The sequence below is a fragment of the Parasediminibacterium sp. HNIBRBA5674 genome, from assembly GCF_056745525.1.
The window spans coordinates 57672-110520 of the sequence record NZ_JBQWIE010000010.1 but is presented as its reverse complement, the minus strand read 5'-3'; the positions used below and the strand labels follow the sequence as shown (position 1 = coordinate 110520).

43 protein-coding genes and 1 riboswitch (1 of these 44 running past the window's edge) are annotated in these 52849 nt (G+C 37.0%); of the genes, 22 read left to right on the top strand and 21 right to left on the bottom strand.

What is annotated here, in order from left to right; translation table 11 throughout:
* Positions 1-114 precede the first annotated feature (114 nt).
* From ACT9TX_RS07160 to ACT9TX_RS07130, 7 genes are all read right to left on the bottom strand, one after another.
* Positions 115-306, bottom strand: coding sequence for a hypothetical protein (locus tag ACT9TX_RS07160; RefSeq protein WP_481337581.1), 192 nt, complete (start codon positions 304-306; stop codon positions 115-117).
* A 139-nt stretch (positions 307-445) separates the two neighbouring features.
* Positions 446-1873, bottom strand: a complete 1428-nt coding sequence (locus ACT9TX_RS07155; protein ID WP_481337580.1) for a metallophosphoesterase — start codon at positions 1871-1873, stop codon at positions 446-448.
* Positions 1874-1943: 70 nt separating this feature from the next.
* Positions 1944-3392, bottom strand: a complete 1449-nt coding sequence (locus ACT9TX_RS07150; protein WP_481337578.1) for a hypothetical protein — start codon at positions 3390-3392, stop codon at positions 1944-1946.
* Positions 3393-3421: 29 nt separating this feature from the next.
* The gene (locus ACT9TX_RS07145) at positions 3422-6307 is read right to left on the bottom strand and encodes a TonB-dependent receptor (protein WP_481337577.1); all 2886 of its coding nucleotides are present in this window, start codon (positions 6305-6307) and stop codon (positions 3422-3424) included.
* A 143-nt stretch (positions 6308-6450) separates the two neighbouring features.
* Positions 6451-7095: an NADPH-dependent F420 reductase gene (locus tag ACT9TX_RS07140; protein ID WP_481337576.1), complete on the bottom strand. Its 645-nt coding sequence runs from the start codon at positions 7093-7095 to the stop codon at positions 6451-6453.
* A 37-nt stretch (positions 7096-7132) separates the two neighbouring features.
* Positions 7133-8020: an NAD(P)H-binding protein gene (locus ACT9TX_RS07135; protein ID WP_481337575.1), complete on the bottom strand. Its 888-nt coding sequence runs from the start codon at positions 8018-8020 to the stop codon at positions 7133-7135.
* A 60-nt stretch (positions 8021-8080) separates the two neighbouring features.
* Positions 8081-8509 carry a MarR family winged helix-turn-helix transcriptional regulator gene (locus ACT9TX_RS07130; protein WP_481337574.1) on the bottom strand — a complete coding sequence of 143 codons (429 nt, stop codon included), beginning with the start codon at positions 8507-8509 and terminating at the stop codon, positions 8081-8083.
* Positions 8510-8629: 120 nt separating this feature from the next.
* Here ACT9TX_RS07130 and ACT9TX_RS07125 point away from each other — a divergent pair, with 120 nt between their 5' ends.
* From ACT9TX_RS07125 to ruvB, 3 genes are read left to right on the top strand one after another with little or no spacing between them, the layout of a single operon-like run.
* Positions 8630-9001: a BlaI/MecI/CopY family transcriptional regulator gene (locus ACT9TX_RS07125; RefSeq protein WP_481337573.1), complete on the top strand. Its 372-nt coding sequence runs from the start codon at positions 8630-8632 to the stop codon at positions 8999-9001.
* Complete coding sequence (locus ACT9TX_RS07120; protein ID WP_481337572.1) at positions 8998-10512, top strand: M56 family metallopeptidase; 1515 nt, start codon at positions 8998-9000, stop codon at positions 10510-10512. The genes ACT9TX_RS07125 and ACT9TX_RS07120 overlap by 4 nt, the downstream gene beginning before the upstream one ends.
* Positions 10513-10572: 60 nt before the next feature.
* Positions 10573-11604 carry a Holliday junction branch migration DNA helicase RuvB gene (gene ruvB, locus ACT9TX_RS07115; protein WP_481337571.1) on the top strand — a complete coding sequence of 344 codons (1032 nt, stop codon included), beginning with the start codon at positions 10573-10575 and terminating at the stop codon, positions 11602-11604.
* Positions 11605-11676: 72 nt separating this feature from the next.
* Here the strand turns inward: ruvB and ACT9TX_RS07110 are convergent, their stop codons facing one another.
* Complete coding sequence (locus ACT9TX_RS07110) at positions 11677-12615, bottom strand: hypothetical protein (RefSeq protein ID WP_481337570.1); 939 nt, start codon at positions 12613-12615, stop codon at positions 11677-11679.
* Positions 12616-12828: 213 nt separating this feature from the next.
* Here ACT9TX_RS07110 and ACT9TX_RS07105 point away from each other — a divergent pair, with 213 nt between their 5' ends.
* On the top strand, positions 12829-13263 hold the full coding sequence (locus ACT9TX_RS07105; protein ID WP_481337569.1) for an FKBP-type peptidyl-prolyl cis-trans isomerase: 435 nt from the start codon (positions 12829-12831) through the stop codon (positions 13261-13263).
* A gap of 181 nt (positions 13264-13444) precedes the next feature.
* The gene (locus tag ACT9TX_RS07100; RefSeq protein ID WP_481337568.1) at positions 13445-13636 is read left to right on the top strand and encodes a CsbD family protein; all 192 of its coding nucleotides are present in this window, start codon (positions 13445-13447) and stop codon (positions 13634-13636) included.
* Between the two features lie 156 nt (positions 13637-13792).
* Here the strand turns inward: ACT9TX_RS07100 and abc-f are convergent, their stop codons facing one another.
* From abc-f to ACT9TX_RS07070, 6 genes are all read right to left on the bottom strand, one after another.
* Positions 13793-15691, bottom strand: a complete 1899-nt coding sequence (gene abc-f / locus ACT9TX_RS07095; protein ID WP_481337567.1) for a ribosomal protection-like ABC-F family protein — start codon at positions 15689-15691, stop codon at positions 13793-13795.
* Positions 15692-15961: 270 nt separating this feature from the next.
* Positions 15962-17233: an ImmA/IrrE family metallo-endopeptidase gene (locus tag ACT9TX_RS07090; protein WP_481337566.1), complete on the bottom strand. Its 1272-nt coding sequence runs from the start codon at positions 17231-17233 to the stop codon at positions 15962-15964.
* Positions 17234-17952: 719 nt separating this feature from the next.
* Positions 17953-18243, bottom strand: a complete 291-nt coding sequence (locus ACT9TX_RS07085; protein WP_481337565.1) for a hypothetical protein — start codon at positions 18241-18243, stop codon at positions 17953-17955.
* A gap of 199 nt (positions 18244-18442) precedes the next feature.
* Positions 18443-20899 carry a TonB-dependent receptor gene (locus ACT9TX_RS07080; RefSeq protein WP_481337564.1) on the bottom strand — a complete coding sequence of 819 codons (2457 nt, stop codon included), beginning with the start codon at positions 20897-20899 and terminating at the stop codon, positions 18443-18445.
* A gap of 182 nt (positions 20900-21081) precedes the next feature.
* On the bottom strand, positions 21082-23481 hold the full coding sequence (locus ACT9TX_RS07075) for a ribonucleoside-diphosphate reductase subunit alpha (protein WP_481337562.1): 2400 nt from the start codon (positions 23479-23481) through the stop codon (positions 21082-21084).
* Positions 23482-23600: 119 nt separating this feature from the next.
* The gene (locus tag ACT9TX_RS07070; RefSeq protein WP_481337561.1) at positions 23601-24578 is read right to left on the bottom strand and encodes a ribonucleoside-diphosphate reductase small subunit; all 978 of its coding nucleotides are present in this window, start codon (positions 24576-24578) and stop codon (positions 23601-23603) included.
* Between the two features lie 126 nt (positions 24579-24704).
* Positions 24705-24908: riboswitch (cobalamin riboswitch) on the bottom strand.
* A 588-nt stretch (positions 24909-25496) separates the two neighbouring features.
* On the opposite strand from ACT9TX_RS07070, the gene ACT9TX_RS07065 reads away from it, so the two are divergent.
* Entirely contained in the window at positions 25497-25823 is a 327-nt protein-coding gene (locus ACT9TX_RS07065) for a PID-CTERM protein-sorting domain-containing protein (RefSeq protein WP_481337560.1), read from the top strand.
* A gap of 422 nt (positions 25824-26245) precedes the next feature.
* Here ACT9TX_RS07065 and ACT9TX_RS07060 read toward each other — a convergent pair whose 3' ends face one another.
* Complete coding sequence (locus ACT9TX_RS07060) at positions 26246-26890, bottom strand: porin family protein (protein WP_481337559.1); 645 nt, start codon at positions 26888-26890, stop codon at positions 26246-26248.
* A 206-nt stretch (positions 26891-27096) separates the two neighbouring features.
* On the bottom strand, positions 27097-27720 hold the full coding sequence (locus ACT9TX_RS07055) for a DUF4159 domain-containing protein (protein WP_481337558.1): 624 nt from the start codon (positions 27718-27720) through the stop codon (positions 27097-27099).
* Between the two features lie 214 nt (positions 27721-27934).
* Between ACT9TX_RS07055 and ACT9TX_RS07050 the strand changes: the two genes are divergently transcribed.
* From ACT9TX_RS07050 to ACT9TX_RS07015, 8 genes are all read left to right on the top strand, one after another.
* Positions 27935-28930 (top strand): AAA family ATPase, encoded by a 996-nt coding sequence (locus tag ACT9TX_RS07050; RefSeq protein ID WP_481337557.1) that lies wholly within the window; start codon positions 27935-27937, stop codon positions 28928-28930.
* A 105-nt stretch (positions 28931-29035) separates the two neighbouring features.
* The gene (locus ACT9TX_RS07045) at positions 29036-29920 is read left to right on the top strand and encodes a DUF58 domain-containing protein (RefSeq protein WP_481337556.1); all 885 of its coding nucleotides are present in this window, start codon (positions 29036-29038) and stop codon (positions 29918-29920) included.
* Positions 29921-29927: 7 nt separating this feature from the next.
* Positions 29928-31358, top strand: a complete 1431-nt coding sequence (locus ACT9TX_RS07040; RefSeq protein WP_481337555.1) for a BatA domain-containing protein — start codon at positions 29928-29930, stop codon at positions 31356-31358.
* A 29-nt stretch (positions 31359-31387) separates the two neighbouring features.
* Positions 31388-33472, top strand: coding sequence for a hypothetical protein (locus ACT9TX_RS07035; protein ID WP_481337554.1), 2085 nt, complete (start codon positions 31388-31390; stop codon positions 33470-33472).
* Complete coding sequence (locus ACT9TX_RS07030; protein WP_481337553.1) at positions 33472-35205, top strand: hypothetical protein; 1734 nt, start codon at positions 33472-33474, stop codon at positions 35203-35205. The genes ACT9TX_RS07035 and ACT9TX_RS07030 overlap by 1 nt, the downstream gene beginning before the upstream one ends.
* 74 nt (positions 35206-35279) lie before the next feature.
* On the top strand, positions 35280-36911 hold the full coding sequence (locus ACT9TX_RS07025; RefSeq protein WP_481337552.1) for a TldD/PmbA family protein: 1632 nt from the start codon (positions 35280-35282) through the stop codon (positions 36909-36911).
* Between the two features lie 198 nt (positions 36912-37109).
* Positions 37110-37502 (top strand): hypothetical protein, encoded by a 393-nt coding sequence (locus ACT9TX_RS07020; protein ID WP_481337551.1) that lies wholly within the window; start codon positions 37110-37112, stop codon positions 37500-37502.
* Between the two features lie 94 nt (positions 37503-37596).
* Positions 37597-38064 (top strand): hypothetical protein, encoded by a 468-nt coding sequence (locus ACT9TX_RS07015; RefSeq protein WP_481337550.1) that lies wholly within the window; start codon positions 37597-37599, stop codon positions 38062-38064.
* 32 nt (positions 38065-38096) lie between these two features.
* On the opposite strand, the gene ACT9TX_RS07010 is transcribed toward ACT9TX_RS07015, so the two are convergent.
* Complete coding sequence (locus ACT9TX_RS07010) at positions 38097-38840, bottom strand: DUF6261 family protein (RefSeq protein WP_481337549.1); 744 nt, start codon at positions 38838-38840, stop codon at positions 38097-38099.
* A gap of 926 nt (positions 38841-39766) precedes the next feature.
* Here ACT9TX_RS07010 and ACT9TX_RS07005 point away from each other — a divergent pair.
* Both ACT9TX_RS07005 and ACT9TX_RS07000 read left to right on the top strand, forming a co-directional pair.
* Complete coding sequence (locus tag ACT9TX_RS07005; RefSeq protein ID WP_481337548.1) at positions 39767-40078, top strand: hypothetical protein; 312 nt, start codon at positions 39767-39769, stop codon at positions 40076-40078.
* A gap of 54 nt (positions 40079-40132) precedes the next feature.
* Positions 40133-40441, top strand: a complete 309-nt coding sequence (locus ACT9TX_RS07000) for a hypothetical protein (RefSeq protein ID WP_481337547.1) — start codon at positions 40133-40135, stop codon at positions 40439-40441.
* 272 nt (positions 40442-40713) lie between these two features.
* On the opposite strand, the gene ACT9TX_RS06995 is transcribed toward ACT9TX_RS07000, so the two are convergent.
* The 4 genes from ACT9TX_RS06995 to ACT9TX_RS06980 form a co-directional block, all read right to left on the bottom strand.
* Entirely contained in the window at positions 40714-41472 is a 759-nt protein-coding gene (locus ACT9TX_RS06995; RefSeq protein ID WP_481337546.1) for a YHYH protein, read from the bottom strand.
* Positions 41473-41554: 82 nt separating this feature from the next.
* Entirely contained in the window at positions 41555-42166 is a 612-nt protein-coding gene (locus tag ACT9TX_RS06990; RefSeq protein WP_481337545.1) for a Spy/CpxP family protein refolding chaperone, read from the bottom strand.
* On the bottom strand, positions 42163-42513 hold the full coding sequence (locus ACT9TX_RS06985) for a hypothetical protein (RefSeq protein ID WP_481337544.1): 351 nt from the start codon (positions 42511-42513) through the stop codon (positions 42163-42165). The genes ACT9TX_RS06990 and ACT9TX_RS06985 overlap by 4 nt, the downstream gene beginning before the upstream one ends.
* A gap of 3 nt (positions 42514-42516) precedes the next feature.
* On the bottom strand, positions 42517-43092 hold the full coding sequence (locus ACT9TX_RS06980; RefSeq protein ID WP_481337543.1) for an RNA polymerase sigma factor: 576 nt from the start codon (positions 43090-43092) through the stop codon (positions 42517-42519).
* A gap of 203 nt (positions 43093-43295) precedes the next feature.
* On the opposite strand from ACT9TX_RS06980, the gene ACT9TX_RS06975 reads away from it, so the two are divergent.
* The 6 genes from ACT9TX_RS06975 to ACT9TX_RS06950 all read left to right on the top strand — a co-directional run.
* Complete coding sequence (locus tag ACT9TX_RS06975; protein WP_481337542.1) at positions 43296-48107, top strand: PKD domain-containing protein; 4812 nt, start codon at positions 43296-43298, stop codon at positions 48105-48107.
* Between the two features lie 599 nt (positions 48108-48706).
* Positions 48707-49159, top strand: coding sequence for a 50S ribosomal protein L11 (gene rplK / locus ACT9TX_RS06970; RefSeq protein WP_481337541.1), 453 nt, complete (start codon positions 48707-48709; stop codon positions 49157-49159).
* Positions 49160-49186: 27 nt separating this feature from the next.
* Positions 49187-49879 (top strand): 50S ribosomal protein L1, encoded by a 693-nt coding sequence (rplA, locus tag ACT9TX_RS06965; protein ID WP_481337540.1) that lies wholly within the window; start codon positions 49187-49189, stop codon positions 49877-49879.
* A 61-nt stretch (positions 49880-49940) separates the two neighbouring features.
* Positions 49941-50480: a 50S ribosomal protein L10 gene (rplJ, locus tag ACT9TX_RS06960; RefSeq protein WP_481337539.1), complete on the top strand. Its 540-nt coding sequence runs from the start codon at positions 49941-49943 to the stop codon at positions 50478-50480.
* Between the two features lie 177 nt (positions 50481-50657).
* Entirely contained in the window at positions 50658-51029 is a 372-nt protein-coding gene (gene rplL, locus ACT9TX_RS06955; protein ID WP_481337538.1) for a 50S ribosomal protein L7/L12, read from the top strand.
* A 125-nt stretch (positions 51030-51154) separates the two neighbouring features.
* Positions 51155-52849 carry the 5' portion of a penicillin acylase family protein gene (locus ACT9TX_RS06950; protein WP_481337537.1) on the top strand. 768 nt of this gene lie beyond the right edge of the window, so 1695 of the gene's 2463 nt are visible here — the first part of the coding sequence; it begins with the start codon at positions 51155-51157; its stop codon lies beyond the right edge, outside the window.

Below are 52849 nucleotides of genomic sequence, written 5' to 3'. Positions count from 1 at the left end.
AAAAGGATGATGTGTATATTAAACGATAAGTTCTTAGAAAATATACTCTTTAAAGAAATTTAGATGCGTTTGCCCTGGATGTAACCGTACGTCTTCGCTATACAAGCATATTTTTCAATAAAATAATCGTACACAGCCATTATACAAACGTACACCGTTGTTAAATAATCGTTTGCCAAAAATAGATGAGTGTACGCTCTTGTAGTAAATATCGTTTGCTACAATAAAACTATTGTACACCGCTATTAAAAAGGCGTTTACAATCATTAGATAACCATACATCTCAATGGTAACTATCGTTTGCAAAAACTAGACAGTTGTACACTACCGCTCAAGTGTGCGCAACAGACGCATCATAGTACTACTAAAGTTGGTTACAAAAAACAAAATAGGCTAAGCCGAAAAGCTTAGCCTATTTATAGTTATGAATATTGGATTCTAAAATTTATTTGGTAATAGTAAAACTATCTACAGGCTTGCCATTGGCATCAACCTGTTTAATAGTAAGGGTTTTACCATTTAAGTCAGCTATGGTAAATGTATGTTTGGTAGAGATAAATTTGTTGGTAAATTTCTGCCAAGTATCAGCATCATTTTCTTGTTCAGGGTCGTATAAATCTTGGCCACCAGCACCTGTAACTATGTATATCACACCTTTAGGTTGTGTGTTGGTTTTACCGTCAAAAGTTTTATCAAGTGTCCATTTGCCCACCACAACTCTACCACGTATGGTTTTATTGTCTTTGCCACCTACTATCACCACACCTTTTTTTACGGGTGCAAAAAACATTGGGTAACTGCGTTGGTAATTGTGTACGTGACCATTAAATACCACATCTACTTTACCCTTCTCAAACACAGGTGCTAGCAAGCGCATTTGTTGCTGCTCAAAATGGTCTAGCGAAGAACTAAACCCTGGATGATGATACAGTACAAAATGCCATTGCATACTTTTAGAACTATCTAAATCTTGCTTCACCCAATCTACCAAAGCACTGTCGGTCCAATCTACATAGGTATCAGCATCTAAGACCGTCCAGTGTGCATTGCCATAATTAAAAGAGAAATTAGCCATGGTTGGATAACGATTGCCAGCACCTTCGTAAAATGCTTTTTTATTAGCATCGCTACCTTTAAGCAAAGGTGTAATGGCACTACCTTCTTTACCTATAGGGCCATTTAAAGGTTGATCCCAATAGTGGTAATAAGCCAATGCATCGGGCTGTTTATCAAGGTCACGGCTATCTGCATCATGATTGCCAACTGCACCTACAAATGGTATTGAACGCATTAAAGGCACACCAACTGAATCTGCTTTTAGTGCATTGTATATGGGCCAAAACTTCGTTTTATAATCTGCAATAGTGCCATAATCGTACACAATATCGCCAGGTACTAAAATCATATCAGCTTTTGCATTGTACACACCATTAGCTATTTGCTTGGCTTCTTTTGTACCGGCACCAATATCGCCAAATACCACAAAACGTTGTGTTTGATTAGCAGTTTTAGGCGCTTGTGCTTTTGCAGTAAATACTTCTTTGTCATTTTTTAAAACACGGTAGGTAAAAGTGCTACCACTTACCAAATCTGTTAATGTAGCTCTGTACACTATATGTGCTGTCGCATTAGCAATAGCAATAGTTGTAGCAGTTGGCGTAGCCATTTTCACCCAATTATTATTTACTAAAACCTCTACTGACCATGTGGCACTAGCATCTTTAGTTTGCCAAAGTAACTGCAAAGTTTGTGCTGTAGGATTGCTGCCTATTTGCAAATAAGGGGTTACTACAAAAGCATCATCACTGTTGGTTTGTGCATTTACATTGCAACAAATAATCAGTAAGAGTAAGGCTAGTATTTTATTTTTCATCTTGATTTCTTTAGCTATTAAACAAATAAACGCACCATCAAATTGATGGTGCGTTTTGTAAATAAAAAGTTTAATGTTGATTACCTCTACCGTTACTTTGATAAGCACCTATGTCTTTACCTGGCGCTGTAATTTCGCTAGCACCGTACAAAGGATGCAGAGGCACATCTGCCCTTGGGCTAAAACCAGTGTAACCTGCACCAATACAAGGCGATGTTGGCTTTAAAGCAAAATTGTAAGAACCTACAACAGCGATATCACGCAACAATAAACCGGCAGGCAAAGGCACTGGTGCATTAATAAATTGTGGATTATTAATACCAACTACCGAAGCTGGTGCAGTGTAAACTGGGTTTCCTGTAGTAGTACTAACTGCCCAACCTGATGGCAAATAAGTTGATGGTTTAGGTATATCTGTTTCTTGAGGAACGCTAATACAATTACTTACTGGGCCAGATGGAATAAACTGACTTGCTACAGATATTGAATCTGCATAGTACCAATTATACCCGTATCTAAGATTTGCAGTATCGGCTATTGGACCACTTACTACACGTAAGCCAAACTTACAGTTTACAATTAAATTATTGTAAGCCATACCACTTGCTCCTTCTTCAAAGTTGATAGACCCACCACGACCGGCAGATGAACGTCTATAGCCACTATTTACAATGGTATTATTAAACACCCTAACATTGGTAGAAGGAAAGCCTGGTAATACATTTACGTTGGACATTTTAGGGCCATTGGTAGCCATACCTACACAAAGATTATAAGCAAAATCGCCAATAGTACCAGCTTTAGAGTTCATTGCTTCACCACCTGTGTAACCACATTTTTCAAATGTATTGCGCATTACATGAATTTTGCCGCCATTAATTCTAAAGGGATCATCAACACTACCGTACAGCCAAGAATCTTCAAGCACAAATACACCGGCAGGATTTGCAAAGTATAAAGAATAAGGGCTAGAAGCACCTGTAAAGCTTTTTAATACTGAGCTAATAGTTGCACCGCCAAATTCTACGTGAGTCCATTTTATTACCATTAAAGGGCAAGTTGTTGCACCAATAATGCCAGTCCATTTACCTTTTAAAGCAGGGTCAGCGTTAGGATCTGAACCTAATTGATCTGTTTTAGTAACACCAGGGTAAGTAATGGTAATTGGTCTTTCTTTAGTACCAATACATAGTAAAGTGCCTTTAACACCTAAACCTGTTGGCGCATTAGGTACCGCCGGCGATACGGCTGTTGAAGGGTTTAAATTAAAATTAAGGGTTACGCCTTCCTGTATAATTAGCGTATCAGTAGCGTTTACCGTAATATCACCACACACATTGTAAGTTTTACCTGCAAGCATGGTACCTTTTACAGCACCAGATAAACAAGTTGTCTCGCTTATAGGCGATGCTACTTGTACTACAGCTTTCCACAAATCTTTATTGTCTTGTTCTTTAGTGCAAGATGTGGCTAGTACAAATGCTGCAAGGATGAATAGATTTACTATATTCTGTTTCATGTATTTGTTATTAAAGAGTTAGTTATTGATTATAGTTTGTAACGCACACCAAACAAGAAAGATGTTTTGTAATAATCTTTCTGAATAATGATTTTATTAGCAGGATCTGTTTGTAAAGCCAATGGTCTTGAACCGCTTGATTGTAAATAACTATCGTAAGACTGGTGGACAGACAATATAAAAGGTGTGTTGGTAATATTGTTCACCTTACCATATACCGTTAATTTCTTAACTACAGTTTTCTCGAACGAGAAGTCTAACTGTGTAGTTGGTGACTGCCAATAATTTAAACCTAAGTAAGGGCTTAAGAAAGAAATTCTTTCGCCTGTATACACACCAGCTACTTGAATATCTAAACCAATTTTAGGATTTTTATAAATTAATGATAGGTTACCAACGTGATTTGATTGACCTTGTAATGGTCTAGTTTCTGTCGTTTTTGCAGAAACACTAAAACCAGTATTTGGACCAGAAGTACTCCTATAAGAATAAATAACGCTATCAGTAATGTTAGATTGTGTATATGTATAATTTGCAGATATACCAAATACGCCAAAGTATTTTGTAAACACGGCTTCAAAGCCATAATTGGTAGCAGCACCATTATTAATTGGCTGTAAGTACAGACTGTTAATTCCTTTAGGTCTTACGGCTGAAATTTCAATGGGGTCTTTAATATTTTTGTAAAAAATACCTAACAATAGTTGGTCTGCATTTTTACTGTATAACTCATAGCGTAAATCTAAATTATCGGCAAGAGAATGTTTGAGATTAATTGGATCGCCCTGTTCTCTAAAAAATTCACCATCAGTACCATCAGGTATCATTTCAGCAAAACCTGGTCTTGCTAATGCTTTGTAATAAGCCAAGCGTAACACTTGATTTTTGTTAATCGCATACTTAAACTGTAAACTTGGTAATATATCTGTGTAAGTAATGGTACCAGATTTCCCTGCCTCTACATCTTGGGTTAATTGTGTTTCATAATGTTGATTAGTGTACTCAACTCTTACGCCACCTAAAGCCTCTAAATTTCTAGTTACTTGTAATTTACCTTGTACATATCCAGCACTAACGGTTTCTTTAAAATTGTAGTTGTTGCCATTAGGCTTTGGCGTTCCATCTGCTAATGGCGAAAATTCAAAAGAAGCATTATTAATTGTTGTATAAACTGCGCCAGATGTTGGTCCCAAGCTATACGATGCATAGTAGTTATCTCTTTGTTTGCTTCTCAATAAACCACCTGCTTTAAGCTCTAATGCTTTACCAGCAAGCTTCATATTGTTAGTAACATTTACATAAGCTGAGTAATCTTTATCGCTATTGTGTGTCCAAATGCGGCTCATTTTTTGCAACTTATCAGAAGTTAAACTTGTGGCCACAATAGCATATTGGTGTATAAATTGCGATTGATCTGGTATGTGATTATTAGCTACAGAATACACCAAGCTCCAATCTAATTTTACATTAGAAGTAAGCTTGTGTAGGCCTTGTAAGGTACTGTTGTAAATAGATTGGTATTGCCATTGGCTTCTTTGCCAATTATCTACCACAGAGTTTAAGGCCACTGTATCGTAAACAATACGTGTTTGGTAATCATCTAAACGAACGAACGTATTTACCAATGAAATTTTGTTGTTCTTGTTAATGTGAAAATCCAACTTACCATTTATGCCTATGCGCTGGCTTTGTACAGAATATTTACGTAACTGTAAATCAGAAAACAAAGGCACATTGTTTAAACCCGGTTGAGAGTTTGGCAAGAAGAAATTTGAAGTAGTACCACGATAAATATTTTGATAACTACCAGATACAATAAAACCAAACTGTTGATTTTTACCAAAACGGGTACCTACTGTTAAGCCTAAGGTAGTATTGATTGGAGATTTTTTGTCAGTATAATTTAAATGCGCAGTAGAAAAATCTTTTGGTGTAGCCACATATGTAGTGCCATTAATTTCAGCAGGTGATAATTTGTTCATGCTACTTTTATCAAACTTGCTGTAGTTCTCAGTTAAAAAAGTAGTGTTATATCCTGTCGCAGCATTTACCTGTACCAATAATTTATTAGGTGCATCCTTCATTACTAGGTTAATGGTACCGCCTATGGCATCGCCTTCCATACTTGGTGTTAAACTTTTGCTCACTTCTAATCTTTCTAGCAATTCTGAGGGAAATAAGTCTAAAGGAATGTAACGGCTTTTATTATCAGGGCTTGGAATTTTAATACCATTTACCAATGTATTAATGTAGCGTTTTTCCATACCACGAATAATTGGGTAACGTGCTTCACCAGAACCACTTTTTTCAATTGTTACACCACTTACTCTTTGCAAGGCATTTGCCACAGTAATATCTGGCAGTAGTTGAATAGTTTTTGCAGACAATACATTTAATAATGGGTCAGCAATTTTTTCTATTCTTCTAGCACCTTTATCACCATCTCTTCCTGCGTTGGTATTTACAGAAACAGATTCCAATTCTGTAGCGGTAGATTCTAAATTAAAGTCAGCCAATACGGTACCATTTGTACCAACAGTCACGGTAACATCTTTACCTACTTTATAGCCTGCATAACTTACTTTTAAAGTATAGGTTGCCGCAGCTAATTTGTTAAATACGTAATAACCATCTATCCTTACTAAAGCTTTAAGTTTAGTATTAGCTAATGAAACAGTTGCACCTACCAACGGCTCGCCAGTAGCAGCATCTACTACTTTACCCTTAATGTTTTGTGCAAATGAACTAATTGTAGCAAGCAGTATTATTGCTAGCAAAAGTGTGTGCTTTTTAATGCACGTAAATAGAGGAATCATTTTTAAAGCGTTTAGTTTACGCTGCAAATGTGTCTTTTGTAAGTTGGTAGAAATACCATTAACAAAATGGTAAGAATTAGATGACGATTTGGTAGCCATTTGGTAACGATTCAGTAATAACTCCTACAGAATTACTACAGAGTTTGTGTGGACAAAAAAAGCTGTTTTTGGGGCAAACCTATAATAATAAAGTAAAGAGCCATTCGTTTTTAGCGAATGGCTCTTGGTGAAAATTAAATTTATTACTTTAATAATTTAAAAGCATGATACCATTGGTTGTTTATAAAACCAGGTATGCACCAAAGTATACATAATGGCTCTATAGCACGAGCGGCTTCAGCTTTACCCATATCGGCTGTTTCCCAACCAAAACTTGTTAAAATGCTTGTTACCGTTACTTTTGCTGCATCACTGTTGCCAGCAATAAACATGGTAGGTGTCTCTTTTAGTTGTGGTTTGTACATAAGCCCATTGCCTACACAGCTGAATGCTTTTACAAAATTTGCCAATGGCACATTTGCTTGTAAAGATTCCATTAGCGATGTGTTTTGTGGTGTGAAAAATTGTAATACACCATTTACCGGCGGCAAAGAATCTTCAATTGGGTTGGTGGCATCAATAATTGTTTTGCCTTCTAAATTGTTGCTATCTGCACTAGCAATTACGGTAGCTGCAATTGAACCTTTTACAGCCAATACGATTATCTCGCCAAAACTTGCTGCTTGGTTAAACAGCCCTGCCTTACCTGTGGGATTTTTAGCAAGCCAATCTATTACTTCTGGTTTACTAATAGACCTTGTACCAAGCATTACATCGTGGCCTTCTTTTAAAAATGCGGTGGCTAAAGTAGTGCCTACTATGCCAGAACCTAAAATACCGATTTTCATAATTGTAAATTTTTATAGTTGTAAATGTTAGTGTAATTTACGCGTTGTAAGCAGCCGCAAATACTTTGGCAAAATCAGCCAATTTATACTTGCCTAAGGTAGGTTTGTTTTTCCAGTAATCTTCTTGAATAGCACCGCTTCTAATAGATGCGCCCATTGTAGTATAACCATTTGCAATTTCTGCATCTAAACCTGCACCTAGCATACCTTGTAAGGCTTGTTCATCGGTAAAAGTTACCCAAGGTATACCAGGTTTACCAATGGCTTCGCCCAATACTTTAGCAAGTTCATCGGTACTAACTTCATCACTAGCAATGTATTGTGTAGTAAAGCAAGTAAATGATAAATTCAGCAATTTCTCAGCCACTACAGCCGCAATATCACTGGTATCAACCAATACTAATTTCTCATCGGTACTACCATAATTAGCACCAAAAATACCAGCTTGTTTTACCAACCCAATTTGGTTTATTAGGTTATAAAAAAAGTAAGAAGGCCTTAATGCAATGGTATTTACATCTTGCAAACCAAGCAATAGTTCTTCTAAATAACCCAAACCATCAATAGGGCCAGCACCTTTACGCATGTGAGCACCAATGCTGCTTAATTGCACCACATATTTAATATTGTTTGCGGTAATAGCGGCTACATAATTATCAGCCACAGTTTGCTGATAGCCAAACCAATTGTCAGTTTTCCAAAGGGGCGGAATCATTAAATACACTGCATCTGCCCCTGCAAAAGCACTGGTAATAAATGCTACATCTTCTACTGAGCCAACTTTGGCAACTGCACCAAGTGCTTCAATGTCTGCAACTCTTTCAATGTTGCTTGTAATAACTGTAACTTGATGGTTTGCAGCAACTAATTGATTAACAACTGGTTTGCTAATGTGGCCAATAGAACCTGTGATAACGTAATTCATAATTGTGTGTTTTATTTTGTGATTAATATTTGTATATACAAATGATGTGGTAAAAAAAATTTAGACCGAGATTTTATCGGCCACCAAACCCATATTGGTTATGAGTTTGCAACTTTCATCTTTACCCAAAATAGTGCTATAATTATTGTAAAAATGATTTAAGCATTGTGTAAGCTTAGGTAATAAAGCTTTTGCCGCTGCCGATGGATAGACGTTGGTTTGTTTGCCTTCAGTGGTACGAGTTACTAACTGACGTTCTTCTAGTTTTTCAATTAATCTGGTAACAGTGCTTGGGCTAAGTTGTAAATGATTGGCAATACAACTAGGTTGTGTACCCGGTTCTTCTAACACCATCATCAGCAAATAAGCATGGCTAGGCGAGAGGTCTACAGGCTTCCAGCTTTCTAGCGCCAGTTTCTCAACCTTACGTGCCAAGGCATTGGTGGTAAAATATAGACACTTGCAATATTTACTTTCAGATGTTTTCATTTACGTTGCAAATATAAAGGGACTTTGTTTGTATATACAAATGATTTTGGGAAAAATATTTTTTTGTTTCTTTTAAATTATATTCTACATTTGTAGAATAAGATAACAAAGTGTAGAATAATGAAATTGTCGAAAACTGAAGAGCAGCTAATGGAGTTAATTTGGAAGCTTGGAAAAGTATTTTTAAAAGACTTAATTGAGCAACATCCTGAACCCAAACCAGCCACAACAACTGTAGCCACATTGCTTAAGCGTATGCAAGACAAGGGATTTGTAGGCTATAATGTTTTTGGCAATTCGAGAGAATATGTCGCCCTTGTAACTAAGTCAGATTATTTTTCTAAACATGTAAAGGGTATTATCAAAGATTATTTTGGTAATTCAGCCATGCAGTTTGCATCATTTTTTACCACTACAAGTAATTTAAGTGCTGAAGAGTTAGAAGAATTAAAAACGATTATTGACAAAGAAATAAAACGTAATAAAAAATGATAGCTTACTTGGTAAAGATGGTGCTTTGCTCAGCTGTATTATTATTGGTTTACCATGCATTGCTTGCTAAAGAAAAGATGCACCGCTTTAATAGATATTATTTACTACTCAGTTTAATTTTTGCATTAGTTGTACCATTTATTGAAGTGAAGCAGCAAATACCTGTTACAACTGATAATGGAGCTTCAGAAACTATATTTTCAGTAACAGAAACTACTTTTAAATCGGTGTCAAGTGCCATTGAAGACCCTGTACAGCATATTGATATTTGGCCGAATTTGCTACTAGCAACTTACCTTTTAATTAGTGTCATCTTGCTCATTCGTTTTGCTAGAAACCTTTTTCAATTGTGGTTGAAAGTAAAAAATAGTGAGACGTCTTTATACCAAAATACACAACTCGTACTATTGCCACAAAGCTTTATTTCACATAGTTTTTTAAAGTACATATTTATAGCAAAAGAAGATTACGAAAATGGCGCTGTAGATGAAGCAATACTTAATCATGAGCTTGCACATGTGCAACAAAAGCATTCGCTTGATATTCTTTTTATTGAAGTTTTAAGCATCATTTTTTGGTTTAACCCATTTCTCTATTTGTACAAAAAAGCCATTCAACTTAATCACGAATTTTTAGCAGATGCTGCTGCACTAGAAACATATAATGATGTGGCATCTTATCAATACTTATTATTAGCGCAAGCAAATAAACCCGTATTCAATCATCTTGCAAGTCAATTTAATTTTTTAATAACAAAAAAGCGTTTACTTATGATGAACAAAACAACTTCATTCACTAGAAAAGCGGTGAAGCAATTAGCCATTGTACCAATTATAGGTAGTTTGATTTTTGTATTCAGTTCAAAAACAATTGCACAGGATACGTTGAAAAAATTTACTGAAAAAGTACCTTCAAATGTTTCTGCCGAAAATTCTAAGAAGCCTGCAAACGAGAAGTTAGCTAAGGGTATGGAAGCCTATTTTGTGAAGCGTTCTATTGGTTTTTCTGCTACGGATGCTTCTGATGAATTAATGCAAGAATATGAGACAATTGTAAAAAAATATAAAAGAGACACAACGAATAGATGGCAATCAATTTTTAGAGATATTTCTCAGCAAGATAAAACTAGGCTGATAATTATTTTTAAACAAATGAGTATGCAACAGCAATTAAAGCAAAGTGTTGCTTTTTGTAAATATTTAGGTCCATCAAAGCCTGAAGTACCTACTGAAACGCAGTTTAATAATTTAAAAAAAGCAAATATTTATGGTATTTGGATCGACGATAAATGCGTTAAAAATGAGGTGTTAAACAATTATAAAGCCTCAGATTTCGCCCAATTTGATATTAGTAAATTATATGGTGCTGCCAAAGTTGGACGAAGCTACACCCATCAAGTAAATATGATGACCAAAGCTTATTATCAAAAGTATTACGACGAATCAATGGCAAAAAAAAATGAGCCGATGATGGTGACACACTTTATAAGAAATGTTACAGTTGTTAAATGATGAAGACTCTGATTTATCAAAATCCCCGTTCAGACATTTATTTAGCTATTTTCGTAGCCAATGTCTAATCTTAATTTACATAATACCAACGAGCCTGTAACTAGTGCCGATAAAGAGTTTGAAAATGCTATTAGGCCTGCTGCTATTGATGATTTTAGCGGTCAGCCACAGTTAATTGAGAACTTGCTCATTTTTATTAAAGCCGCCAAAATTCGTGGTGAAGCTTTAGACCATGTGTTGTTTCATGGCCCGCCAGGTTTGGGTAAAACCACTTTAAGCCGTATTGTGGCCAATGAATTGGGTGTAAATATTAAAGAAACAAGCGGCCCTGTAATTGAAAAACCAGGTGACTTGGCTGGGTTGCTTACTAATTTGCAGCCTAATGATGTGTTGTTTATCGATGAAATTCACAGGTTAAGTACTGTTGTAGAAGAATATTTATACGCTGCTATGGAAGATTTTCGTATCGACATTATGATTGATACAGGCCCTAATGCTCGTAGTATTCAAATAAACTTAAACCCATTTACATTGGTAGGTGCTACAACGCGTAGTGGTTTGTTGACTGCGCCATTGTTATCTCGTTTTGGCATAAAATCACGTTTAGAGTATTACAACGCCACTGTTTTGCAAAAAATTATTGAGCGAAGCGCCAGAATTTTAAATACAGAAATTAGTAAAGAGGCTGCGTTTGAAATTGCCCGTCGTAGCCGTGGTACGCCACGTATAGCTAATGGTTTGCTGCGTAGGGTTAGAGATTTTGCTCAAGTATTAAATGATGGCATTATTGATATTGGCATTACACAGCATGGTTTGCGTGCTTTAAATGTAGATGAACATGGTCTTGATGAAATGGATAACCGCATTTTAAGCGCTATAATAGAGAAGTTTAAAGGCGGTCCGGTAGGGCTTACAACTATTGCCACAGCAGTAGGCGAGGAAAGTGGTACTATTGAAGAAGTGTATGAACCATTTTTAATTCAGGAAGGCTTTTTGCAACGCACACCTCGTGGCAGAGAAGCCACTGAAAAAGCGTACACGCATTTAGGGTTAAAACCCTTTGCTGGTAAGCATCCTAACTTGTTTAGCTAATAATGTACTTCATATACAAAAGCCTTACTTTTACAGTAAGGCTTTTGTATTATTAACCAAAACAAACACAATTTACTCGCTAATTTTTGACAAGAATTTTAAGAAGAAAATTTTGTCCAGCTTCTCTTTTATAGAACAGTCTATTTGTAATTCTGGTAGCACCACAGTTTCACCCGTTAACTGTTTAATGTACCATTGTAAATAGTTTTTCATACTACTTTGGTAAAAGTCTAGCCAGTACTTAAAGTTTTCAGGTGTAGGGCGTTTAAAATCTTCATCTGCATTACTTGCTTTTTGAGGCATGTATAATTCTTGCTTGTATAGGTCTAGTATAGCCAAAATGCGTTCTTCACTTTTATCCCACCAGCTAATGATTCTTTGTTTATTCCAATGTTTGTTGCCATCAAAATAATAGCCTTCGTAGTCGTCAAGTTCTACCGCAAGCAGGGTTTTCTCGCTTTCTTTTTTGGTGAAGGGTTGCTTAAAAACCACTTGATTTTTACGTTTATTACAAGCAATATTGTGCTGTGCAATAATATTGCCTGAACCATAAATATTTTTATTGGTAGTGTATAGTGGCCCGGGCGTATTTAGCCAATCTATATGGTTAAAGTCGCTATCAATTAAAAGATTGTCTTCGGCATGTTTTGGCAGAACATTAGCCACATACCATTGTAACGCAATACTACTTTCTGGATGGCTAGCAAAATTATCTATCCCATCTAAAGTTCTTGACTTTGAGAAAATATTTTTTGCAGCTTCAGGTGTGCTTTTGGGTGCAGCATTTGCAAGCGTTGTAACTTCTGTATCGTTAGATGATTTAAAAGATACCGACAGTGTTGTTTCTTTATTTCTTTGATGATACAGCTTGTAGTTAACTGTTGAGGCATCGGTAGTTGCTTGTTGTGGTGTGGTAAATGATTTTACCCAAATGGTTTCGTCACGTTTTCCTTGCGGCTCATTGTTTTTAATGAACGGTACCAATAAATGGTACATTTTAGGTAGTGTCATTGGATATGGTTTTAGACAGTGATTGGATATATACACCAAAGATGCCCCTGTAATTAATGACAGCAGATAGAATAACGTGTAAGTTGTATGTAGTAATTTGTGTAGATACCGCTGTTTAATTACGCAGTTTGTGGTGGGTTTGTAAAGCGCTGCGCAAAAAATCATTGTTTGCAACTACTTGTATCACCTTAATTTCGCTACAAAATTTATATCATGGGTGTAGCAGATAGATTAGCCGCATTAAATGCAGAAAAAAGTGCCGCCAACTTAAAAGAGGGCGAAGATTTTTTAGCAACTAACAAAACAAAAGAAGGTGTTGTAACGCTAGAAAGTGGTTTACAATACCAAGTATTAACCTTAGGTGCTGGTGAAAAACCAAAAGCTTCTAACACAGTTACTTGTCATTATCATGGTACATTAATTAATGGAACTATTTTCGATAGTAGTGTACAGCGTGGCGTGCCTGCATCTTTTCCTTTAAGTGCCGTAATTAAAGGCTGGACAGAAGGTTTACAATACATGCCTACAGGTAGCAAATTTCGTTTCTTTATTCCACCGCACTTAGGTTATGGTAGCAGACAAGTAAGTGCACAAATAGGGCCTAACACCACACTTATTTTTGATGTAGAATTAATAAGTTTTAAATAGTTCGTCTGAAAGAGGTTTAGATAGATTTTAAAGATTTAAGGGATTGATAGTGTTATGCATTATCAATCCCTTTTTTATTTCCATTTAATCCCAATAATCTTAAAAATCTAGGTTCAGACAACTGGCATGATAGTAGCATAGTGATGTGTGACAATAAATACATCACTTAAAACTTATTATTATGGACAGTTTAGAATTAAAAGGCAAATGGAACGAATTAAAAGGTAAAGTAAAACAAGCTTACGCAGACCTAACAGATGATGATTTAAAACACGAAGAAGGTAAAGAAGATGAATTGTATGGCAAACTGCAACAGAAAACTGGTAAAACTCGTGAAGGCGTTATTGAATGGTTGAAATCATTGGATAAATAACTTGTCTGAACCTGGACCCGATAGCTATCGGGTTAGATGGATGATAAAGATTAAAGGGATTGAAAACGCTCAAACTGCTTTTTCAATCCCTTTTTATTTCCCTCTAATCCTAATAATCTTTCCAAATCTCCGTTCAGACAATCTTTGTTCAGACAATTACTCACTCAACTCAAGCCATCTCAATTCTTTTGCTTCAAGTTCTTCAGTAATGGCTATCATTCTATCACTTATCTTTTTTAGTTCATCAAAGCTCAGGTTGCCTGCACTCATTTGCTCTGCTAAAGCCACTTTCTCTGCTTCTAGCTTTGGCATTGCTTTTTCTATTTGCTCAAACTCTTGTTTCTCTTTAAAACTTAGTTTCTTGGTAGGTGTTGCAGGTTGCTGATTACTAGTTACTGGTTGGCTCACTGGTTCTACTTTCTTCTCTTCTTGAGGCTTGTTACCTGCGCCTTGTTTCTTCTCTTTTTCCTTTTCTTCTAAGCGCAACAAGGTATAGTTACCAGGAAAATCTCTCACCACACCATCACCCTCAAATACAAATAAGTGGTCTACCAATCTATCCATAAAATACCTATCGTGGCTTACAATTAGCACACAACCTTGATACTCAGTTAAAAATCTTTCTAGCACCGCCAATGTAGGTAAGTCCAAATCGTTGGTAGGCTCATCTAGTATTAAAAAGTTAGGATTAGTAAATAAAATCGTTAACAATTGTAAACGTTTTTTCTCACCACCACTTAAGCTGTTTAAGTACGTGTATTGTTTATCTGGTGTAAATAAAAATAGCTCTAAAAACTGCGCTGCTGTTAAGCTACCGCCATTTGCTAGTGGAAAATTTTCAGCAAATGTTTTCACATATTCTATCACACGCATGTTCTCTTTTATCACCAAACCTTGCTGAGAGAAATTGCCAAATACAATGGTTTCACCAGTGCTTACCTTGCCACTATCTACAGGTTCTAAACCCAATAAAATATTTAAGAAAGTGCTTTTACCCACACCATTTTTACCAATAATACCAATGCGTTCGCCTTTGCTAAAGTTGTAGTCAAAGCCTTTTAGTATTGGCAAGTCGCCATAGCTTTTATACACTTTTTTCATCTCTACAATCTTACCACCAAGCCTGCTCATTTTTACTTGCAATTGCAGGTTTACATCTTCAATTTTTTGTTTGGCTCTGGCTTCTACATCGTAAAAATTATCTTGTCGGCTTTTGCTTTTAGTGGTACGGGCTTTTGGTTGCTTACGCATCCATTCAAGCTCTTTGCGGTATTCGTTTTTAGCCTTGTCAATGCTCGATAATTCGCTTTCTATTCTGGCCGCTTTTTTCTCTACATAGTTTTCGTAATCACCCACATAGGTGTACATATTTTCACGTTCTAGCTCCCATATTTCATCTACCACAGCATCTAAAAAGTACCTATCGTGGGTTACTAATAGCAGCGTAATACTTTCTTGATTCAAATAGTTTTCCAGCCACTCAATCATGCCTACATCAAGGTGATTGGTCGGTTCATCCATCATCAACAACGTGTGTTGGTGTTCAAACCCAATGTCTATCAAGGTTTTTGCTAAAGCCACACGTTTACGTTGCCCACCACTCAGGCTGCTTACAACATTTTGTAGGTGGTGAATATTCAGTTTAGCCAATATCTGCTGCACTTTCGCTTCATAATCCCACGCACCAAGCTCATCTATTTTACCAATGCATTCAGTAATTTTTTCGCCATTATCTTCCTCAATAGCCGCTTCATATTCACGCATCACCGTCATTATTGGGTGATTGCTACTGAAAATATTTTCCAAAACCGTTTTGCTTTCGTCAAAGTGAGGGTCTTGCTCAAACAGTGCCACTGTTACATCTTTATTTACAAATAGTTTGCCCTTATCGGCCGTTTCTTGCCCCGCCAAAATGCGCAATAAGGTAGATTTTCCCACGCCATTTCTAGCAATCAGCGCAATTTTATCGCCCTCGTTTATGTGGAATGAAATATTGTTAAACAGTGGATTAACACCAAAACTTTTTGTAAGCCCTTCGGCAGAAACATAATGCATAGGCGGCAAATATAACACTGTGGGCTATGTATGATGTGTGAAGTTTGATTTATGATGTGTGATGTCATGCTGACGAAGGAAGCATCTAATGATATTGTAAAAAGAAGATGATGTAACCAGCATTTGTACTACTATCTAGCATCGTTGCGTCGCACACTTTTACGCTTTGTACGCTGTGCAGCTTTTTCTGTCTGAACGGGGATTTTGTAGGATTTGTAGGATTGAAGGGATGATTATGGGCTATGAAATTTCTAGTTTTAGAAGCTGATATTAGCTCAATCCAATTTCGCTTAAAAGAGTCTTTAAACTTTTATACCTATTGTCATGTAATAAGCCTAAGGTGATAAGGCGAATTCTTACAACTTCAATTGATACTTTGTATAGCGAACTGACTTCAGATAGTAGTTCAAAAACTAATTCTTGATTTACAGGTTGCTGATCCCAAAATAGATGCCCTTTGAATATTCTCTTTTTTGCAAAATACTTAGCCACAACTGGAATTAATGTTTCAGATGGTAATAATAAACTACTTGCAAAAAAATTTGCTTGATATTCTAATCGTTTTGTAGTCATTTCAGACACATTGTATTTGAATGATAATGTTATATCAGTATCACTCTTGTTGTCGATTTTTTCCGAGAGAATCTTAGAGTGTAATATCAAATGCCCAATTTCATGAGCTAAGGTAAATCTCCATCTGTGTAAATCTTGTTTTATGTGGTAGCTTACTTGAATTTTTAATGGGTTAAATTCAATTCTGCCTAAAATATTATCTGGTAGTTGATTTTCAAAATCAAATGATACTCCATACTTGCTTTTAAGTAAATCACAGATTTTATTTTCGTCTATTGAGTATTCTGTATAAATATGGTGATTTCTTAATCTTGAGATTATCTGTTCAATTTTATCTTTTGTTACAAAAGGAATATTGATGAATTTTTCTTTGTGCTTGAAAAAATCTATTACCTGAATCTGAATAAGTAATTCTGAAAGTGTTGATAAAACAAAATTTTGATTTGCTGCTATAAAATTTAATTCCGATTTTGAATTATTTTCTAAAAAATCAATTGCGTCATAAATTTTTATAACAGGGGTTGAGTTGTTTTTTCTATTTACTAACCATTCGAACTCATCGTTATTATTTACTTTAACCAAACCAATACCACTCGATTTTGCGAAATTATAAGCGCCAGACTGGAATGAATTATTGGTAATAATTATCCCTTTTGTATTATGTTCACTAATTTGACTAATTTTTGATTCAAATTCTTCAATATCATTTATTGGAACTTGCGATTTGTAATTTTTACATTCAATTAGGGTTAAAAGTGAATAGTTACTTGTGTTGTTTAGATAAGTCTCTATTGATATGTCAAAAATTATTTCGGATTTACGCTTTTCAGAGTAATACCCTTTTTTCCTAAAAATTTTACTCTTTTTACCACTAACATAAAAATCATCATTTTCAAGCAATGTCTTTAATAATTCATAAGACTTTGCTTCAAGCAAATCACCTTTACTATAAGAACTTGTGTTAGTCATTTTGCTAGTTTGATTACATATTGATTAGAATTCGTAAGTCCTGCGTTCAAGTATAAATCATATAGGTGTCGATAAAACGAATTACTTATTGCTAAAATAGTATAAATTTCATTCTTTTATTTTGTTTGTTCGCCTTTTTCACCCAAAAATCCACTGTTTGGCAATAAATGTTGTTTCTATGATAAAATGTTTATGTCTTTTACTAAAATGTTTTCGTTAGGTGATAAAAAAAGGTCTTCAGTTAACAAGAAATGTTATTCCAGCGGTGAAAAAAGATTGTCTGGGAATAAAATATTTTATTCTTTTGGACAATTGTGCATAAAAAATACCCATTTGAAGCACTTTTATGGTCAATTTAAGTCAAGATGTCACAGTTTGATAAATTTATCTTTGTGCCCTTTGCCTTCTTTGTTTCGTTGTGTGAAATCTCTACGCTAAGGAAAAAGCTGCGTAAAGTACCAAGCGCTTCAGTGTGCACTTCTGATGGGTTAGGTCTTATCAACACAAAAAACTAAATTGATAAAAAAAGTACCAAAAAAAGAAATCTATAATAATTAGTAGCCTGTTGTATAATAAAACCCAAGGCAATATAAAGGACGCAACTACAGCTTTGTGCTTGTACATATGCTGGTTACCAAATTTTTCTACCCTAGTTGGTATATCGCTAAGCGGTTGCTACTCTCTGTCAACAAATAACGAACGCTATTTTAGAAGCTGCATTATTTACCAAACAACTGTGCCTTATCGAAGGCTGCTGATTTTTTCTCGAAAGCAATGGTATTTACCAAGGCATCGTTATGATGTAGGCTAAACTGATATTTACCTTCTGGTATATGGCTTAGGCGCAGCTGTACCATTTGCCCTCTAAAATTCCCTTTGCGAATGGCTTGGTTATTATGGTCAATAATGGCATAGCTATATGTGCTTGTAATGTCTGGATGACTGACTTCAATCATCATAAAATCAAAAACCTGTTGGGTAATAGTTACAGTAGGGGTAAGGGGTGACATGGCAGAGGTTTAGGGTATTTGCCATAAGATTAGTCAATTGTTTTAAATTAATTGTTAACTTTTAAGGTGAAGGTTACTTTTTGGTATAAATAAGCAGTACAAAGTTGTATGAATAGTAGTGCAAGTGGCTAATATGTAGTTGTAGCAAGGCTTTTAAGCTATTTATTTAATAGTTTTATTTGTACAATTCTTGTTTGTTTTAATTCTCGGTAGGTGGTACATAATTAAAGTTTTCAGGCTCTTTGGCTTTGGTAATTTTTAGCTTGCCAAACTTGTAGGTAAACGTGATGCCGAAAGAACGGTAGGGCACATTGCGATAAATATTTGAGGTAAAGTCTTGTGTAAGTTGCTGGCTTTTTTGGTTAATATATTTGTTAAAAGGATTGACAGCAATTAAGCCTAAGCTTGCTTTGTTATTGCTAAACTGTTTGCGAATGGCAAAGGTGTAAGCATAAACATCGGTCTGCTTGCCTTGCCAGCGCATACCAAGGTTATAATTGCCAAACACTTCGGCAGCAAGGGTTTTAGAATACTGATAACTGATGTTGAGGTTAACTCTAAAGCCAAATGCATTGGTAATAGCTGGTACTACATTAGGGTTGTTTAAATGCCTATTGAACAATTGAATATTTGGTCGCAATGTGAGCTTTTGGGTAATAGGCAGCGAGCCAGACATATTTACACCAGCACGTACTTCTGCACTAATGGTTTCTCTGGTAGTTACGGTTACATCGTTGTAAGTAGAATCGCCAATTTTATAGCTGCTGTAATAAGTGATATATGGCTTAATATCTGGGCTATTGCGTTGGTAATAAGCTATGATATTAATGTTGGCACCGCTCTCGTAATTTTTATTGTAACCAAACTCAATTTTGTTACCAACTTCTGGTTGTAAATTAGGGTTGCCTGTGGTGATATTGTGTGGATCGGTAAGGTTCATAAAGGGATTCAAGTCACGAAAATCTGGCCGCTCAATTCTATAAGAGTAAGCCAGTTTAATGCTTTGTTGATTAGCTAACTTGTAGCCTATAATAAGCGATAGTGCTAGGTTTGAGTAATTTGGTATAGCTACATTATGCGCTGTAGAATAATCTGCTTTGCTAACGGTGTACTCATATCTAGCACCGGCTTTTACTTCCAACGCATCAAACAAAGTGAAGTTAGCAGAAGCGTAACCAGCATAAATAGTTCTACGATAATCTGAGGTGTAAGATTGTAAATTATCTTTAGAAAAATTACTTGTAGAGGCGTTTAAAGTAAACACATCTGCATTGCTAATGATAGACTGAAAGGTTGTTTTAAAGCCTGTTTCTAGTGTGGTTTCTTTTGCTATTGGATAGCTATAATTCACTTCAATATTCACTTCATTTTCTTTACCAGGATTGCTACTATTTGAGCCAGCAAAAGCGCTGGTATTACCAGTATAAAATTGCTGCTGATTATAAGATGTTGTGTTTTTGCCAAATGTGCCATTGTAAGCTATCTCTAGTTCTTGCCCTTCTCTTTTAAACTTTTTTCTGTAAGCAATACTGTTCTCAAAATCGGTAACATTTAATGCATTATCGGCATTTCTATTGGTTACAATATTTGATAATTCGCTACCAGAAGTATTATAAAGAATGCTGTGTTGATTGGTAGCCCCATGATTTTTAAATCCAAAATGATCGAAGCCAAAAGCAGCATTAATAGTTTCAGTTTTACTAATAGCCCAATCCATACTCATACCGCCTTTATAGCCATTTCGATTAACATCTGTAGTGCTTTGTTGTACTAAGCGTTGTGTATTGGTAGCAGTCATTCTATCCAAGCCGTTTGGTGTGCTTGAAGTTAGTTGTGCATTGCCACTAAAATAGGCATTGATACCTATATTGCCTTTTTTATAACTACTATTTAAACTGGCATTTTCTAGCCTTGTACCTGCGGCAATACTTAGGTTACCATTAAAGCCTTCTATCTTACTTTTCTTTAAAATAATATTGATAATGCCACCAGTACCAGTTGCATCGTATTTAGCTGAAGGGCTTGTAATCACTTCAATACTTTGTATTTGGCTATTAGGAATGCTTTGTAAGGCATCTGTCACACTATTACCAAAAATAGCAGAAGGTCTACTATCAATCAAAAACTTAACACTTGGGTTGCCTAATAACTCTACGTTGCCATCAATATCAACTGTTACACCAGGAATTTTCTTTAAAGCTTCGGTTGCAACACCGCCTTGCGAACTAATATCTTTCTCTACATTAAACACCATTTTATCCAGCTTATTTTCTATGGCTAATCGCTTGCTAGTAACGGTTACAGCGTTTAAATCGGTGGTTTTGTTGCGTAGTAATATTGGCTCTAACGCTAGTGTGCTATTTTGAATGACAATTGCCTTAGTAATATCAGTATAGCCTAGCGATTGCACCAGCAGGTTGTAATTACCGTTTTGCAGTTTTATCAGTATAAATTCGCCTTTTTTATTGGTAATCGTACCATTAATTACTTTTTTATCGCTGTTTAATAAAGAGATGGTTACGTATTCAAGTGGGTGTTTGTCCGTTGCATCTACTATTTTACCAGAAATTTGATAGGTAGCAGTAGGCAAAGACTGTTGACAAAAAGCGGTAGATAAAAAGCCAAAAAATAGGATAGGAAGTAAATAAAATCTCACGTGAATACTAAGGTTGGTGATAAATGATATTACAAAATAACAATTCAATTCTGCTTACTTTTTGTAGTTGATTTATTTTGTGTAAATAAAGTCTGCAACGCTATTACATGTAAAAAGCAAAAGGTTCGTTCAAAATATTTTGAACGAACCTTTTTATTGGTATTATAAAGTGATTTTGCAAATTAAGAACCACAACTAATGCAACCATCTTGCATCGTGCAACTTGGGCCATCTACTTGTGTAGCTTCTATATCTGATACTGTTGCAGTACTTGCATTAGCAACTTGCATATTTGGTATTACTGGCGATACTTCTTGGCTGCCTTGTTTTTCTACGGTAAACTGTACAGCTTGTGTAGCAGCTTGGCTACGTAGGTAATACATACCTGTTTTTAAACCTTTCTTCCAGCCGTAAAAATGCATAGACGTTAACTTAGAAGTTGTAGGGCTATCTACAAATAAATTTAACGATTGTGATTGACAGATATAAGCACCTCTATCTGCTGCCATATCTATCAAATTACGTTGCTTTATTTCCCATACAGTTTTGTACAGCTCTTTAATATCTGTTGGTATTTCATCAATGTTTTGAATAGAACCGTTAGCCGCAATAATCTTGTTTTTCATATTATTGGTCCACAAACCTAGGCTTACTAAGTCTTTCAATAGATGTTTGTTTACAATAATAAACTCACCACTTAATACACGACGTGTATAGATATTGCTGGTGTATGGTTCAAAACATTCGTTGTTACCAAATATTTGTGAGGTAGAAGCTGTAGGCATTGGTGCTACTAATAGCGAGTTACGCACACCATATTTTTTCACTTCTTCTTTTAAGCTTGCCCAATCCCAACGGTCAGTTGGTGTAACGCCCCACATATCATATTGGAAAATACCTTTTGATACTGGTGAACCTTGGTAAGTTTCATAAGCACCATGTTCTTTCGCAAGGTCTTTACTAGCAGTCATTGCAGCAAAATAGATGGTTTCAAAAATGTTTTTGTTCAACATTTTTGCTAGCTCACTTTCAAATGGTAAGCGCAACATAATAAACGCATCTGCCAAGCCTTGTACACCTAAGCCTACAGGACGGTGTCTTGTATTAGATGTTCTTGCTTCTTCTACAGGATAGTAGTTATTATCAATAACAGCGTTTAAGTTTTTGGTTACTTGGTAAGTAACATCGTATAATTTTTGGTGGTCAAATTTGCCATCAATTACAAAACGTGGTAACGCAAGCGAAGCTAAGTTACATACAGCCACTTCATCAGGGCTTGTGTATTCCATTATCTCAGTACATAGGTTACTACTTTTAATAGTACCTAAGTTTTGCTGATTGCTTTTACTATTAGCAGCATCTTTATACAATAAATATGGCGTACCAGTTTCTATTTGCGATTCTAATATTTTAAACCAAAGTTCTTGTGCTTTAATGGTTTTTCTTGCTTTACCAGCAGCTTCGTAGCTAGTGTATAATTTCTCAAATTCATCACCCCAGCATTCGCTTAAGCCAGGTGCTTCATTTGGGCAAAACAAACTCCATTCACCATTTTCTTCTACACGTGTCATAAACAAATCACTCATCCACAATGCAAAAAATAAATCTCTTGCACGCATTTCTTCTTTACCATGATTTTTACGTAAATCTAAAAACTCAAACACATCTGCGTGCCAAGGCTCTAAATAAATTGCAAATGCACCTTTACGTTTACCACCACCTTGGTCTACATAACGTGCTGTATCATTAAATACACGCAACATTGGTATAATACCATTGCTAGTACCATTAGTACCACCAATATAACTACCTGTTGCTCTAATGTTATGGATAGCTAAACCAATACCGCCAGCACTTTGCGAGATTTTAGCTGTTTGTTTTAAAGTGTCGTAAATACCATCAATGCTGTCTTCTTTCATGGTCAATAAAAAGCAAGAACTCATTTGTGGTTTTGGTGTACCCGCATTAAATAGGGTAGGTGTAGCATGTGTAAACCAACGCTCACTCATTAGGTGATAGGTTTTAATCACGCTATCAATATCGTTTTTGTGAATACCTACAGCCACACGCATGTACATGTGCTGAGGACGTTCTACTATTTTACCATTTATTTTAAGCAAGTACGATTTTTCTAAGGTTTTAAAACCAAAATAATCAAACGCAAAGTCACGGTCGTAAATAACAGTACTATCTAGCAAATCAGCGTGCTCTTCAATTATTTGCATCACATCATCAGCAATCAACGGCAAATGCTTTCCAGTGGTAGCATCTACATAGTTGTAAAGCTTTCTCATCGTGTCAGAGAAGCTCTTCACGGTATTTTTATGTAGGTTACTTACAGCCACTCTCGATGCAAGAATCGCATAATCAGGGTGTGTAATAGTAAGCGATGCTGCTGTTTCAGCCGCTAGATTATCTAACTCGGTAGTAGCTACGCCTTCGTAAATACCTTCAATGGTTTTCTTCGCCACGTCTATTACGTTCACCATTGGGCTTAGGCCATAAGATAATTTTTCAAGTCTAGCTGTAACCTTATCAAACTTTACAGACTCTTTTTTGCCGTTTCTTTTTATTACAAACATGATGCGCTATATATTTATGATGTACTTGTTTTCTTCTTTTGTTTGCCAGCAGTAATACTACTATTGGGCTTTTGTTGTGTCACTCACTTCTACGTTCTGTTCGCTTTGCAGCAATAGACCTAGAAATCCTCATCAAGCGAAAATGCTTGGGTATCTTTTGTACCCATTACACCAGCTTTTTGATAATCACCCACACGCTTTTCAAAGAAATTGGTTTTGCCTTGCAGCGAAATCATTTCCATAAAGTCAAACGGATTTGTGGTGTTATAAATCGTTGGGTAACCTAATTCGCTCAACCATCTGTCTGCCACAAACTCAATGTATTGTTGCATAAGCGCAGCGTTCATACCTATTAAACCTACAGGCAATGCTTCGGTAATAAATTCTTTTTCAATGGCTACAGCATCGGTAATAATCTTAGTTACTTGCTCTGTAGATAATTTATTTTGCAACATTTTGTACAATAAACAAGCGAATTCGCAATGCAAGCCTTCATCACGGCTTATCAATTCATTACTAAATGTTAAGCCTGGCATTAAACCTCTCTTCTTCAACCAGAAGATTGAGCAAAAACTACCACTAAAGAAAATACCTTCTACAGCTGCAAAAGCCACCAAACGTTCAGCAAAACTGCCATTGTCTATCCAGCGCAAAGCCCATTCTGCTTTCTTTTTCACAGCAGCTATGGTATCAATCGCATGAAATAATTTGTATTTTTCTTCAGCGTTTTTAATGTAAGTATCTATCAGCAAAGCATAAGTTTCACTGTGAATATTTTCCATCATTATTTGAAAACCGTAAAAGCATCTTGCTTCCGGCAATTGCACTTCACTCATAAAGTTTACTGCCAAGTTCTCATTCACTATACCATCACTTGCAGCAAAAAACGCCAATACATGACTAATAAAATGACGTTCACCATCATTTAAACTTTCCCAATCTTTCATGTCGCTACCAAGGTCTATTTCCTCAGCCGTCCAAAAGCTAGCTTCGTGACGCTTATAATGCTCCCAAATGCTAGGGTAGTTAATTGGTAAAATAACAAAACGATCCTTGTTCTCTTTTAAAAGTACTTCCTCAGTTGCTTGCATTGTCATGGTACATTCAGATATTTAAAATTTTCAAATGTTGTACAGTTTTGCGCTGAAATTGTCCTGCAGATATTGCTTTTCTGCAAGAGATTATCAGAACATCACTCTTCACCCGAAAGTGTTGATTCGTTGTTGTTGGTTGTGAATTTGGCAGGTCTTCTGACTTCATCCGTTGTTTGAGCCTTCCCATTTTATTGCTAAAACAGTGGCGTAAGTAGTAAACAATTTTTTATAGGATTTTTACAGCTACGGGGATAGTTTAAGATTTTCACTTAATTCCCTTTTAATTCACGTACGATGGTAGTCATGCGTGCAACCAAATTCAACTGCAATCTAGCAGCTATTTTTTTGAAGATTGTAGTTTGTTATTAACCTGCTGTTGAAAACAATTTCTGAACAAAAATGAAATTTTAAATAAGGCTTATTGGGCTTGAATTTGCGCAAAAAGGGCTAAAAATAAAAAGGGTCTTTCCGTGGAAACGGAACGACCTCTAACGATTGCTTGCCATATGAAAAAGAGATGAAAATATTTTTTGTGGTGATTAGTTACTTATTTCACTAACACAATGTAAAAGTACACGGGTTAAAACAGTGGTAGAAACCCATTTTGTTCGCTTTTTATGATTTCCAAATGCAGTTTACTGGCTGTAATGCCTATGAGTAAAGGATTCTATTGTAAAAGTTTGATGATGGCCAGCAATTAAAAGACCTTTATTTTAATTGTCTTGTTAACACTTATTTAGCAAAAAGAAGGCTTTTGGGGCAAATAAAAAAGCACCAGAGTATGAGTATCAATATTTTATTTACTACCAGTGTTTGTATTGACAAGAACTAAATTATATTCGAATAATAGATATTGTGACTAGATGTTTCTAATTCATTTTATGTTAACCACAAACTTATTCGCTTCAAAATATTAACAACATGAAACTGATAATAAAAAATATCGTAGCTACCATTCGGCAACCACAATTTCTTAAAGCATTGAGCTGTATTATTTTTATAATGATAGCCATGCTACCAAGTTTACATGCACAAATTTCTGACCCAGGTAACGATTCAGGCGAAACTGTACCCATAGATGGCTGCCTAAGCTTACTAGTAGCAGCAGGTGTTGGTTATGTTGCTAAAAAAATCAAGGGTAGAAAAAATATATTATTTAATATGGATAAGATTGGAGCGATATTCTTAGTTCAATACCATGAGACTATTCACTATCATCCCTTACGCATAGTGCGGCAGGTTGAGTAGTTAGTGATTATACTATTATGTATTGTGGCATCTGAAATGCCTTTTATCTGTACTTCAACTTGCCCTTCGGAAAAAGTCCACAGATGTTCGGAACTTTAATAATCCTTTAGGAATTAAATGTTTGTAGCAGCATTCATGCGAATTTAATTCAACCCCTAATTGGGGTTGAATGTATTGTTTGATGACCATTTTGCTCCAAATATGTCACTCCGCTGGAGTGAAAACAAAGTTCCGAATAGCTATGGGAACAAGTTTAAGAGTAGCTAGTTAACCATTACAGATCTCAAACCCAAACAATAAATCTTTTTGGCGTTTCCACTTGTGGCGGGTAGGGCTTTTATTCATTAATCAGAAGGTTTGATACAGTAGATACATAAAAAAAGGATGCCCAATTGGGCATCCTTTTTTTTTGTAAGTAATAGTTAGAAACGTACCCCTACGCTAAAAGCAAAAACTTGATTTTTGTATTTTGGTACGGTACTGCTGCCATCACCATTGTTTTGTTGAAAATCAATATTGTAACGGGCAGAGAAAAAAACATCACTTGCACCAGCTTCAATACCTACTACACCACCAAAAATGTTCTTTTTTAGGTTGTTATTGTCTTCTTCAACTAGTTTTTGATAGCTGGTATTAGCACTTGTAAAGTTTGTTTTTGTAGATATTAAAAATGAATACTGCGGACCTACAACAATACCAAAGTTTTTACTAGGCGAAAATTTCGCAAGAATAGGTACTTCAATAAAATTGGTTGTTACATTATACTCATAGTTACCATTAACCACTGTGCTACCTGTTGTTTTATATCCTTTTTGAGAAAACTGAAGCTCTGGTTGAATGCTAAATCCATTTACAATAGGCAATTCCAAAAAAGCACCAGCATTAAAGCCTGGCTTTAGTTGCGTAGAATAGTTATTGTCATCAGTTTTAATAATATTAGCCAAGTTTAAACCAGCTCTTAACCCAAAATGCAAGCCATTGGTTTTTTCGGCAGTTTTTGTGTCTTGTGCCTTTACATTCACAATTGTTACAAACAGCATAGCAGCTGCGATGATTGTCTTTTTCATGTTCTATAGTTTTAATTCTACTGCACATAACAAAATACCGTGCCAAAATTGACCTCTTCAATACATTGGCTACAAAAGAAACGAGTAAAATAAACTTGTTTGATGCATTCGCTACAAAAGAAACGAGTAAAATAGACTTGTTTGATGCATTCGCTACAAAAGAAACGAGTAAAAATAGATTATATAGCCTTATTACATCACAAAACCTAACTATTCATCGCATACACAATGATATTAACACCAAACTTGGTATTGTCTTCAGATAAAAAGCGCTTGTTTTTAAAATCATAATCCCACTCGCAGCCATAATCTTTATTGCTGTATAGTACACCAATGCGACCTTTTACTTCTATGGCTTTAAGGTAGTCGTGTATTAAATCATCACCCCAACCATTTAGCTCAAAAGCAGTATTGGGTGGGCCTTTTTCAAACTTAAAAAAGGAACTGTACACGGCATGTGTTTTGGGTATTTTCTTTAAGCCATCTGCACCAAATAAAACAGCCATTTGTTGTTCAAAAGATTTAGCGAAGAGGCCATCAATATCGTGGTTGCAATCATCTACAAATACAAAACCACCATTTAATACATAGCGTTTAAAATGCTCTGCTTCTACAGCATCAAACTGTACCAGTTTATGCCCACTCATGTAGCAGAATGGGTAGTTGAATAATTCGTTACTACTGAGTTCTACTACTTTTTCTTGTTGGTTTACAGGTATGGTGGTGTATTCAATTAAAGAGTTTAAAATATTAACAGGCATGCGCTGATCGGTATCCCAATCGCCTGACCGATATTTTAAACGTACGAATGTGAATTTTTGCTTGCTCATATTGTTGAAAGTGCCACATAGCTACCATGGCAATAACACCATTGGTATGAAACTGCGGTCAAAATAACCCACACTTATCAATTATCCTTACCGATAGTGGATTTTATGTACAATTTTATCGGTTTCTTACTATTTTACCAACCTAAGCAAGTAACAAAGCAACACAGAGTGTTTGTTTTACCATTTTTTACTGAGAATAACCCATACCAAACGCATGAGTTTAGCGCAACAAGAAAAAGATATTACCGCATTGCTACAAAAGCTACCCTTATTAAAGCAAGAAATTCAAAAGATTATTGTAGGGCAAGATGAAGTGCTAGAAGAAATTATTATAGCCATGATGGCTGGCGGGCATTGCTTGGTAGAAGGTGTACCTGGCCTTGCAAAAACCTTGATGGTAAGAACGCTAAGTCAGGCAATGGATTTGAGCTTTAAACGCATACAATTTACACCCGACTTGATGCCTACAGATATTGTAGGTACTGAGATACTGGAAGAAGACCATGTAACTGGTAAACGCTTTTTTAAGTTTAACAAAGGGCCATTATTTGCCAATATTGTATTAGCAGATGAAATAAACAGAACGCCACCCAAAACACAATCTGCCTTACTAGAAGCGATGCAGGAATTTGAGGTAACTTATGGTGGGCAAACCTATCCACTAGATAGACCGTTCTTTATATTGGCTACGCAAAACCCAATTGAGCAATCTGGTACTTACCCTTTGCCAGAGGCACAGCTAGACCGTTTTTTACTATACATACGCATAGGCTACCCAAGTGCGGCCGAAGAAACAGCCATATTAACTAGTACGACTAGTAGCAAAAAAACTACCATTAACCCAGTTATTGGTGGTGAAGCCATTAGGCAATTACAAGCTTTGGTACGTGAAGTAAGTATTAGCGACGAACTGATAGGTTATGTAAGCAATCTAATACGGGCAACAAGACCTGATACCACAACCATAGATTATGTAAAAGAATGGGTGCGTTGGGGTGCTGGCCCAAGGGCAGGGCAGGCATTAATATTAACCGCCAAAGCAAGGGCCTTGTTTAAAGGTCGCTATGCAGTAACGGTAGAAGACATACAGACCATGGCGAAGCCAGTACTAAGGCACCGCTTACTCATGAACTTTAAAGCAGAGGCTGAAAATATTGTGACAGACAATGTAACCAAAGTATTGCTGAAGGAAGTGGCTAGGGGAATTTGATAATTTGATGATGTGATAATTGGATAATGCAATTGACGATTATTATCACATCTCGTTTTTATCGAATTATCTGATTATCGAATTGTCAAATCATCACATTACTCCATGTCTCAATTACTGAATCCTCAAATTATTGTATCTATCAAAAATCTGCAATTAGCGGCTAAGGCTACTATTGACAGTTTTATGATGGGCATTAATAAGAGTAATGTAAAAGGGCAGGGGCTAGAATTTAGTCAGTATAGAATATACGAACCCGGTGATGACTTGCGCTGGCTAGACTGGAAAATGTATGCAAGAAGTGACCGCTATTATATCAGAGAATCTGAAGTAGATACGAGTATTTCTGTACGGTTTTTAATAGATGCTACCAACTCTATGAACCATACAGATAGTGGTTTTAGAAAAATAGACTATGCCAAGTATATGGCTGCTTGCTTGGGCTATTTAGCTAGCACACAAGGCGATGCGATAGGCTTGTATGTGTTTAAAGAAGATGGGGTATTTGCCCTGCCAAGTAAAAAAGATACACAGCATTCAAAGCGCTTTTACTACCAACTAGAAACCATAGAGCCGCAAGGAAAATTTACCGACCCTATAGATTACAAGCAACTGATAGCAGCCAATAAAACAAGAGAATTATTGGTAGTGATTACTGATTTTTATGAAGAAGCAGGTGAAATGATGCAATTGCTAAACAGTCTAGCTACTTATAAAAACGAGATACTAGTACTACATGTAATGGGCGATAATGAGCTAACGCTAAACTATGAAGGCTATGCCTATCTGGAAGATTTAGAAACAGGGCAGCAAATAAATATTGGTAGTAGTACATCAAAAAAAGATTACACTGAAAAGTTACAGCAGCATTTAAGCAACATTAAGCAACAACTATTAAATAAAGGCATTGCCTATACTTTAATAAATACCAAACTGCCGATAGATAAGGCTTTGAAAGATTTTTTAAACCAAAGAAGTAAACTGATATAACGCTATTTTGCTAACACTATTACAACCCATATGGCTATTGGCATCTGCTGGAATTATTGTTCCAATAGTGATACATTTATGGCATGTGAAGCGTGGCAAAATCTTAAAAGTAGGCTCACTAGCCTTCTTGCAACAAAGTAGCAAGCAACAATCTACTAGCTTAAAAATTACAGATTGGTTGTTACTATTGATACGTTGTTTACTCATCATTCTATTAGCGTTATTATTGGCAAAACCACAATGGCAAAGCACCCCCAAAGCCAATACACAAAAGGGGTGGCTTGTGGTAGATGCCAATAAGCCACTAGTTACTTACCATGCTTGTAAGTCAGTAATAGATTCGCTTTTAGAAAATAATTATGAGCTGCATTTATTGCAAAAAGGCTTTCCAAAATTTGCTTTAGCAGATAGTAATCAACTAGCGAATGATAACATACAAGCACAAGCTTATTGGCTGTTGTATCAGCAATTGATGGCTACCAATGCTAGTGGCTATGTATTTACCGATAGACAAGTACAGCATTTTATAGGTACAGCTACTGCTATCAATAAACGCTTTAAATGGGTAAGCTATAGCAGCAAAGACACAGCTCATACGTGGCTTATAAATGCTTACGCTACTTACAATGATAGTGTGATGGTAAACACAGGTAACAGTAAGCTAACAGGCACTACTATTGGCAATACAACAATAGCTTTTAAAAATGGTGTGCAAGAAAGTTTACAAGTGCAAGGGAAACTGTTAAGCCTTACAGTAAAACCATCTAACACCATTACCATAGATACCGCTACACAAGTAATGACTATTTATGCAAAAGAATATACAGCAGATGCTGACTATGTAAAAGCAGCGCTGACAGCTATAAAAAACTTTACCAAACGTAAGTTGCAAATAGTGGTAACCAACAATGTTGCAGACTTACCTAAGCAAATGGATTGGTTGTTTTGGCTGAGCGATAGCCCTGTAAACACGGCTAGTAAAGTGGAAAATATCGTTGCGTATCAAGCAGGTAAACCAACAGTACAAAATACATGGCTAAGCCATACTGATATTAGTATTATAAAAGCCATTAGTAACCATTCTGATGTACCTATTTGGCAAGATGGTAGGGGTAATTATTTACTAACTGTTAATGAACAGCAGCCCAATAATTACAAGCTATACACACATTTTAACCCAAGCTGGAATGACCTTGTGTGGCATCAGCAATTTCCTAGTTTGCTAGCAGAATTGTTGTATAAAGAGCCTGTGATGGATAGTCAAGATAAGCGAGAAATAGATGCGAATACATTGAAGCCATCCATAGAAAATGATGTGGCTTTACAAAAAATACCTACCACTATTAAAGATATTAGTCAATGGATTTGGTTACTAGCATTTGTCTTGTTGCTAGTAGAAAGATGGTTATCGTTCACTACTAAAAACAGTAAAGCCTGATGCCAGATAGTGCCAAACATAAGATAGCAATGTGGCGCCAACAATGGCATCAGCAATCTGGCTTAACTAAGCTATTGTATGCGATAGCTATAGCCTGTGTTGTAGCAAGTATTGCAAGCTTGTTGCTGCCCTGTAATGTGTGGTTGATGGCAGCTTTTTTAACGGTAATTATTGCTACAATAGTATTAGTAAAACAACGCTGGCAAGTAAGTAACACTACTGTAACCAACTATTTAAACCAGCATTTCACAACGCTAGAAGATAGTAGTGCGTTGCTATTAAAAGACAGTGATACACTCAATATTTTAGAGCAATTACAAGTACAGAAAATAAGCAAGCAAATTGAAGCCTTAGACATTAAAAGTCCTTACAGTAAAGCGTTGTATCGTGCTATTGGTATGGCTTTAACTGCGCTGATAGTAACATTTTGCTTGAGTAAAATAGCAAAGCAATCAGCAAGCAGTAAAAATGGCATAAGTGTACAGTCATCAACTAAAAAAGAAGTAGTACTGCCAGCGATAGATCAATTTACAGTCAACATACAACCACCAAGCTATACCAACTTACCTAGTAGAAAACAGGCGAGTTTTAATATGCAAGTGCCTGTAGGTAGTAGGGCGTTATGGCAAATAACTACCAATATTAAAGTAGCGAGTATTACCATCACTTTTAATGACTCTTTAAAGGTACTAATGCAGCCAAGCGATGCATCGCATACAGCATGGCAAATGGCTAAAACCATTACGCAGTCAGGCTTTTACCAACTGAATATTGATGGTAAATTATCAGACTTGTATCAAATTGAAATCATCAAGGATGCTTTGCCAGTAATTGCGGTAGCTTCACCCAAACCTAATACCATTATAGATTTTGGGCAGCCAACAAAAGTGCCGCTAAACCTTACTATTACGGATGATTACGGCATTGCAGATGCGTTTGTAAATGCAACCATAGCAAGCGGTAGTGGTGAAGGTGTAAAGTTTAAAGAACAGAAAATAGCACTCGCTACTAGCTTTAAAACAGGGCAATTGCAATACAATATTGGGCAAGTAATAGACTTGAAAAAGCTAGCCATGCAGCCGGGTGATGAATTGTATTTTTATGTAAAAGCCATTGACAACAACCAACAGGAAAGCCGCTCTGATATATTTATAATAACGCTACCAGATACTACACAGTTGATGAGCCTAGAAGGTGTGGCAAACAATGTAAACTTTAAGCCAGAGTTTTTTAGAAGTGAACGACAAATTATTATAGACGCAGAACAATTGCTAAGAGATAAAGACACTATTAGTTTGGAAAGTTTTAAAAATCGAAGTAACAATTTAGGGATAGATCAAAAACTATTACGCCTGCGTTATGGTAAATATTTGGGTGAAGAAAATGAATCGAACCAAGGCATAGAAGATGTAGAAGGGCTAGATGCAATGGATTTTGGTGACGGTGCAGCGATGATGGATGCAGTAACCGATAAACATGACAATGCAGAAGATGCTACCTTTTTAGATGCAGATACTAAGAAGCGCTTAAAAGCAGTGTTAAACGAAATGTGGAGCGCTGAATTGCAACTACGTACATTTAAGCCACAAGACGCCTTACCATTTGCTTACAAAGCCCTGCGTTTATTGAAAGATTTACAGCAATCATCAAGAGTGTATGTTGCCAAAACAAGTTTAAAAACTACACCATTAAAACCTGAGAAACGCTTAACAGCAGACTTGAGTAAAATACTGCCAGCAAATACACAGCAACAAGTAGTAATAACTGCTAACAATAATGCCATATTGCAAGCTGCATTGTCGGTATTAGAAACCATGAAAGCCAATGAACGCGTAGCAAATGCGAGTGCATTAGCACAAGCATTACCTATTATTAGCAGCAAAGCAAGCGTAGAACCTGCTACTTATTTACCAGCTTTAACCGCTTTAAAGCAATTGTTGTTACAACAGCAGCAAGCCAATGCTAATGCAAGCAAAGCAGATATAAGCATTGTACAAAAAGCAATGCAAAAGATATTAGCTGCGCCAATAACCACACCGCAGCAACAAAAAGCAATGCCTAGTAAAGCATTATCAACAGAATATTTTAATCAATTGTATAAACGTAAGCAATAGTGACACCTTGGTTTAACCATATAGTGATTGGGCTTTGTGCTGTGTTACTAGCTTTCTTGCTATGGAAAGAAGTGACAAGGCCATTGCGAGCAAGGTTGTGGTGGCGTATTATTGCTACAAGCCTTGCTGTTATTGCTTTTGCAGGTATGGCGATTGATATACGTTATCAAATAAGCAATGCAAGTAGTCATCAATTACAAAGCCTATTATTAACGGATGGCTATGAAAGAGATAGTGTTGCTAGTTTTATAAAAGCCAATAAACAGGTAGATACAATTGACCTTAATGAAGTAGCTACAGCAAGCAATGTACATTTTTTTGGTAATGGCTTAAACCAAGCAGATTTACAGCTTTTAAAGGGTAATGCCATACAGTTTCATCCTGTAAATAATACCAATGGCATTACTGCTATTAATTGGCCACATACCATACATAGTGGTGAAGCATTGCAAGTGCAAGGCAGATACAACAATAGAAGTAAGCAACCCGTAACTATTTATCTAGCTGCCTTTGGCAATAGTATAGATACGGTAACAATAGCGCCTTTACAAGAACAAACGTTTCATTTACAAACCATACCAAAGCATAGTGGTAGAGCTGTGTATAGTATAATAGCAGTAGCAAAAAAAGATACACTAGAAAATAATGCCTTACCTTTTGAAGTATTGCCTGTGCAGCCTTTGCGTGTATTGGTACTAGCAGCTACACCCAATTTTGAACATAAGTTTCTAAAGAATTGGTTGTATGAAAATAACTACGCAGTAGCTACAAGAACCATGGTATCTAAAGCTAAGTATGCTACTAGCTTTTTAAATATTAAAAGCCTAGCACTAGATAATATTACAGGCAGTGCGTTGAGCAATTTTGATGTGCTTATTGCAGATGATGATGCGTTAAGTAGTTTGAATGCTAATGAACTTGCTGCTATTAAAACAGCTATTGTGCAGCAGGGGTTAGGCTTAGTGGTGCAGCGTGATAGTAGTAATAATGCAAGCAAATTTTACCAACAAGCATTTGCCATCAATACCACTAGTAATAGCGAGCAAAAAACACTACAACTGCAACTTAACAATACAAAAGAACAGCTGACAGTAACACAACCTACTTACTTGCAAGCCAATGCTAACACACAAACCTTAGTAACCGATGATAGCACTAAAATAGTGGCAGCGGTAAGTATACTAGGTATGGGTAAAATAGTGGCTACTACTTTAACTACCACTTATGGTTTGGTGTTACAAAATAAGCAAGCTAGTTACTATCAGTTATGGTCTTTATTGTTACAAAAAGCAGCCAAGCAAACTAGCGAAGACATTAATGTAACGGTTAAGCCTAGCATCATATATCCATATCAGCAGGCAACTATACAACTAGAAAGTGCTACTCAGCCTTTAGGTGTAACGGTTCAGCAAACTGCATTGGCATTACAGCAACAAGTACAATTACCTTATTTATGGTCAGCCAGCTATTGGCCAAGGCAAATAGGCTGGCAGCGAATAGAAATCGCTAGTGGCTTCAGTAAGTATTGGTATGTATTTGCGCCAAAAGATTGGGCTTTTGTGCAGGCTACTGACAATATTTTAGCTACTAAAATGTATGCAGCTACGCATAAATACCCATTAAATAAAGAAAGCGTAACTGCTACAAAACAAACAGCCACTTTACCCAAAATAAATTGCTTCTTACTGTTTCTATTTGCTATGGGCGCTTTATGGTTAGAAAGAAAATTATGACAAATGGCTAATGGTTTTTACAAACAATCAATACCTTACCACCTTTAATTAATACAGGCTTTAAACTACTTCTTATGCAGCGTAAAGATTTTCTACAGTTGTCGGCTATGGGCTTTGGTGCATTGATGTTACCAAATACCAATTTGCTAGCTAACGATATAAGTGCAAGCGATTTATTAGCCCCAAATATTGATGTTGCTATTAAAAAGCAATTGGCTGATGCAGCTTTAAATACGGCTAAAAGCAAAGGTGCTTCTTATGCAGATATTCGCATTAACAGATACTTGAACCAAGTAGTGGCTACAAGAGAAAAGCGTGTAGAAAATGTGGCGAATTCTGAATCGTTTGGTGTAGGTGTGCGTGTAATAGCCAATGGTTGTTGGGGTTTTGCAGCTACTAACGATGTTACCAAAGAAGGGGTTGCTAAAGCCGCTGAACGTGCTGTTGCCGTTGCAAAAGCAAATGCTAAATTCTCTGACCCTGTACAGCTCGCACCACAAAAAGGCTATGGCGAAGTGAGCTGGAAAACACCCATAGAAAAGAATGCGTTTGAAGTACCAATTAAAGACAAAATAGACCTACTACTAAACGTAAATAATGAGGGCTTAAAAAATGGTGGCAACTTTATGAGTTCATCTATTTTTATGGTGAACGAACAGAAGTATTTTGCCTCTACCGATGGCTCTTATATTGACCAAGATATACATCGTATTTGGCCCAATTTTACCATCACTAAAATAGACAAAGCCACTAGCAAATTTGAAACACGTAATGCGCTGTGTGCCCCTATGGGCATGGGTTACGAGTATTTAATACCACAAGATAGCGAGAAGCTAAAAAGTGGTAATTTAATCCTCTACAAAAACCGCTACGACATGCTAGAAGATGTGCGTCAGGCGGCAGATCAAGTAGCTGAGAAATTAAAAGCCAAATCGATAGATGCAGGTAAGTACGATTTAATTTTAGACCCATCGCATTTGTTTTTAACCATTCACGAATCTGTTGGTCACCCTACAGAACTAGACCGTGTTTTGGGCTACGAAGCCAATTTTGCAGGTACTAGTTTTTTAACGCTAGATAAATGGCGTAGCAAGAAATTTAACTTCGGCAATAAGCTGGTAAATTTTGTGGCTGACAAAACACAGCGCAACGGCCTTGCTACCATTGGCTACGATGATGATGGTGTGCAATGTGGCAATTGGGATATTATAAAAGATGGCATTCTAGTTAATTATCAAACCATCCGTGACCAAGCACATATTCTTGGGTTAACGGCTTCGCAGGGTTGTAGCTATGCCGAAAGTTGGAGTGCTGTACCCTTTCAGCGTATGCCAAATGTATCGCTATTGCCGGGCAACGATAAAGTGGCCGATATGATTAAAAACACCGAGAAAGGTATTTATATGTTGGGCCGCAATTCTTACTCAATTCACCAACAGCGTTACAATTTTCAGTTTAGTAGCCAGCTAGCTTACGAGATTAAAAATGGTGCTATTGTGGGCATGTTTAAAGATGCCTCTTACCAAAGCAACACACAAGAGTTTTGGAACAGTTGCGCCGCCATTGCCGATAAAAACGATTACCGTTTGGGCGGTTCGTTTAGCGATGGTAAAGGTCAGCCGTCACAAAGCAATGCGGTGTCGCATGGTTGCCCTACCACTAAGTTTGCAGGTATTAATGTTATCAATACGGGTAGAAAAATTTAGGATATTTTGCTAGTCAGCGCTAGTGCTACTATGATGCTTTGGTGTAGCCTGTACTGAGTTTACGAAGTATCTACACTTGTACGTTCTGTTCGCTATGCAGCTTTTATTGCAGCGTATAAAGTTGTTGTGTTGGCTACGCTACTCAAAAGTTTCACTCTATCAATCTTTTCTATATTTTTAGCCCATAAAATAACAACTATGAAAAAATTAATGGCTGTGTGTTTGGTTGTAGCAGCATGTATGTTTACAACCAATAAAGCAACTGCACAAATTTCAGCATTAGCAAATACTACTTGGGCTGGTGTAGCTTATGTACCTACTGAATTACAGGTAAAATTTGCTTTTGGTGTAGATACGTTAAAATTGGTAATGGCCGATAATAATTTGGTATTAGAAACCATGTCGTATCGCTTATCAAACGATACCTTGTTTATAAAAAAACTAAGTGGCAATAGCCCCTGCGAGAGCGACCAAGAAGGCGTGTATAAAGTAGCTGTTAAGGAAAAACTATTTACCATAGTTGCAATAAATGACCCTTGTGCAGAAAGAAGCGTTGCTTTTTCGCCCAAAGGCTACCTTAAAATTGACTAACTAAAAGCGAGCTAGGCTCGCTTTTTTTATGTGGTTGATGCAACAAGAAAGTTAGCCACAATAGTTTTGGCACAGTTTTGTTCAGGCAACAAGCATGAAAAAGATACTACCTACTTTGCTAGCAGTGGCACTTGTGGTAAGCTGTGCTAAAAAAGCAATACCTACCACTACAACGAATGCGCCATCTACCACCAACAACAGTAACATTACCAGTAACGATGGTACAGCCAAAACCATACCGCCTACTGTTACCACTAGAGTAGCCAATGTAAATGCCATGATAGTAATAGATGGTAACGGCAGAATATTAACCCCTAAAGAAAAATTGCCTGTAGAAGACAATCTGAACCCAGATTACACCAAAATAGCAAGGGCATTTACACCCGCCCAAAAAGCCAACTTAACGCTGCGCTACAAAACCATACCACCTAAAATAATTTATGTGCCAGATGTATTTACCTCAAAGAGTTTAAAAGGCACGTACATTATTTACAAAAAGAAGTTTTGGTATTGGAAAAAAGAAGATGGCTTGTTTTATTTAGATGAGACGTATTATAAGTAACCATTTCTAGGCAGTCTTTTTTATTGCCCTTTCTACTTTTTATTTTCTTCCTTCTTAGCAGTTTTGGTAGCTTCTATTAGTTGTTGATACTGCCCAATGGTGGCATTCATATCATCAATACATTTTTTTAGTGCTGTGGTATCTGCGCCATCTGCCTTAGCCGTTTTGTAGCGGCTTTCAACCATTTCGGTCAATTCTTTATAAGCAGCCAAAGCACTGTGGCGTATCTCGTTAAAGCTTTCGGTATTGGTATCTGCACCCATTTCGCTACTACGTTGTTGGTAGGCAGTTATAAATGCCGTGTTCGATGCCTCAATTTCATCTATCCAATCTTTACCCCCAAGGCTATCAATGGCAGCTTTTAAACTAGCATTGCTATTATAATCTGCCACTATTTTAGCTAATATGGTAGATTCTGTTTGATAGTTTTGTGTGGCAATGGCTGTGCCATGTGTATTTAAATAAGCTTTTACAATTTTTGCAGCTTCTCTTATGGCAGGTTTAGGATGCTTAGTAAGCCCAGTAACCCACATAATAAAACCAGAAATGGCGTCGTCTCTTCTGTCGTCTGCTGCTTGAATTACTTTGGTCAGTGCAAATGCTTTTTCACGGTTAATGGCAGCTTGTAACCTCGGCAAAAAGCCAAATAGTAAATCACGTTCTGGTTTAATTTTAGAAACCGTAGGGTTGGCAGCATCTGCAATGCCAAGAATCAAATTGAAAAATTGGTACAACTCTGTAGATACCAATTTAATAAGGTTGATTACTTTAATCATACAATGAAGTTTTGTTTTTTAAAATTTGCTTGCGCTAATTTAATATATTAGATAATTAGTTGCACAATTCGGTAGCTTTTTTTGGGTAAATACATGCATTAAAAATAGTTGTTGCTACAATGTTCAAAAAAGGCATCAATTAACCCAAGGCTTTAGCCTTGGGACAAGTAGAAAACTGTCATTGGCTTTAGCCAAAGTCACTTTTTTATGTAAAAACTTTGGCTAAAGCCTTACTTTATCCTATTTCTACCCAAGGCTAAAGCCTTGGGTTAGTAAAATAGAGCGTACAAAAACTCAAACAGGGTCTGTTGGGCAAAAAATTTTGGAGCAAAGCTTAAACAGGGTCTGTTGGGCAAAAAAGTTTCGGAACAAAAGCTTAAACAGGGTCTGTTGGGCAAAAAATTCTTGAATAAAAGCTCAAAAAGGGTCTGTTTGGCAAAAAGTTTCGGAACAAAAGCTTAAACAGGGTCTGTTGGGCAAAAAGTTTTGGAACAAAAGCTTAAACGGGGTCTTTTGGGCAAAAAATTTTGGAATAAAAGCTCAACGAGGTCTGTTGGACAAAATGCAAGGGTGGAAAATGCTCCAACGAGGTTCGTTGGGCAAAATGCCAAGGTAGAAAATGCTCAACGAGGTTCGTTGGGCAAAATGCCAAGGTAGAAAATGCTCAACGAGGTTCGTTGGGCAAAATACCAAGATGGAAAAAGCTCAACGAGGTTCGTTGGATAAAATGCCAAGATGGAAAATGCTCAACAAGGTTCATTGGACAAAATGCAAGGGTGGAAAAAGCATCAATGAGGTTCGTTGGACAAAAAGTTCTAATTAATCAATCTATGTGTATTTTTTAGTTATTTTAATATTGATTTAATAAATATCAAAGCCTATTTTTAGGTCAAGTGATTTTGTTATCATTCTTTAAAAATCGACCAATGTTTGATATTATTAAAATGAGCAGTTATAAGGTGCTTCATCTTACAGATGGTGCTCTTTTGCCGCAAGCAGTAGCTTATGTAAATAAAGGTAAGGCTGATGGTATTAACCTTAATTACATTCGTAATTGGCGAACGGACTTAGAACCTCTTAGAGAATCAAGCAATATAAAGTATTTGATTGTGAATGATTATCCGCAATCACGACAGTATGATTATTCTGCCATTCATTCTCTTAATACTCTTTTAGATTTATCAATCTATACATCAGATAAGAAAGAAATTGATTTTTCTTCTTTTCCTAATATTTAAAGTGTTGCATTAAAGTGGCGACCTAAAGCATCGTCTTTATTTGAATGTGTACAATTGAAACGCTTATTTCTTGGTAACTATACTGCCAAAGACTTAACCCAGATTTCTGGCTTAAAAAATCTTAAATATCTAAGAATCAATTTAGGCTCTGTTGTTTCTTTAAATGGTTTAGGTGAACTTGGCGGGCTTGAAGAACTAATGTTAATGCAGGCAACAAAATTGGAAGACATTGATGATATACTAAAGTTAAAGCACCTTAAAAAGCTTATGATTTACAATTGTAAATGCATAAAAAACATCGGTAGCATTAAGAACATGAATATTGCAAAACTGGAAATAGTAGGCTCAACACCTAATTGTTAATTCATCTCTTTGAGCCATTGTTCGCATCCTTTCTGCCGATGTTGGCATCATTGCCAACATCATTAATTTTAGCCTAAGTATAACAGCATATTTGCTATTACTTAACCACTTGCACCATGCGTAAGGGATGGCAGAGGAAAGCCCGCAGCGCAGCGAGGACTTGCAACGAACAGCCCGACCCGAAGGGTTACGCCAAAATAAAAAAGGCCTCTACAAGAGAGGCCGTTAGTAAAGAGTAAAGGGGGCGGTTTTGGGCTATTAAACGGGAAATATTATTGCGTAACGGTACCTGCTGTACCGTAGAAACCATTGCCATTAATATATGGTGCATCTGCTGTAATGTGATAGTGGTAAATGCCATTTGGATAATCTGCAGTAGCACTTGTATGACCATGGTATACATCTAAAGTAGTGCTGCTGCTAGTTAAAGTTACGCCATTTTCTAGAGGGCCATAAATAGGAAACCCATCTAACAAGAAACCAATTAAAGCACTTTTGCCTTTAGCTGCTGTAATGTAAGTAGGCTCTACATGGTAGTGGTACTGACCACTCATTTGCGGGTGACCATTGTATTGGTCGAAGCTGTTGATTTCGCCAGTTAAAGCTACACCACCAGCGGCATATTGGTTGTAAATAACTACACCGTTTACAGCAATACCCATTGGCCCCATAGGTGTAGCAGCATGTGTACTTGCTACGGCTGGGCTAATAGGAATTTTGAAGGTAATGTTTTGCGATATAATGCTGTTAGGGTTTTTAGAATAAGCAGTATTAGTACCATTGTAAGCTTCGTAACGGCTGTCGGTAGTAGCAAAGTAAGGGCTTTTGTGGTCTGGTATATCGTTGGTAGTAAGTACCACATAATTGCCACTCACCGAAATGCTTACTGAACTGTTGAACTTACTAAACACGGTAGGTAATGTTGCATTAGTAGTTGTGGTGGTAGTGGTGCCTTCATCTTTTTTGCAAGCTAAGAAGCTAGAAGTTGCTAAGGCGGCAACACATAAGGTAAAGGCTGATATTTTTTTCATGGCTGTTTGTTTTAATGGTTGGAATAGTTTGTTTGGTAATTGTAAGACGGTGTTTATTTCTTAAACCTTCGCTAGTTGAAAATTATTCTTTTGGTGGGCCTTGATGATTAGGTGGCGGGCCATTATCATCCATTGGTGGCGGCGGTCCTTCACCATCAGGTGGTGGTGGGCCATCTGGTCTTTGCCCTTGATGGATACCATGTGGTGGTGGCCCTTGAGGGCGTTGCTGGCTTGGCCCCATCATTTTTACTACTGTTTGAATAACGGCGTCAAATTTGGTCTTTTGGGTAGGCGTACAAATGCTGCGTATTTGTTGAAAATGTTTGAAGGTCAATAGGTCAATCTGCGATTCTATAGCTGAAGCACTATCTGCTGCTTGTTTAATTGCTGCCTCGCTTGCTGTGCTATCGCTTAACAAATTAAAAAAAGCGTCTTTCGCATCTCTTAGTTGTTTTTTAATAGCATTGGTACTTTCTCTATGTGCTTTTACAAGTTCTAAATATTGCACTTGTTGCGCACTATCTAGCGCTAATTCTTTTATTAAAAATGCTTGTGCCTCGGCACCTTTAGGCTTTGCACCCAGTAGGTCGTGACCTTTTTGTTCTAGCCAAAAAATGGTAAGTGTGGCTGTGTTAACAACCAATAGCACCATCACAGCTATTAGCCACCATTTATTTTTGTTAAAGTAATTCATTTGTTGTCTCTTTTATCGTTATAAACGGTAGATACTGATAAGTTGTATTCTTGAGCAAAGCCTTGTATGGTGCTACTTTCAGCCCTATTAGTGCTTTGCTTATTATCTTTTAACATAGCCGTGATAGCTGTGATATTAAGTACCACAAACAATGATAGTGTTACTACTGCAAACGCAGGTTTAGTAAGCGTAAGCAATAGCATTTGCCACCAAGTAGGTGCAGGCTGTCGCTCCATTTTGGCAACTAATCTGGTATAGAAAAATGGGGGCATTTCAGCAGGTGAAATGTTATTGAGGCTGTTTAATACGGCTTCAACTTTTTCTTGTGTATCATTAGTTATCATCATTGTTTATTTAGAAAGTTGTGTGTAATAATTGGTTAATTGTTTGCGTAAATTTTCTTTAGCTCTGTGTAAATAAGCTTCTACCGAAGCCACGGTTACACTCATTACATCTGCCACATCTTGATAGCTTAAGCCTTCAACTTTGTTAAGCGTAAAAGCTATTTTTTGATTATCTGGCAAAAGGTTAATGGCTTTAAACAATACCGCTGCTTGCTCTTTATTTTCCATTGCCACGCCAGGATGGTGAAATTCTGGCGCTTCGTGCATTACCTCGTTATTAGCGCCAAACAAGTTTTGTATAATGCCAAAACGTTTTTTCCTCGTTTTTCTACGTTGCCAATCAAGTGATTTTGTAATGGTGATGCGGTACAACCATGTAGATAATTTGGCTTCACCTTTAAAATCTTTAATAGACTGGTGCACTTGAATAAATACTTCCTGCGCTATGTCTTCTGCCTCTTCTTGCTGCTGAATAATACCTAATGCCACATTGTACACCATGTGCTGATAAGCTTCTACCAATTGGCTAAAAGCTTGATGAGCACCTTGTTGCAAGGCTTGTATAAGCATTTGTTCGTTCAAATGAGCAATTCCTTTTGGTGATAAGACGTGATAGTTGGGTAAAACCTTCGGTGGATTTAAAAATAAAAATGATGGTAGTAAAACAACGCTTTTTTTCGTTAAAAGCTAATTAATGTGTAAATATTACGCGTTTATCCATTTTGCTTGCTGCTAGAAACTAATTTAAGAGTAATTTCATAGCCTTATTTGATATTGACTTGTACATGAAGCACTTAAAGCCTTTTTTTCTTGCCTTTTTCGTTTTACTTTATTCCTTTAATGCTTATGCACAAGTAGATACCACGTTTTGGTTTGCTGCGCCAGCCATTACTGCAGGTCACGAAAACAAGCCTATTGTATTTAGAATGGCAACATACACACAGCCTGCAACAATTACTATTTCGCAGCCTGCCAATCCTGCTTTTACGCCTTACACTACCTTTTTGGCAGCAAATTCAGCAACTTCAATTGATGTTACTAATCAAATTAATCAAATAGAAAATACACCTGGTAATACTGTTAGAAATTTTGGTATCAAAATAAGTGCTAGCGCAAATATTTCTGCTTACTATGAAGTTGGACAAACTAAAAATCCAGAAATTTTTCCGTTGAAAGGTAAAATTGGTTTAGGCACTTCTTTTTTAATTCCTTCACAAACAAGATTTGCCAATAGAACACCGCTTACACCAATGGCTCATAGCGGTTTTGCTATTGTTGCCACAGAAGATAATACTAATATTACGGTTACACTTACACAGCCAGATTCTATTGGTCATCTGGCAGGTGTACCATTTACCATTACTTTAAACAAAGGACAATCTTATGCAGTAATCGCTGTTAGTAGCGCCGCAACTGGTCATTTGGGTGGCTCTTCTGTAAAAGCCACTAAACCTATTGCCGTTACTATTTATGATGATTCAGTGTGGCTTTCACCCAACTACGATTTAATTGGTGATCAAATTGTGCCTGAAGCCAATACTGGTAATGAGTTTATTATTGTAAGAGGTGCATTAAACTATACGCCTTACCCTAACGATGACTTCTTTTACGTATGGGCTACGGTAGATAACACACAAATTTTTGTAGATGGTAGTTTGGTAGCAACTATCAATAGAGGTCAATCTTACGAGGGTATCTTGGCTAATTCAACTGCTTATGTTACCACTAGCAATCCTGTGTATGTGTTACAGTTTACTGGTATTGGGCAAGAAGTTGCTGCCACATCTTTACCAAACATTAGGTGTACTGGTTCTTCAACGGTATCTTTTGTACGTTCTACTTCTGAAACTTTTTACCTCAATATTTTGTGCAAAACCAACGATGTTGGTAGTTTTCAGTTAAATGGTCAGTCTGGTATTATTACACCTAGTTTATTTTCTCCTGTTGCAGGAACAAATGGTGTGTGGCAGGCCGCAAGAATTTCAACATCTAATTTACCATCTCTAAACACATTGATTCTTGCTGGTACTGCTACATTAGTCACTAACTCTTCGGGTCTATTTCACCTTGGATTTCTAAATGCTAGTGCTAATGTAGGTGCTAGGCTTGGTTATTTTTCAAATTATGGTATTGCTGCATTAACACCCTTGGTGGTTAATAGTATCTGCTTTGGTAGCAATCTGCAATTACAAGCCAATCTTATTGCTAATACCACTTACAGTTGGTCTGGGCCTAATGGCTTTACAAGTAATGTTTATAATCCTATTTTACCTAATGCAACGGTTACTAATTCGGGCACTTATTATGTAACTGCAAATGTGCAAGGTTGCGGTAGTTTTACAGATAGCTTGCCTATCACTATTTACCCCGCTGCAACTGCTACTTTTGGTGCTGATGATACGATTTGTTATGGTGGTTCAAAGTTGCTGCCAATTGCTCTTACAGGCAAAGCACCTTGGACTGTTTATTATAATGATGGCAGTAAAAACGATACCATCAAGCAAATTGCAACTTCACCTTATTTGCTAACTGTTTCACCACAAAAAACTACCACGTATGCTATTACAAAGGTGATAGATGCAACTGCTTGTGCAAGTGCAGTAATCAATAAAAATGATTCAGTTACAGTTGTGGTTAATCCTTTACCAACTGCAAGTATTAGCGGTGGCGATACTTTGTGTTTGGGAAAATCGAAAACGCTAAATATTGCACTTACTGGCAAAGCGCCTTGGTCTATTGTTTATAATAATGGTATTGATTCTTTTCAAGTCAATAATATTCTTTCCTCACCGTATACTTTTGTTGTTGCGCCTTCGGCAAATACGACTTACACGGTGACCAATGTTACAGATGCCAATGGCTGTAGTAATTCAGCATCTACTAGCTATTTGCTAAAGGTTTTTGCGAATCCAACTACCGCTTTTTCAATGAACTTTAATGGCTGCTTATACGATACTTTGTACCTAACCGATCAAAGTAATAATAATGGTCAAACAATTGCAAAATGGCATTGGACCTTCGGCGACACCTTCACCGATACGTTGCAAGACAGTAAGCACCGTTATGCATCATCAGGTAGTTATAATGTAAGCTTATACACAATAACCGACAAAGGTTGTAATAGCGATACCGTTACAAAAACAGCGGTAGTCAATCCCTTACCACAAGTAGGCTTTACTGCTACTGCCGCAGCATATTGCGAAACAAGACCAGTTACGTTCACAGATACCAGCAAAATAGCCACAGGTAATATCGCCAGATGGTATTGGTCACTAGGCGATAGTAGAGTAGTAGATACCACCAACAAAAACGCCTTCACCCACAGCTACGCCACTTATGGCACTTACACCGTAAAACATATGGCAGAAAGCGACAAAGGCTGTAAAAGCGATACGGTTAGCCAAACAGTCACCATCAATCCATTACCACAAGTAGGTTTTGTAGTACCAGAAATCTGCCTATCCGATGCTGCCGCCCAATTTACAGATACCAGCAAAATAGCCGATGGTAGCCAAGCCAGCTTCACCTATAACTGGAACTTGAATGTTACAGGCATTACACCAGTACCAACACCATTTACCGCCTTAACCGTTAAAAACCCATCTGCTAAATACAAGAAAACAGATATCTATCAAGTAGCAGAAACAGTCACCAGCAATAAAGGCTGTGCAGTAACCCTACAACAACCCTTTACCGTAAACGGCTCTATACCAGTACCAGGCTTTGCCGTACAAAACGCCAGTAAGCTTTGTGCCAATGATTCAGTAGCACTACTAGACACTTCATACATCTATTTTGGTAATATCACCAAAGTAGAAATTGTGTGGGATAATGGCAATAGCCCATTGGTAAAAGAGATAGACGACAATCCAACCTCAGGCAACAACAAACTAGGCAAGCTGTACAAACATTTGTACCCTAATTTCTATAACCCATTAGCATCCAAAACCATCCAAATCAAGTTTACCGCTTATTCAGGTAATATCTGTGTCAATAGCATCACCAGAAACATTACTTTAAACCCAAGCCCAAGGGTACAGTTTACCATAATACCAGGCATTTGTAAAGATGCTAGCCCAAGACAAATTACCCAAGCCACCGAAACCACAGGCATAGCAGGTACATTTATTTATACAGGTACAGCCACCAATAGCACAGGTACTGTTACGCCAAGTAGCACACCAGCAGGCGCTTACAATATTCAGTATAAATATACCAGCACCATCGGCTGCGCCGATAGCGCCACACAACCCATTACCATATGGCCAAGCCCAGTAGCCAAATGGGGCATCAGCAGCCCAGCCTGCGAAAAAAATAATATCACTTTTACCGATAGCTCGCAAGCCAACTACAGCAATATACAAACCTGGCAGTGGACTTATGGTGATGGCAATACCGCCAATAAAACTACAAGCACCGCCTATACTTATAGTTATGCAGCAGCAGGTAGCTACACAGCCAGCCTAAGAGTAACCACAGACAGCGGTTGTAGCAGCCAAGTAAACACCCAAACCATCAAAGTCAACTATTTACCAAAAGTGAGCTTCACCGTGCCAACCATCTGCTTACCAGACGGTAACGGCACATTTACCAGTACCAGCACTATAGCCGATAATAGCCAAAACCTGTTCAGCTACAATTGGAACTTCGGTGACCCTAACAACGCCACAGGTAGTACCAGCAAATCAGCCAGCCACCAATACAGCGCACTAGCACCAACAGCAGGCTATCCAGTCAAGCTCATCATTACCACCAAAGATGGTTGCGTAGACTCGCTGACACAAGCTTACAGCGATGTAAACCCACAACCTACAGCAGCGTTTACGGCCACACCAACAGCCGTTTGCGTAAGAGATAATATCAGCTTTACCGATAAAAGTAATGGCAAAACTAGCGCAGTCACCAAATGGTATTGGGATTTAGCCCAAGGGCAAACCAGCAGCATACAAAACCCAAGCAGACAGTTTAACGATAGCGGTACTTACCAAATACGTTTATGGGTAGATAATGCACAAGGCTGTAGAAGCGATACAGCTAAGCAAACAGTCACCATACATCCATATCCAATACTAGAATTAGGGCCAAACCTAGTGGTACTAGAAGGCGGCACCATCGCCATCAAACCACAGACCGTTTATGGCAATAGCCTCAGCTATTTATGGACAGCCATCTCACCAGCAGGTAGCCCAACCTACCTCAGCAGTGATACCGCAGCCATACCAATGTGCACACCAATAGCCAGTGTAGATAGTATTACCTACAAGCTACAACTCACAGGCATAGGTGGTTGCGCTGTAAGCGACCAAATAACAGTAGTAGTACTAAAAACCCCAGTAATACCAAACACGTTTACACCGAATGGTGATGGTAACCACGACACATGGGTAATCAAGAGTTTAGAAAGTTACCCTGGTGCCACGATAGAAATCTACAACCGCTATGGGCAATTGGTGTACAAAACCACAGGCTACGACCCTAATAATGCATGGGATGGCAAACTAAATGGTGTACCATTACCAGTAGGCACGTACTATTACATCATCAACCCTAAAAATGGCAGAAGCACGCTTAGTGGTAGCGTGACGATTATTAGGTAAGGCAGTTGCTCGCAGATACCGCGGATTTACGCAGAAGTAGTAGCCTTTTACAGTTAAGTAATGGCTGATGCATAGTAAGTAGTAGTTATGTACAGCCAAGTAATTGTTGATGTATAGAAATTAGTAGTTATGTATTTCCAAATAATAGACAAGAACAGCTAAGTAATTGATTTGGTTCTGCAGTAATAGTTGATGCATGGTAATTAGTAGTTATGTGCAATCAAGTATTGGCTATTTACATTCAAGTAATGGTCTTTTACAGGTAAGTAACGGCTAATGCATAGTAAGTAATAGATACGTATTTGTAAATAATAGACTTGTTCAATAAGAAAATGGGTGTTGTTAGTGTCTTAGTCAACTGCTTATAATAAAGTTTCTGCGCTACGGTAAAAGCTGAATAGCGAACATAACGTAAAAGTGTGCGACGCAACAACTGCCTAATAGTAGTGCTGCTGCTGGTGACCAAAAAATCTTTCTGCTTTTTGTGAGATTCCCTTACTTTTGCGCTCCCAAAAAGTTCTTTCGATAAAAAAGAATGATTGATCTTGGGAGTTTTGACGTGAAGTTAGAACGCTAAAACCAATTAAATCGTAAACAAAATGGCAAAAGAAATCTCTGGCTACGTGAAGTTGCAAGTGAAAGGCGGCCAAGCCAATCCTGCTCCTCCAGTTGGACCTGCACTCGGTTCTAAGGGTGTAAACATTATGGAGTTCTGTAAGCAGTTTAATGCTAGAACTCAAGACAAACAAGGAAAAATTGTTCCTGTTTTAATTACAGTTTATACTGACAAATCTTTCGATTTTGTTATTAAAACTGCTCCAGCTCCAATTCAATTGTTAGAAGCTGCTAAACTTAACGTGGGTCAAGGTAGTAAAGAACCTAACCGTGTAAAAGTTGGTAAAGTAACTTGGGAGCAAGTTGAAGCTATTGCTAAAGACAAAATGCCTGATCTTAACTGTTTTACACTTGAAAGCGCTATGAAAATGGTTGCTGGTACTGCTCGCAGCATGGGTGTAACTGTTGATGGCCAAGCACCTTGGGAAAAAAATTAATTATTCACCTTTTAAATCATTCAAAAAATGTCGTTGACTAAAAAAAGAAAGGTTGCAAATACAAAGGTGGATAAAAATAAAAATTACACCCTTAAGGAAGCAACAGCATTAGTAAAAGATACTAACTGCACAAAATTTGATAGCTCTGTTGATTTACACCTTCGTTTAGGTGTTGATCCTAAAAAAGCTGACCAACAAGTACGTGGTACGGTTTCGTTGCCACATGGTACAGGTAAAACTAAAAAAGTATTGGTACTTTGTACACCAGATAAAGAAGCGGCTGCTAAAGAAGCAGGTGCTGATTTTGTTGGTTTGGACGAATTTATCCAAAAAATTGAAGGTGGCTGGACTGATGTTGATGTTATCATCGCTACACCATCTGTAATGCCTAAGATTGGTAAATTAGGTAAAGTGTTAGGTCCACGTAACTTAATGCCAAACCCTAAAACTGGTACTGTGACTAATGACGTTGCTGCTGCTGTAAACGAGGTTAAAGGTGGTAAAATTGCCTTTAAAGTAGATAAAGCTGGTATTGTACACGCATCAATTGGTCGTATCTCTTTTACACCAGAAAAATTAGCTGAAAATAGTTCTGAACTAATTAGCGCTATCATTAAATTAAAACCTGCTACATCTAAAGGTACTTACCTTAAAGCTGCAAGCATGGCTAGTTCAATGGGGCCTGGTATTTCATTAGACATTAAATCATTATCAAACTAATCCTGGTGATTATTGCTGGCAACAGCCATAAAGTGACCCGGGTTTCCAATAAAAATTAGTTATGACTAAACAAGAAAAAAATGAAGTGATTGAGGTTCTTAAAGAGAAGTTCAGTCAATATAGTAACTTTTATGTTACTGATACAGAAGCCTTAACTGTTGCACAAGTTGGCCAATTACGCCGTACTTGTTTTAACAAACAGGTGGAAATGAAAGTGGCTAAAAACACTTTGATTAAAAAAGCTCTAGAAGGATTAGATGCTGAAAAATATGCTGGTGTTTACGACAGTTTGCATAAAGTAACAGCTTTAATGTTTTCTGAAAACCCTAAAGAACCAGCTTTAATTATCTCTTCTTTCCGTAAAGAAAGCAAAGGTGAAAAGCCAGTTTTAAAAGCTGCTTATATTAATGGTGATGTATTTGTAGGCGATAATCAATTAACAGCATTAACTAGCATTAAGACTAAGAATGAATTAATTGGTGAAGTTATCGGCTTATTACAAAGCCCTGCTAAACGTGTATTGGCTGCCTTATTGCACCATCACGAAGGCAAAGCAGAAGCTACAACTGAAGTTGCAGCAGAAGCGGCAGCAGCTGAATAAACCCCTAGCCCCTAAAGGGGAATAACTAGGACATTTAAATCGGGAATTATTTTTCCAAATACATCCACCTCAATTGTGAGTTTTCGAACTCCCTTTAGGGTTGGGGCAAATTAAATTTTTTTAAACCTCCGTCGGATTCGCTAATAGCGAACATGAAGCCGGAAAAAATTAAACATTATGGCAGATATTAAAGCCTTAGCTGAAAGTTTAGTAAGCTTAACCGTAAAAGACGTACAAGAGTTAGCAAACATTTTAAAAACTGAGTACGGTATTGAACCAGCTGCTGCTGCTGTTGTAGCAGGTCCTGCTGCTGCTGCTGCTGAAGCGGTAGAAGAAAAAACTGCATTTGACGTTATCTTAGTTAGCGGTGGTGCAAGCAAGTTAACTGTAGTTAAAATCGTTAAAGATCTTTCTGGCTTAGGTTTGAAAGAAGCTAAAGATTTAGTTGATGGCGCTCCTAAAGCAGTTAAAGAAGGTGTATCTAAAGCAGAAGCTGATGATATCGCTGCTAAATTGAAAGAAGCAGGTGCTGAAGTTGAAATTAAATAATTTTAGTACTTACTTACATAGTTTAAAAGTCCCTAGTAACGCAAGTTGCTAGGGATTTTTGTTTTCATACTTTTCTTGATTTTCTAATTGGCTTTTTTGTACTTTCAATGCCTTAATTGATTGCTATGCGCTACATACCTTTTACTGTGTCTGCTGTTGTCACAATTGCTTTGGTTACTGCTTTAAATGTGCAATTGCCTTTGGGCAAAACCAAGTCACCTCGTCTGGGATATTTTCTCTCACCACAAACTGGTTTTTGGCAAAATGCTGAGCCAGCAAATGTTTCATTTGACGATAACATAAAAATTAAAGGGATTAAAAGTACGACTGAGGTATATTTTGATGACCGATTAGTACCACATATTTATGCCGAAAACGATGCAGATGCCTATTTTGTACAAGGCTTTTTACATGCAAAATTTAGGCTGTGGCAAATGGAGTTTCAAACCTACATTGCTGCAGGTAGGTTAAGTGAAATTACCGATGAAAGTAAGCTGCCTACTGATAAATATTTACGCAGACTTGGCTTACTATATGGTGCAGAAAATAGCCTGAAGTCTATGGAAGCAGATGCAGAAACCAAAACCATGATGGATGCTTATACTGCTGGTATTAATAGTTATATCAATCAATTAAAGCCAAGCGATATACCTTTTGAATACAAGTTAATGAACTACAAGCCAGAGCAGTGGACTAACTTAAAGTCTGCTTTGTTTTTAAAGCTTATGAGTTTTGATCTTGCTGGTGGTGGTGAAGATGATTTTTTGCATACCAATACTAAAAACTTCTTTGGTATAGATACTTACCGTCAGTTGTTCCCTGCTGTCATGGATTCGTTGGATCCAATTGTACCCAAAGGAACCACATTTGCGAAGCCAAGTATTACTGTAAAAGCACCAGCAAGTTATGATAGCTTATACATTGGCAACAGTGATTCGTTTAAAGTTAACTTACCTGTTGTTCCAGATAAAGATAATGGTAGCAACAACTGGGCTGTTGCTGGCAGTAAAACCAAAAGTGGCAGACCTATTTTGTGTAACGATCCGCATTTGGGTTTAAACCTGCCTTCTTTATGGTATGAGGTACAAATTACAACACCTACACATAGTACATATGGGGCATCTTTTCCTGGCTCGCCAGCTGTAATTATTGGGTTTAACGATAGCTGTGCATGGGGCGTTACCAATGCAGGTAGAGACGTAAAAGATTTTTACGAAATTAAATTCAAAGACAGCACTATGCAGGAATATTGGTTTAATGGTGCATGGAAAAAATCTGAATTTAGAAAAGAAATTATTAAAGTAAAAGGTAAGCCAGATGATGTAGAAACCATTGCTATTACTGTATTTGGTCTAGTGATGTACGATAAACATTATCCTGCAATAAATAAAACAGACAAGTGTTATGCTGTAAAATGGAAAGCCCATGATGCGAGTAATGAGTTACGTACTTTTTACAAATTAGATAGAGCGAAGAATTATAATGACTATATAGATGCAATTGCCACCTATCAATGTCCTGGTCAGAATTTTGTGTTTGCTTCTAAAACAGGTGATATTGCTATTCGGCAGCAAGGGGCTTTTGTAGCAAAATGGACACATCAAGGCGAGTTTGTAATGCCAGGCACAGATAGTAGTTATATGTGGCAGGGCATTATTCCAAATGCTGAGAATGCTCAAATGTTTAATCCTGCTAGAGGTTTTGTAAGTAGTGCTAATCAAATGGCAGTAGATAAAACCTATCCTTACTATTTAGGTGAAGCAGGTAATTTTCCTATTTATCGTGGCTTGATTATTAATAAAAAATTAGCTGCTATGCAG

Bases quoted from the DNA above. Each gene is read 5' to 3' on its own strand.
- ACT9TX_RS07075 (WP_481337562.1), bottom strand. From the start codon at position 23,481: ATGTTTGTAATAAAAAGAAACGGCAAAAAAGAGTCTGTAAAGTTTGAT.
- ACT9TX_RS07020 (WP_481337551.1), top strand. From the start codon at position 37,110: ATGAAAAAATTAATGGCTGTGTGTTTGGTTGTAGCAGCATGTATGTTT.
- abc-f (WP_481337567.1), bottom strand. From the start codon at position 15,691: ATGCATTATGTTTCTGCCGAAGGGCTTACAAAAAGTTTTGGTGTTAAT.
- ACT9TX_RS07060 (WP_481337559.1), bottom strand. From the start codon at position 26,890: ATGAAAAAGACAATCATCGCAGCTGCTATGCTGTTTGTAACAATTGTG.
- ACT9TX_RS07125 (WP_481337573.1), top strand. From the start codon at position 8,630: ATGAAATTGTCGAAAACTGAAGAGCAGCTAATGGAGTTAATTTGGAAG.
- ACT9TX_RS07005 (WP_481337548.1), top strand. From the start codon at position 39,767: ATGTTTGATATTATTAAAATGAGCAGTTATAAGGTGCTTCATCTTACA.
- ACT9TX_RS07085 (WP_481337565.1), bottom strand. From the start codon at position 18,243: ATGTCACCCCTTACCCCTACTGTAACTATTACCCAACAGGTTTTTGAT.
- ACT9TX_RS07025 (WP_481337552.1), top strand. From the start codon at position 35,280: ATGCAGCGTAAAGATTTTCTACAGTTGTCGGCTATGGGCTTTGGTGCA.
- ACT9TX_RS07055 (WP_481337558.1), bottom strand. From the start codon at position 27,720: ATGAGCAAGCAAAAATTCACATTCGTACGTTTAAAATATCGGTCAGGC.
- rplA (WP_481337540.1), top strand. From the start codon at position 49,187: ATGTCGTTGACTAAAAAAAGAAAGGTTGCAAATACAAAGGTGGATAAA.
- ACT9TX_RS07135 (WP_481337575.1), bottom strand. From the start codon at position 8,020: ATGAATTACGTTATCACAGGTTCTATTGGCCACATTAGCAAACCAGTT.
- ACT9TX_RS07150 (WP_481337578.1), bottom strand. From the start codon at position 3,392: ATGAAACAGAATATAGTAAATCTATTCATCCTTGCAGCATTTGTACTA.
- ACT9TX_RS07120 (WP_481337572.1), top strand. From the start codon at position 8,998: ATGATAGCTTACTTGGTAAAGATGGTGCTTTGCTCAGCTGTATTATTA.
- ACT9TX_RS07140 (WP_481337576.1), bottom strand. From the start codon at position 7,095: ATGAAAATCGGTATTTTAGGTTCTGGCATAGTAGGCACTACTTTAGCC.
- rplJ (WP_481337539.1), top strand. From the start codon at position 49,941: ATGACTAAACAAGAAAAAAATGAAGTGATTGAGGTTCTTAAAGAGAAG.
- ACT9TX_RS07105 (WP_481337569.1), top strand. From the start codon at position 12,829: ATGGGTGTAGCAGATAGATTAGCCGCATTAAATGCAGAAAAAAGTGCC.
- ACT9TX_RS07015 (WP_481337550.1), top strand. From the start codon at position 37,597: ATGAAAAAGATACTACCTACTTTGCTAGCAGTGGCACTTGTGGTAAGC.
- ACT9TX_RS07070 (WP_481337561.1), bottom strand. From the start codon at position 24,578: ATGACAATGCAAGCAACTGAGGAAGTACTTTTAAAAGAGAACAAGGAT.
- ACT9TX_RS06995 (WP_481337546.1), bottom strand. From the start codon at position 41,472: ATGAAAAAAATATCAGCCTTTACCTTATGTGTTGCCGCCTTAGCAACT.
- ACT9TX_RS07090 (WP_481337566.1), bottom strand. From the start codon at position 17,233: ATGACTAACACAAGTTCTTATAGTAAAGGTGATTTGCTTGAAGCAAAG.
- ACT9TX_RS07110 (WP_481337570.1), bottom strand. From the start codon at position 12,615: ATGACACTACCTAAAATGTACCATTTATTGGTACCGTTCATTAAAAAC.
- ACT9TX_RS06985 (WP_481337544.1), bottom strand. From the start codon at position 42,513: ATGATGATAACTAATGATACACAAGAAAAAGTTGAAGCCGTATTAAAC.
- ACT9TX_RS07100 (WP_481337568.1), top strand. From the start codon at position 13,445: ATGGACAGTTTAGAATTAAAAGGCAAATGGAACGAATTAAAAGGTAAA.
- ACT9TX_RS07035 (WP_481337554.1), top strand. From the start codon at position 31,388: ATGTGGCGCCAACAATGGCATCAGCAATCTGGCTTAACTAAGCTATTG.
- ruvB (WP_481337571.1), top strand. From the start codon at position 10,573: ATGTCTAATCTTAATTTACATAATACCAACGAGCCTGTAACTAGTGCC.
- ACT9TX_RS07155 (WP_481337580.1), bottom strand. From the start codon at position 1,873: ATGAAAAATAAAATACTAGCCTTACTCTTACTGATTATTTGTTGCAAT.
- ACT9TX_RS07050 (WP_481337557.1), top strand. From the start codon at position 27,935: ATGAGTTTAGCGCAACAAGAAAAAGATATTACCGCATTGCTACAAAAG.
- ACT9TX_RS07065 (WP_481337560.1), top strand. From the start codon at position 25,497: ATGAAACTGATAATAAAAAATATCGTAGCTACCATTCGGCAACCACAA.
- rplL (WP_481337538.1), top strand. From the start codon at position 50,658: ATGGCAGATATTAAAGCCTTAGCTGAAAGTTTAGTAAGCTTAACCGTA.
- ACT9TX_RS06975 (WP_481337542.1), top strand. From the start codon at position 43,296: ATGAAGCACTTAAAGCCTTTTTTTCTTGCCTTTTTCGTTTTACTTTAT.
- rplK (WP_481337541.1), top strand. From the start codon at position 48,707: ATGGCAAAAGAAATCTCTGGCTACGTGAAGTTGCAAGTGAAAGGCGGC.
- ACT9TX_RS07130 (WP_481337574.1), bottom strand. From the start codon at position 8,509: ATGAAAACATCTGAAAGTAAATATTGCAAGTGTCTATATTTTACCACC.
- ACT9TX_RS07145 (WP_481337577.1), bottom strand. From the start codon at position 6,307: ATGGCTACCAAATCGTCATCTAATTCTTACCATTTTGTTAATGGTATT.
- ACT9TX_RS07010 (WP_481337549.1), bottom strand. From the start codon at position 38,840: ATGATTAAAGTAATCAACCTTATTAAATTGGTATCTACAGAGTTGTAC.
- ACT9TX_RS06990 (WP_481337545.1), bottom strand. From the start codon at position 42,166: ATGAATTACTTTAACAAAAATAAATGGTGGCTAATAGCTGTGATGGTG.
- ACT9TX_RS07045 (WP_481337556.1), top strand. From the start codon at position 29,036: ATGTCTCAATTACTGAATCCTCAAATTATTGTATCTATCAAAAATCTG.